Raw genomic sequence first — 56037 nt, forward strand, 5'->3', positions numbered from 1 at the left:
GCACCACCGACGGCTCCTCGTCGGCGAGCAGTGACCAGCCGACGACCGATGCCGGCAAGACCAAGGACCAGGGGACCGACGCCGGCCAAGGCGGCGACACCAAAGGTCAGGGCGACGGCTCCACGCCGACGGATCAGACCGCGGCAACCGACGACCAAGCCGCGGCAGCGGCAGCGGCAGTTGCGGCGGCAGCCGCGGCAGCGGTCGCGACACCGGTGACCCCGGTCGCCGTGGCCGTCGCGACGCCCACCTTGCCGACGGCCGACGCCACCGCCGCCAACCCGGCGGCGACCGATGCCGTCGCGGCGGTCGGCGACGCCGGCAAGCCGGCCAAGCCCGCCACAACGGCGCCGACGGCCGCCGATCTCGCGGCCGCCACCGCGGCCTCCGGCGACACCGATGCGGCGAGCGGCCCGGCCGCCTCCGTCACCGATGCGGCGGCGACCGCCACGGCCGCCACCGACGACAAGGCCACCGCCAAGCCCGCCGCAACGACAACCCAGCAGTCCAAGGCCGCACCGACGACCAAGCCGGCCACGGCGGTCGGGACGTCCGACACGACCGCGCCGACCACTGCGACCCCGACCGAAGGCGCCGCCTCGGCGCCGACCACCGCGCCGCTGCATGCCGGCGGCCAGGCCGCCGCGGCCAGGCCGGCGAGCGAGACCGCAGGCACCAGCGAGCCGCGTCCGGATGCAAACGCCACCGCGGCGGCCACGGCCGCGGCTACGGCCGCGCCGACCACCAATCCGGCGATGCCGGCCGCCGCCGGCATGGTCCGCACCGAGGGGCTGACCATCACGGGGACGTCCGCGGCCTCCGCCACCCAGGGCGTGAGCGGACGCAGCGAGGCTTCGGACAGCGTTCCGCTTTCCGGCGTCGCCGTCGAGATCACGTCGCAGGCGCGCGCCGGCAAGCACACGTTCGAGATCAGGCTCGACCCGCCCGACCTCGGCCGCATCCATGTCCAGCTCGACGTCGACGCCAACGGCACCGTGGTGTCGCGGGTGACGGCCGACCGGGCCGACACGCTCGACCTGCTGCGGCGCGACTCGAACCAGCTCGAGCGCGCCCTGCAGGACGCCGGCCTCAAGACCGATGGCGGCACCATGCAGTTCTCGCTGCGCGACCAGGGCACCGGTCAGCAGCAGGGCGATCAGTCCGGCACCGGCCGGCTGGGCCGCCCGAATGCTGCGCAGGCAAGCGAGACGGCGCTCGACCAGGGTGCCGTGGAGCTGACCGCCACCTATGGACGCATGCTCGGCCGCAGCCGCGGCGTCGACATCCGCGTTTGACCTCTCGCTCGAACCAGAAGGTGTAGTGTCATGGCAACGGACATCCAGAGCGGAACCGGTTTCGGCGTGAAGGCCGCCGTCACCACCGGGGCCACGTCGAGCACCGGCACGAGCAGCAGCACGGCGACCGACAGCCAGTCGCTCGCCAACAACTTCCAGACCTTCCTGAAGATGCTGACGACCCAGTTGCAGAACCAGAACCCGCTCGACCCGCTGGACACCAACCAGTTCACGTCCCAGCTCGTCCAGTTCTCGCAGGTCGAGCAGCAGCTCAAGTCGAACCAGCAGCTCGAGACCCTGGTGACGCTGCAGAAGACCGCCCAGAACACCCAGGCGATCGGCTATGTCGGGACGACCGTCGCGGTCGACGGCTCTTCGGCGACGCTGCCGAGCGGCGGCACGGCGAGCTGGGACTTCACGGTCCAGAAGCCCGCGTCGGCCGCCGTCTCGATCACCAATGCATCCGGCCAGACCGTCTATTCCGGCAATTTCACCATGCAGGCCGGCCAGCAGAGCTTCAAATGGGACGGCAAAGGCAAGGACGGCACCCAATGGCCGCCCGGCTCCTACAAGATGACCGTGACGGCAGTCGACGCGGCCGGCCAGAGCGTGGCGGTCTCGACCGAGGTGCAGGGGGTGGTCGACTCCGTCGACCTGACCAAGACGCCTCCCGTGCTGACGGTCGGCGGCCAGGACTTCACCCTCGACCAGGTCAAGCGGGTCACCCGCGCCAAGTAAAAAAGAACACACATAATCGGCGCGACGGAACCGCCCGCCCGGGCCGCTCCGGACCACCGTACCGGCCGCCGCCGGCGCGGCGCATCATATTGACGTCACACGCTTTGCCGATTTCGCTGCAGCGCCCCCGAAGCCAATTCGGAGGGGCTTTTCTAACGTCGATGTTTTCCCTTTTTTTACGGACGCTTAGCCAATTTTTAAGCGGGGACCCCTATGGTGATGAGGTGTTTTCAGTTCCTGTAGCGTGAGTTCGTCCATGACAGAACCCCACCGCCCGAGGGTGAAATACGTCATCGGGCCGGACGGTAGCCCTTTGACTATCGCCGACCTTCCCGCGCCGGGCACCAAACGATGGGTGATCCGCCGCAAGGCCGAGGTCGTCGCCGCGGTTCGCGGCGGCCTCCTGTCACTGGAAGAAGCCTGCAACCGCTATACGCTGACGGTGGAAGAATTCCTGGCCTGGCAATATTCGATCGACCGCCACGGCCTCGCCGGCCTGCGCACCACTCGCCTGCAACAATACCGCCAATAATAGGCGTACCCGCCGTCCTCGCCCTCGATCCGCTCCGGAAAAATCTTTCGGAGCGGGTGGAACCAGGGCGCGAGCGGCACGTTGACTTGATGTCGGACGGGTATCTCCCCCCCAGCCCCCCATCTGTCCGACAGGCCGCCCGGTTGTGTCACCACCGGGCTGGCGAGAGGCCGCCGCCCCCCGGCGGCCTTTTCTTTTTGGGCTCCCGCATTCGAGGCGACGCGTCGAGCCGGAACGTCGAGCCGACACGCCTCGGCTCGCGGTTGCGCGGCCGGCCCTTGACGGGCGTTAACAATTTGTGCGCCGGCGCAGCCGCAACGGTATCCAGATGCCGTAAAGCTGCCTCCTTGCCGCCACAACAGCGGCGCCGAAGCAACGCCGGCGCGAATTTCGGCTGTCGGGACGGTGGTTAACCCGGGCGTTAACCAATTCGAAACCATGAACCCGGCAAAACTTGCCGGGTCGGGCGATTTTCGTCCGGCGGAATAACGGCTTGGAAGCCTCCTCCGTCCAGGGTCGACCCGTGCAAGGTCTGATCACCTTCGTGAAAACCCTCGGGCCCGCGCGCATCGCCGCGATGGGCGCGGTCACGGCCGCCCTGATCGGGTTCTTCGCCTTCGTGATCCTGCGGGTGACGGCGCCGGTGATGACGCCGCTGTTCACCGACCTGTCGCTCGAGGACTCGTCCGCCATCATCAAGGACCTGGAGCGCCAGAGCATCCCCTTCGAGATGAAGAACGAGGGCGCCGTCATCCTGGTGCCGCGCGACCGGGTCAGCCGCCTGCGCATGAAGCTCGCCGAAGGCGGCCTGCCCAAGGGCGGCGGCATCGGCTACGAGATCTTCGACAAGTCGGACGCGCTGGGCACCACCAGCTTCGTCCAGAACATCAATCACCTGCGCGCCCTCGAGGGTGAGCTCGCCCGCACCATCCGGGCGATCGATCGGGTGCAGGCGGCGCGCGTCCACCTGGTGCTGCCCGAGCGGCCGCTGTTCTCGCGCGACAAGCTCGAGCCGTCGGCCTCGATCGCCCTCAAGGTGCGGGGCCAGCTCGAGACCCAACAGGTGCGCGCCATTCGCCACCTGGTCGCCTCGGCCGTCAACGGCCTCAAGCCGGAGCGCGTCTCGGTGGTCGACGAGAGCGGCCGCCTGCTCGCCGACGGCGCCAACGACGACCCCTACGGCACCGGCGCGACCGGCGACGAGCGCAAGCTCGCCTACGAACGCAACCTGCGCGACCAGATCGAGTCGATCATCTCGTCGGTGGTCGGCCCCGGCCGCGCCCGCGTGCAGCTCACCGCCGACTTCGACTTCAACCGCGTGACCCAGACCCAGGACCGCTACGACCCCGAGGGCCGGGTGCTGCGCTCGAGCCAGACCCGCGAGGAGATGTCGTCGACCACCGACCCGCAGGGCCAGGTGAGCGTGGCGACCGAGCTGCCGGGCGCCAACGCGCAGCCCGGCGCCGGCCCGCGCGACCAGAGCAAGAAGACCGAGGAGATCAACAATTACGAGATCACCCGGATCACCGAGACCAAGGTGATCGAGGGCGGCCGGATCAACCGCGTCTCGGTCGCCGTGCTGGTCGACGGCATTTACGGCCGCAACGACAAGGGCGAGCTGGTCTACCAGGAGCGCAGCAAGGAGGAGCTCGACCGCATCGCGGCGCTGGTGCGCTCGACCATCGGCTTCGACCAGAAGCGCGGCGACCAGGTCGAGGTCGTCAATCTGCGCTTCGCCGAGACCCAGAGCATCGCCATGCCCGAGCAGACCGGCTGGCTCGGCATGCTGCAGTTCACCAAGGACGACCTCATGCGGGCGATCGAGCTCGGCGTGATGCTGCTGCTCGGCCTGGTCGTGCTGCTCTTCGTGATCCGCCCGCTGGTGCGTCGGATCATCACGCCCGAGACCTTCGCAGCCCTGACGGGCGGCACCCCGGAGACCGCGCCGGCGCTGCCCGGCGGCATTCCGATCGGCATCCCGCAAAGCGAGGAAGAGGCCAAGGCGGCATCGAGCCATACCTCCCGGATGATCGACTTCGCGCAGGTGCAGGGCAGCGTGCACGCGCAGTCGATCCAGAAGGTCGGCGAGCTCGCCGAACGCAATCCGCAGGAGACCGTCCAGATCCTGCGCCAATGGCTCCACGAGTCGACCTGATCGCGGACCCCCAGAATGAAACCGAAGAGCGACATCGAGAACGTAGTGGCCACGCTGGCAGCCCGCCAGCCGGCCGGCGGCAGCAACCGCAAGCTCACCGGGCCCGAGCGCGCCGCCGTGCTGCTGCTCGCGCTCGGCGACCAGTACGGCTCGAAGATCTGGCAGCTCCTCGACGACGACGAGCTGCGCACGCTGTCGATCGTGATGTCGACGCTGGGCACCGTGCCGGCCGAGGCGGTCGAGGGGCTGATGCTCGAATTCGTCTCGCGGTTGTCGGCCTCGGGCGCCCTGATGGGCACCTACGACGCGACCGAGCGGCTGCTGCAGCAATACCTGCCGCCCGAGCGGGTCACCGGCATCATGGACGAGATCCGCGGGCCCGCCGGCCGCAACATGTGGGAGAAGCTCTCCAACGTGCAGGAGGAGATGCTCGCCAACTACCTCAAGAACGAATACCCGCAGACCGTCGCCGTCGTGCTCTCCAAGCTCAAGCCCGAGCAGTCCGCCAAGGTGCTCGCGATCCTGCCCGAGGATGTCGGGATGGACGTGGTCAACCGCATGCTGCGGATGGAATCGGTGCAGAAGGAGGTGATCGAGCGGGTCGAGCAGACTCTGCGCACCGAGTTCATGTCGAGTCTGTCGCAGACCCGGCGCCGCGACGCCCACGAGCTGATCGCCGAGGTGTTCAACAATTTCGACCGGCAGACCGAGACGCGCTTCATGACGGCGCTCGAGGAGACCAACCGGGAGAGCTCCGAGCGCATCAAGAGCCTGATGTTCACGTTCGACGACCTGATCAAGCTCGACAACGCCTCGGCCCAGACGCTGATGCGCCACATCGACAAGGACAAGCTGGCGATCGCCCTCAAGGGCGCCTCCGAGCCGGTGCGCAACTTCTTCCTGTCCAACATGTCGACGCGCGCCGCCAAGATGCTGCAGGACGACATGAGCGCGCTCGGACCGGTGCGGCTGCGCGAGGTCGACGAGGCTCAGGCGCTGCTCGTCAATCTCGCCAAGGACCTGGCCGGCAAGGGCGAGATCATGATCACCAAGAATCGCGCCGACGAAGAGCTGGTGTACTGAGGACCGCGATGACCCGCCGCCCGCACACGACCTCGCTCCGCGCCGGCGCCGATCGCCGGAGCGACCGCGCGCACGCGGCGATCCGCAGCGCCGACGCGCAGGCGACGGCCCGCGGCAGTGCCGACGGCGCGAGGTGCGGATCATGACCGCGCCGGCCAAATTCCTGTTCGATCTCGACTTCGCGGCCCCGGCCAAGGCCAAGAGCGAGCCGACCATCTCGCCCGAAGAGCACGAGGCCGCGATCGCCGCAGCCGAGCAGCGCGGCTACCAGAAGGGGCTGGTCGCCGCCGAGGCGCAGGCCCGCACTCAGGCCGAGCGGCAGACCGCCGCCGCCTTCGACCGCATCGCCGCAGCGATCGGCATCGTCGCGGCGCAAATCCCGGCCATCACCTCGAAGCTCCAGGCCGAGGCCGTGGAGGTCGCGACCGCGATCGCCCGCAAGCTCGCTCCGGCCCTGATCGCCGAACAGCCTTTCGGCGAGGTCGGCGCCTTGATGTCGGCCTGCCTGCGCGAGCTGGTCAGCGCCCCCCATGTGGTCGTGCGGGTGAACGAAGGCCTCTACGAGCTGGCGCGCGAGCGCCTCACCGAGATGGCGCGGGCCCGCGGCTTCGAGGGTCGGCTCGTGGTGCTCGGTGACGCCGAGATCACGCCCGGCGACTGCCGGATCGAATGGGCGGACGGCGGCCTGGTGCGCGACCGCAGCGTCACCGAACAGGCGATCGACGAGGCAGTCTCGCGCTATGTCGCGGCCCGCCGCGGCGACACGGCGTAAGGTGGGAGGGACACACGATGGCGAACGATGACACGAAGGTGCCCTTCCCCAATCTCGACACCGATCACAGCATCGTCGAGCAGGATACGGACAAGCAGGAGCCGGAGGCCGCGATGCACGCGGCCCACGACCTCGAGGCGGTGTTCGACGTGCCCGTGCAGGTCTCGGCCGTGCTCGGCCGCGCCCGCATGGAGGTCGGCGAGCTCCTGAAGCTCGGCCCCGGCGCCGTGCTGGAGCTCGACCGCCGGGTCGGCGAGGCGATCGACATCTACGTCAACAACCGGCTGGTCGCCCGCGGCGAGGTCGTGCTGGTCGAGGACAAGCTCGGCGTGACCATGACGGAAATCATCAAGGCGGACCGCGGCTGATGACGCGCCACCGAACCATGCCCATTCTCGCAGCCCTTCCGGCGTTCCCGGTCGAGCGGCCCGCAGCCACGGAGTGACCCCATGCGCCTTCTGATCGTCGGTACCCTGAAAGGCCAGCTCACCGTGGCGACCAAGATCGCCATGGACAAGGGCGCGAGCGTCACCCACGCCGAGAGCACCGACCAGGCCATGGCGGTGCTGCGCTCCGGCCGCGGCGCCGACCTGATGATGGTCGACGTCGCGCTCGACATCCGCGAGCTGGTGCTGCGGCTCGAGACCGAGCACATCCACGTGCCGATCGTCGCCTGCGGCACCAGCAGCGACGCGCGCGCCGCGGTCGCCGCCATCCATGCGGGCGCCAAGGAATACATCCCGCTGCCGCCCGATCCGGAGATGATCGCCGCCGTGCTGGCGGCCGTCGCCGACGATTCGCGCGAGCTCGTCTATCGCGACCAGGCGACCGCCAACGTGGTCAAGCTCGCCCAGCAGATCGCGCCGTCCGACGCCTCGGTGCTGATCACGGGCGAGTCCGGCACCGGCAAGGAGGTGCTGGCCCGCTACGTGCATGGCCGCTCGAACCGTGCGCGCGGACCGTTCATCTCGGTCAACTGCGCGGCGATCCCGGAGCAACTCCTGGAGTCCGAGCTGTTCGGCCACGAGAAGGGCGCCTTCACGGGCGCGATCGCGCGCCGGGTCGGCAAGTTCGAGGAGGCGACCGGCGGCACCCTGCTGCTCGACGAGATCTCCGAGATGGAGGTGCGGCTGCAGGCGAAGCTCCTGCGCGCCCTGCAGGAGCGGGTGATCGACCGGGTCGGCGGCACCCGGCCGGTGCCGGTCGACATCCGGATTCTGGCGACGTCGAACCGCAACCTCGCCGAGGCGGTGCGCGACGGCACCTTCCGCGAGGATCTCCTGTTCCGGCTCAATGTCGTGAACCTGAAGATCCCGCCGCTGCGCGAGCGTCCCGGCGACATCCTCGAGCTCGCCCATCACTTCGCCCGCAAATACGCGCAGGCGAACGGCGTGCCGGTGCGGCCGCTCTCCGCCGACGCCAAGCATCAGCTCTCGATCAACCGCTGGCCCGGCAATGTGCGCGAGCTCGAGAACACCATGCATCGCGCGGTGCTGCTGGCGAGCGGCGACGAGATCGGCGCCGACGCCATCCTGACGCCCGACGGCGAGCGGCTCGACCAGGTGCGCCCGCCCGCGGTCGAGCATGCCGCGCTGGCGGCCGAAGCCGTCACCCGCGCCCTGGTCGGCCGCACCGTGGCCGATGTCGAGCGCGGCCTGATCCTGGAGACCCTCAAGCACTGCCTCGGCAACCGCACGCATGCAGCGAACATTCTCGGCATCTCGATCCGCACCCTGCGCAACAAGCTCAACGAGTACACCCACGACGGCGTGCCGGTGCCGGCGCCGCATGGCGGCGACGTCCGGATGGCTGGTTAGGAGGTCCGCGATGTGCTCCCTCGGCCATAGCGACTCAATGCTGCCACTGTTCTCGCTTCGCCTTCAGGCTGGGGCGATTCGTCCGGCGTCCATCGCCCCCGACCCGCGTCGCCGTTCCGGGAGCCGGAGGCCATGAGGACTGCCGTGAACAGTAAACCGCGTCCGCGCCCCGTGCGTTTCCGGGGCCGATCCTATATGGCGTTCGCGCTCGCGCCCGAATTGCCGGTCGCCGACTGGCTCGCCGACATCGACGGGGCGCTCGGCCGCTCGCCCGGATTCTTCGCCGGCCGCCCGGCCGTGCTCGACCTCGCCGGCCTGACGCTGGCGCCGACCGAGATCGCCGCGATGATCAAGGAGCTCGAGGCGCGCGGCATCCGCATCATGGGGCTCGAAGGGGGCGACGCCGCCGTCCTCGGTTCCGAGCTGCCGCCGCTCCTCACCAGCGGCCGCGGCGTCGCGACCAGCGAGAGCGCGCCCGAACCGGCACCCGATCCCGCACCCGAGCCGGCACCGGTGACGCGCCCGAGCCGACCGACGGCGCAGACCGGCTCGCTGACCGTCGACATGCCGGTCCGCTCCGGCCAGACCATTTATCACCCGCATGGCGACATCATCGTGCTCGGCGCCGTCTCGTCGGGCGCCGAGGTGGTCGCCGGCGGGTCGATCCACATCTATGGCGCGCTACGCGGGCGGGCCATGGCGGGCGCCAATGGGGACCGGCGCGCCCGCATCTTCTGCCGCAAGATCGAGGCCGAGCTCCTCGCCATCAGCGGCTACTACCGAACCGTGGACGATCTGGACGTCTCGCTCCGCAACCGGCCGATCCAGGCCTGGCTCGACGGCGAGACGATGCTGATTGCTGCACTCGACTGAGGCAGGGAGAAGGGACCGACAATGGCCAACGTGGTCGTGGTGACATCGGGTAAGGGCGGCGTGGGCAAGACCACCACCACCGCTGCTCTGGGGACGGCGCTGGCTCAGACCGGCCAGACCGTGGCGGTGGTCGACTTCGACGTCGGCCTGCGCAATCTCGACCTCGTGCTCGGGGCGGAGCGGCGGGTCGTCTACGACCTCATCAACGTCGTGCAGGGGGCCGCCAAGCTGCAGCAGGCGCTGATCCGCGACAAGCGGATCGAGACGCTGTGGCTGCTGCCGGCCTCGCAGACCCGCGACAAGGACGCCCTCACGGACGAGGGGGTCGCCCGCGTCATCGACGAGCTGCGCCAGCGCTTCGACTGGGTGCTGTGCGACAGCCCGGCCGGCATCGAGCGCGGCGCCCAGCTCGCCATGCGGCACGCCGATGCGGCCGTCATCGTCACCAATCCCGAGGTGTCGTCGGTGCGCGACTCCGATCGGATCATCGGCCTGCTCGACGCCAAGACCGAACGCGCCGAGCGGGGCGAGCGCATCGCCAAGCATATCCTGGTGACGCGCTTCGACCCGGCCCGTGCCGCCAGGGGCGAGATGCTCGGCATCGCCGACATCCTCGAGATCCTGTCGCTGCCGCTGCTCGGCATCATCCCGGAGAGCCAGGAGGTGCTGCGCGCCTCCAATCTCGGCACCCCGGTGGTGCTGAGCGATCCGGCGAGCGCACCGGCCCGCGCCTACACGGAGGCGGCACGCCGCCTGGAAGGCGAGGACGTCGAGATCGTCATCCCGGCGGAGAAACGTGGACTGTTCACCAAGCTGTTCGGACGGAGAGCAGCATGATGTGGAGCTGGTTCAAGCGCCGCAACTCCGCGCCGGTGGCGCGGGAGCGGCTACAAATCCTGTTGGCGCACGAGCGCTCCACGCTCGGCCGCTCGAACCTCGTCTCGGTCCTGCAGGACGAGATCCTCGCCGTCATCTCGCGGCACGTCTTCATCGATCCCGACGCCGTGCAGGTGAAGATGGATCGCGGCGCGAAGATCTCGACCCTGGAGATCGAGATCGAGATCCCCAACATGGTAGGCCCGCCGCTGGCGATGACGTATTGACGGGGCGGACGGACCGGACTTGACTCGCAAACTCGTCATGGCCGGGCTCGTCCCGGCCATCCACTTTGGCGGCCGATCGGTGATCGGACTCACCGTCATCCCGGGGCGCCGCGAAGCGGCGAGCCCGGGATCCATAACCCCTGTCTGCGAGTATGGATTCCGGGCTCGCGGACCTTCGGCCCGCGCCCCGGAACGACCACGAAGCGCCATGCTGATCCGTCCCGCGACCGACGCCGATGCCGATGCGCTATGGCGCATCCTCGAACCGGTGATCCGGGCCGGCGAGACCTATCCGCTGCCGACCGACATGAGCCGCGAGGACACGCTGGCCTACTGGCTGTCGCCGGCCCACGAGGTGCACGTCGCCGTCTACAAGGAGCGCGACCGCGAGGCCGTGCTCGGCACCTACTATCTGCGCGCCAACAATGCCGGCGGCGGCGCCCATGTGGCGAACTGCGGCTACATGGTCGCGGCCGACGCGCCCGGCCGCGGCGTCGCCCGGGCGATGTGCGCGCACTCGCTGGCACGCGCCAAGGCGCGCGGCTTTCGCGCCATGCAGTTCAACTTCGTGATCGCCTCGAACGAGCGCGCCGTGCGGCTGTGGCAGCACCTGGGTTTTTCCATCGTCGGCCGCCTGCCGGGTGCGTTCGCGCATCCGACCCAAGGCTATGTCGATGCGCTGGTGATGTTCAGAGAGTTGTAGGCGGACTCGTGCACCGAAGAATGCAGCGCAGCGTCGGCCTCCTTCACCTCTCCCCGCGTGCGGGGAGAGGTGAAGGAGGCGCTTCGTGAGACGATATCAGCTCCGTCTTACGGCGTCGCCGTCATCGCCTCGGGCTTGGTGCGCTGGCGCTTGATCACCAGCTTGTTCAGCGCGCCGAGATAGGCCTTCGCCGAGGCGACCAGGGTGTCCGGATCGGCGCCCTTGGCCGTGACGGTCTTGTCGGCCTCGGAGAGACGCACCGACACCTCGGCCTGGGCATCGGTGCCCTGGGTGACGGCGTGCACCTGGTAGAGCTCGAGGTTCGCCTCGTTCGGGACCAGGGCCTTGATGCAGTTGAACACCGCGTCGACCGGGCCGTTGCCCTCGCACTCCTCGATCGCGGTGCGGCCGTCGATGTCGAGCTTCATGGTGGCGCGCTGCGGCCCGCGGGTGCCGGCGATCACCGACAGCGACACCAGCTTGATGCGGTCCTGCGCGGTGGCGATCTCCTCGTCGACCAGCGCCTCGATGTCCTCGTCGTAGACGTGCTTCTTGCGGTCGGCCAGCGCCTTGAAGCGGATGAAGGCGTCCTCGAGCTGATTGGAGGCCAGTTGATAGCCGAGCTCCTCCAGCTTGTGCACGAAAGCGTGGCGACCCGAATGCTTGCCCATCACCAGCGAGGTCTGCTTCACGCCGACGCTCTCGGGCGTCATGATCTCGTAGGTCTGGGTGTGCTTGAGCATGCCGTCCTGATGGATGCCGGACTCGTGCGCGAAGGCGTTGCGGCCGACGATCGCCTTGTTGTACTGCACCGGGAACGAGGTGACGGCGGAGACCAGCTTCGAGGCGCGGGTGATGCGGGTGGCGTCGATGCCGGTCCAGTAGGGCAGCACGTCGTTCCTGACCTTCATGGCCATCACGACCTCTTCCAGCGCGGCGTTGCCGGCGCGCTCGCCGATGCCGTTGATGGTGCACTCGATCTGCCGCGCGCCGCCGCGCACGCCGGCGAGCGAGTTCGCCACCGCCATGCCGAGATCGTCGTGGCAGTGCACCGAGAAGCGCGCCTGATCGGAATTCGGCACCCGCTCGCGCACCATCTTGAACAGCGAGAAATACTCCTCCGGCGTGGTGTAGCCGACCGTGTCGGGGATGTTGATGGTCGTCGCGCCGGCCTTGATGGCGGCCTCGACGCAGCGGCACAGGAAGTCGGGCTCGGTGCGGGTGCCGTCCTCGCAGGACCACTCGACGTCGTCCGTGTAGTTGCGGGCGCGCGTCACCTGCGCGACCACCATCTCGAACACCTTGTCGGGCTCCATCTGCAGCTTCCACTTCATGTGGACCGGCGAGGTGGAGATGAAGGTGTGGATGCGGCCGCGCCGCGCCGGCTTGATCGCCTCGGCGCAGCGGTCGATGTCCTTGAAGGCGGCGCGGGCGAGCCCGCACACGACGGCGTTCTTGGTCCGCTGGGCGATCTCGTTGACGGCCTGAAAATCGCCCTCCGAGGCGATCGGGAAGCCGGCCTCGATGATGTCGACGCCCATCTGGTCGAGGCTTTCGGCGACCTCGAGCTTCTCCTCGTGCGTCATGGTGGCGCCGGGAGACTGCTCGCCGTCGCGCAGCGTCGTGTCGAAGATGACGACGCGGTCCTTCTCGGACATCGGGTGCGCGGTCGCGGGGTGCGCGGAGGTCGGGTGCGCGGTCATGGAAAGAAATCCTTCTCGAAGAGCATGCGCCGCTTCAGGGCGCGTCCGGGGTTCCAACTCGGGTCCCCTGAGCGCCCAGGCGCGTCGCGCCCTGCCGGCCCTCAGGGGCAGCTAAGGAGAAGGAGCAGGCCGGAGATCAGGGCAGCCGCGGACGGGGCCGAAACGGCCCTTCCGAAAAGCGCGCGATCATGGCGGCGCGGCGACATGCCCAAAAGTCCTCTGTTGCGCGTCACGGTGACGGACGTTCGTTAACGCGGCGTTGACCGGCGACGCAACGGCGCCCTTTTAACGTGCGTCGCCGGCGAGAGCAAGCTGGGCCCCGCTCGCCGTCACGCCGGCTTCTCGGAGCCGCCGTCTCGTTCGACGATCAAAACGCAACAATATGGTTGCGCTTTTTGTCCGGTCCGGCTATGCCTATTCGCAACCAGGAGGTTGCGTATGTCCACACCCCTCAGCACGACCGACCGCATCGAGAAGACCATCGAGATCGCCGCGCCGGTGTCGCGCGTCTGGCGGGCGCTGATCGACCACGAGGCGTTCGGCGCCTGGTTCCGGGTGAAGCTCGACGGGCCTTTCGTGGTCGGCGCGTTCTCGCGCGGCCACGTCACCTATCCGGGCTACGAGCACGTGCGCTGGACCGCACAGGTGCGCGCCATCGAACCTGAGCGCCGCTTCGCCTTCGCCTGGCACCCCTACGCCATCGACCCCGGCCAGGACTACAGCGGCGAGGAGCCGACCTTGGTCGAGTTCACGCTGGAGCCGATCGCGACCGGCACCCGGCTGACCGTGGTGGAATCGGGATTCGACAAGGTGCCGGCCCATCGCCGCGACGAGGCCTTCCGGATGAACGACCGCGGCTGGGGCATGCAGGTGGAGAACATCGCGCGCTACGTCGCCGAGACGGTGGGGAGCGACGGTCATGTCCGGTAACGCGACGGCGGCGCAGTCGCCCGGCGACGTCCTCGCGGCCCGGGCCGCGGTGTTCGCCGCCCTCGGCGACGAGACGCGGCTCTCGGTGCTGGGCCGGCTCGCCCGTGGCGAGCCGTTGTCGATCGCCAGCCTGACGGCCAGCACGCCGCTGACCCGGCAAGCCGTGACCAAGCACCTGAAGGTGCTCGAAGGCGCCGGCATCGTGACCAGCCGGCGGGTCGGTCGCGAGAGCCGGTTCGTGCTGGTGCGACAGCCCATCGACGACGCCCGCGACGGCCTGGCCGACATCTCGCGCCAGTGGGACGACGCGCTCGCGCGCCTCAAGGCCTTCGTCGAGCGATAGGACCGGACCGCGGCGGCGAGGCACGGCGCCCTTCACCATCCGGCCGGGAGGGCCCCGCCTTCCATTTACGCCTTCCGACTCACGCTGTATCGTTGTCTTGTCAGGCGTGTTGTAAGCTGACTAGGACAACCTCGTTCAGCCCCCCTTCAGGGGTGGAGGGTTAAACAAATGAATTATTGGGTTTTCGCATTCGCCGCCGCCCTCGTGGTGGTCATCGGCTATGCCGCCGGCCCCCTCGGAGCCGCCATTGCTCTGCTTGCCTTCGCGATCACGCTGTTCCTGCTTTGGTCCCACAAGCTCGGGTTCCTGGGAGCGTGGACGAAGTTCGGCCTCGACCGGTTCACCGCCCCCTTCCTCGAGGGCGACAACTACGACCGGCTCACCCCGATCTTCAGCGACGGCGAGAAGCTCGGGAAGGCCTGCACGGTCGCGGTGGTGCTGATCGCACTGTCGCTGGTCCTGCCGGGCTACCAAGTGGGCATCTTGGTCGCCGCCGTCGCGGCTTGGTACCTCTACCAGATCCGTCGCGCCAACGCGCCGGTCAAGACGAACACGGTCGAGCTGCCGGCCCCCAAGGGCGGCGCCTTCAAGCCGGCCGAAACCCGCGCCGAGGTTCGGGCCAACTAGCATCGTTCGATCGAGAGGCGGCCGGGTGCTCCGTGCCGCCTCTCGATCGTCGCGCTGCGGCCGACGCCGGGGGCGTGCCCCGCCCCGCGCGTCCAATCCTGTCCTCAGCCCCGCGCCGCAGTCGCGGACGAGCGGTGCTTCGGCTTGCCGTGCTTGGTCCCGCTGCGCGTCGCCTTGCCGCGCTGCGGCCCGCCGTGCAACGAGAGCACGTCCGAGAGCGCTTCGAGGGCGACCTTCTTGGCCAGCGTCGGCGGACGCTGCATCGATGTCACCAAGGCCAGTCGCGGCCCCACGGTGGGATCGACGATCGGGCAACTCTGCAGTCGTCCTTCCTTGATCTGGCCGCGCAGGAGTGTCGCCGGCAGGGCCGTGTATCCGACCCCGGCCTTGACCAGTTCCAACAATGTCGCGACGCCGCTGATCTCGGCTTCGACCCGCAGCACGATACCCGCCGCGCGGGCAGCATCCTCGACCAGCGCCCGCAAGCGGTGCGGCGCCGGCGGCAGCAGCAGGGGCATGCCCGCCAGCATTCGCGCCGGCAGGCCGGTGCGGATCGACTCGAGACTGCCCGGTAGACCAACGATATGGATCTCGTCGTCGAGGACGTGCTCGACTAAAAGGGTCGTGATGCTCGGCGCGTTGAACACGAGCGCGATATCGCTGACGCCGGCGCTCAGCCAGTCGAGCGAATCCGCCGCATACCCTTCCCGGATGTGCACCGAGATCAGCGGATAGTCGGCTCGCATCCGCTTGAGAAAATCAATCGCCACCAAGTCGCCGAACAGCGGCGGCATGGCGATATCGACCACGCCCGCGGCAACGTCGCCGAGTGCGGCGACACCGTCGCGCGTCTCTGCGAGTTGCCGCAGGATCGTCCGGCCGTGCGCCAGCAGTTGCTCGCCGGCCGGCGTGGGGCTGACGCCCCGCCCGTGCCGATGCAGAAGCACGACCTGGAGGTCCTGCTCCAGGCCGCGGATCGCGCGGCTGATGATCGGCTGTCCCACCGACAGCGCCGCGGCGGCGCGCGTAAAGCTGCCGCTGCCGGCCACGTGGACGAAATAGTACAGTGGCCGCAGATCCAGACTCGACGCGTTCAGCTTCGGCTCGCCCACGGTCCACTCGCCGTTCGACGTGCCGATCATAGCGAGCGCGCTCCGGCCGTCAAAGCGGCCACGCGGACGGGTGGATCGTCACGGCACCAGGATGGTCGCGGCCGTGGTGCGGCGCTCCTCCAGGGCTCGGTGTGCCGCGGCAGCGTCCTTCAGGGCGAAACGCTGCCCGGTGGGGAACGTCAGCGTGCCATCGGTCACGAGGCCGAACAGCTCCTGCGCCGCGGCACGGTAGGCGCCCGTCTCGCCCATATAGTGTCCGAAGCTCGGCCGGGTGACGAACAGCGAGCCCTTGGCGAGAAGGAGACGCAGGTCGAGCGGCGGCGTCTCGCCCGACGCGACGCCGAACGAGACCAGCATGCCCTTCGGCCGCAGGCAGTCGAGCGAGTCCGCGAACGTGTCCTTGCCCACCGAGTCGTAAACGACATGGGCCTTGGCCCCGCCAGTGGCGCGCAGCAGTGCTTCCGGCACGTTGTCGCGCGTGTAGACGATCGGAAACCGGCACCCGTGCTCGGCGGCGACGGCTGCCTTCGCCTCGCTGCCGACCGTGCCGATCACGGTGGCACCGAGGTGACGCGCCCACTGGCACATGAGGAGCCCGACCTTGCCGGCGGCGGCGTGGATCAGCACGACGTCGTCGGACGCGACCCGGTACACGTCGCGCAGCAGGAAGCGGGCCGTGAGTCCCGAGAACAGGCCGGACGCCGCCTGCTCGTCGCCGATCGCGTCGGGAAGGCGCAGGGCACGCGCCGCATCGAGGACCCGATGCTCGCTGTAGGCCCCGGGCGCACCGCCCGCATAGGCGACACGGTCGCCGACCTTCAGTCCGTCGACGCCGGCGCCGACCGAGACGACGACGCCGACGCCCTCGACCCCCGGCGTGGCCGGAAGTGGCAGCGGATAGACGCCGGTACGATGATAGACGTCGATATAGTTGACGCCGATCGCCGTGTGCCGGATGCCCACCTGCCCCGGCCCGGGCTCCACCACATCCGTTTCGGTCCAGATCAGAACCTCCGGACCGCCGGTCCGCTCCATGCGCATCGCCCGGCTCATACGTGTACGCCTCCGACGGGAGAGAACGGCGCCGCCGTCATCAGGATCGACTCCTGCGAGAGGACGAGCGGCAATGCGAGCGGCAGGTATTTTTCGATCCACTCGGGGTCCTGCCACCAGTGCTCACGGGCGACGCTGCGTTGCTCGAGGCTCTCGAACTCCCAGACATGGACGACGCGGTTGAGGCGTCCGCCCTCGACCACCCAATAGCCGACGAGCTTGCAGTAGCGGCTGACGATCGGAAGCCCAACCTCACTGAACTGCTGCACGTATCGGGCGGTGGCCCCGACCTTCAACTCGTAGGTTCGCATCTCGTAGATCATGATCGCGTTCCGGTTCAAGCGGGTGTGTCTAGGCGAGGATCAGCCGTGTGCCGTCTGCGGCACGCGGCGCGGAACGATGTTCGACGCATCAGGCACATGCGGCGCAGCCGGCCGTGCGGGCACAGCCGACCGCGGTCCGGTATGCACCGCGTAACCGTCGCCCTGCCGCACGATCCGCCAGCCGTCGAGGCCAAAGGCGTGCGCCGGATAGACGATCGCCTCCGTCGTGGCCACGGTCTCCATCAGGCCGCGTCGGGTGGCCCGCGCCGCATCCGGATACTCGCACCAGCGACTGTTGATGTCCGGATACTGCACCTGCATGGGCGAATGCAGGACGTCGGCGGAAAAGATGCAGTGCTCGCCGGCGTGGCGGAACGACAGCGTCACCTGGCCGATGGTGTGACCCGGTGCGGCGGTCGGCAGCAGGCAGCCCGCGACCTCCTCGCCGGGCGCGAAGAACCGCAGCAGCCCGGCCTCGGCGATCGGCAGCACGCTGTCCACGAACGGCCCGTCGTGCACGCCGAGCGTTCCCGTATCGTGACGCGACTTGAAATCAGTCCAATCGTCCGCCGGCGCCAGATAGATCGCATTCGGGAAGGTCGGGACCCACCGGTCGCCGTCGCGGCACGTATCCCAGCCGACATGGTCGCCGTGCAGATGCGTGTGGACCACGTGGGTGACCTTGTCGGGCGGCGCGCCGACGGCCGCCAGCCAATCCAGCACCGGCGTATTGATCATGTTCTGATGCGGCGAGATGCGTGTCTTGCCGTTGCCGACGCCGGTATCGATCAGGATGATGCGATCCTGTGCTTTGAGCACCACCACCTGCATGGTGAACACGAGCCGATTGGTGCTCGCCACCCAGTAATCCGGCAGCAGCCAAGACGCATTGGCGTCGAAGGCCGAGCGCGGCATGCCCGGCAGCATCCATTCGAGATCGTGCGTCGGTCCGGTGAACTCGACGATCTGGATGAGCTCGACGTCGCCGAACTTGCGGGATCTCATCATGACAGCACCTCGGACCCTGCTGCTGCCCGGTCGCGCGCGAGCACCCGCTCCTCGACGCTCGCCGTGTCGTGTGTGCTCGGCCATTCCGAGCCGATCGCCGTCACGCTCAGGGCAGCACCATCCTCCACCAGGGCGACGGCGGTATCGACGACGCCGGGGTCGCCGACCAGAGGCGGCGCATGGGTCTCCAGCAGAACGCATGGGCCCGTGCCCTTCACCAGAGACCAGTGGACCGCATTGCGGGGGACCCGGAAAACATCGCCTTTCCGGGCGAGAAACCCGTCGTCGCCGACGAAGACGTAGAGCTCGCCTTGGAGCACGTAATTGAGCTGCTCGGCGTCGTGCGTATGCGGCCTGGAATGGTAGCCGGGCTGGCGGGTGGCGACGAGCAGGCTCATGTCCGACCCGTAGGCGATCTGGGCCCCGATCGAACCACCCGACAGGTACTTCGCAGGAACGAGCACGGTTTCGGGGATGTCGGAGAGACGGACGCACAGGGGCGAGGCTCGGCCCGTGACGGTCATCGGACGTGCTCCTTGTCGAGCATCAGCGGGATGCGGGATGTCATGACGGAGAGGACGAGACCGACCATTCCGACGAGAAGCGCGAACCAGGCGACCGCCTGCCTCCCGTAGGAGAGGACGATCCACGCCATGATGGTCGGAGCCGCCGCGGAGATGACGATCCCGACATTGTAGCCGAAGCCGAAGCCGGTCAGCCTCAGCTCGGTCGGGAACGGGGCGGCGGAGAGCAGCGGGACCACGCCGGCGGTCGCCATCAGGACCGAGAAGCCGAGGTACCACCAGATCAGCACGCCCGGCGTGGCGGCGATCGACTCGAGCTGCTGGAAGAACGCGAACAGCGCCACACCGAGCGCAGTGGCCCCCAGCCCGAGCACGAGTCCGTAACCAACCTTGTCCGCGACCCGGCCCCAGAGAGGGCACAGAGCCGAGGCAACCAACAGGGCCGTAGCATTCGCCGTGAAAACACTCGCACGGTCGAAGCCGTAATTCGCCGCCAGGAAGGTCGGCATATAGAAATAGAGGATGATGATCATGGTGCCGAGATAGCTGGCGAGCCCGGCCACGTAGGCCATCCGGCCGGGACACATCCGGATCGCGTCGCGGAACGGCGATGCCTTGGCCAGGTCACGGCGGGCGTGCAGTGCCTTGAACAGCGGTGTCTCGTCGAGCGAACGCCGCAGATAGACCGATACGAGACCGAACACACCACCGACGACGAAGGGGATACGCCACCCCCACGCCTCGAGATCGGCCGGGGAGAGCAGGTTGGCCAGCACCGCCCCCGAGGCCGCGCCGAAAAAGAATCCGAGCCAGGTCGAGCCCAGCAACCAGCCGTTCGCCGTCGCCAGCCGCGCGACCGGCACGTGCTCGGAAACGAACACCGACGCGCCCGCGAACTCACCGGCGATCGCCACCCCCTGCACCAGTCTCAGCACCAGGAGGAGGATGGGCGCGAGGATGCCGATCTGGGCATAGGTCGGCATCAGGCCGATCAGGGTGGTCGGGACCGCCATGATGAAGATGGTGATCACGAACATCCGCTTGCGGCCGAACTTGTCGCCCAGATGCCCGATGATCGCGCCCGAGACAGGCCGCAGCAGAAAGCCGAGCGAATAGAGTGCGAAGGCGTGGAACGTCTTCACCGCATCCGGAAGATCGGGCGGAAAGAACAGCTTGGCGATCACGACGGTGAAGAAGCCGAACACCATGAACTCGTAGAACTCGAGAAACGACCCCAACGACGCGAGCGCGAGGTTCTTCTTCTGCTCGCGGGTCAATCCGGCGCCGACGGCTTTGGTCGGCGATGCAGGAATCTCGATCGTGACACCCGACATGGCAACCTCCCGGGTCTGCCGCATGTGTTGGTCGCGGCCGGTTCCGTCATGGCACTTTCGGTGCCGCACACCCACGCTCGATCGTCTCATAACAGTTATGTTGCAGACCCGGCGGGCGGCGCGGATTTGGTCGGCCGGGACGCTGCCGCTAAACTACCCTCCACGAATCGCCCGTCCTCTCCCACGCCCGGCGCCGCCCCGGTCCGGGCCAGCATGCGAGACGCCATGGCGCCGGAATGGATCGGCCTCGTCCTGGTAGCGGCCCTGCTCGGCTGTGCGGGCTTTCTGTTCAACAGGCTGGTGCGGCTGAACAACCTCGCCCGCGAGGCATGGAGCGGCATCGACGTGCAGCTCCGCCGACGCACCGACCTGGTTCCAAATCTGGTCGCCGCCGTGAAGGCCTATGCGGCGCACGAGCGCGGCCTGTTCGAGGATTTGGCCGCCCGGCGCTCGGTGAGCGTCGCCGCCGACACGGTGCCGGCCCAGGCCGCCGCCGAGCGCGCCTTGCAGGGCTCGCTCGGCCGGCTGTTCGCGCTCGCCGAAGCCTATCCGGACCTGAAAGCCGACCAGAACTTCCGCAAGCTCCAGGATCAGCTCGCCGAGATCGAGGATCAGCTCCAGATGGCGCGGCGCTACTACAACGGCACGGTGCGCGACCTGAACGTCGCGGTGCAGTCGGTGCCGGACGTGATCGTCGCCCGCCTCGCCGGTTTTGCGCCGAAGCCGTTCTTCGAGATCGACGAGGGCGAAGGCGCCGCACCGCACGTGGAGTTCTCGCGATGACGGGCGCCGGGTCGTTCGTTGGCGCGATTTTCGGCGGCGATGGGTCGGCCCCGAATTCCGCTCGTCCCCGCGAAAGCGGGGACCCAGGGCGACACGGCAAGCGGCCCTGGATTCCCGCGTTCGCGGGAATGAGCGGAGTGTGGGTCGAGCTCGGCCGGACATGTTCCGGCGCCGCGCTCGCCCTCGCCGTCCTGGTCGCCGCGGTCGTAGTGGGTCTGGTGCCGGCCCACGCGCAGGAGCGCATCCTGTCCTTCGTCAGCGACGTGACGGTCGAGCGCAACGGCGACCTCGCCGTCACCGAGACGATCCGGGTGGAGGCCGAGGGCCGCGATATCCGCCGCGGCATTCTTCGCGATTTCCCGACCATCTATACGCGGCCGAACGGCACCCGCGTCGAGGTCGGCTTCGACGTGCTCGGCGTCGAGCGCGACGGCCGGACCGAGCCGTTCGCCCGCGAGGTGCTGACGAACGGCGTGCGGCTGCGCATCGGCAGCGCCGACACGCTGCTGCGCAGCGGGCCGCACACCTATGTGATCCGCTATCGCACCACCCGGCAGATCGGCTTCTTCGACGATGTCGACGAGCTGTACTGGAACGCCACCGGCACCGGCTGGACATTCGGGATCGACGTCGCCGAGGCGCGCATCACGCTGCCCGAGGCGGTGCCGTTCCGCCGCTCGGCGCTCTACACCGGCCCGCAGGGCGCGACCGGCCGCGACGCGACCGTGATCGAGCAGCAGCCCGGCCGCATCGTGTTCCGCACCACGCGGCCACTGCCGCCGCGCAATGGGCTCACGGTCGCGACGGCGTGGCAGAAGGGCGTCGTCGCGCCGCCGACCGACACGCAAAAGCTCGGCTGGTGGCTGACCGACAATCTCGCGCTCGTCGCCGCACTCGCCGGCGGTATCGCGCTGCTCGGCTATTATCTGCTTGCTTGGCTGAAGGTCGGACGCGATCCGCCACGCGGCACCATCATCCCGCTGTTCGGCCCGCCCGAAGGGTTCACGGCGGCGGGCGTGCGCTATGTCTGGCGGATGGGCTTCGACGACCGCACCTTTGCCGCCGCGATCGTCGATCTCGGGGTGCGCGGCCATCTGACGGTCGCGGATGTCGGCAAGATCACCCGCGTTTCGCCGCACCACGGCGGCCGTCCCCTGCCCGCCCCCGAGCGCGCCGTGACGCAGAAGCTTTTCGCGGCCGGCGCCGTCACGCTGGAGCAGGAGAATCACGAGCGCATCGCCGCCGCCAAGTCGGCCCTGCAGCAGGGGCTCGACGCCGCCTATCGGGGCGTGCTGTTCCGGCCCAACACCGGCTGGGCCGTGGTCGGCACGCTCGGCTGGATCGCCCTTGTCGCGGCCATCGCGGTCACGACCTTCGTCACCCGCGGCGACAATTTCGGCGGACCCGTGCTGATCGGCATGCTGTTCGGCTCGGTCGGCACCTTCGCCGGCACGCTCCTGTTGCGCGGCTTCGTCCAGGGCCAGGTCAAGCTGCCGACATTCATCGTCGGCGCCATCTTCTTCCTGGTGTTCGGCGGCCTCGGCACGATGGCGCTCACCACTTCGGCCGACACGCTGATCGACGCCGTACCCGGGCTGGTGCCGGTCGCCCTGGCGCCGGTGGTCGCGCTGGCCTTCTCGCTCCTCAAGGCGCCGACCCGGCAGGGCCGCGTGGTGATGGATCAGATCGCCGGCTTCCGCCAGTATCTCGGCACGGCCGAGGAGGATCGTCTCGAATACCTGACCCCGCCCGAGAAGACGCCGGAGCTGTTCGAGAAGTTCCTGCCCTATGCGATCGCGCTCGATGTCGAGAACACCTGGGCGACGCGCTTCGCCGGCGTGCTGGCGGCGGCCGGCGTCGGCGCCGCCGCCGCGACGGCCTGGTATTCGAGCGACCGCGGATACGACGATCCGGTCGGCTGGACCGACAAGCTCGGCAGCGGCCTCACCGACACGGTCGCCTCGTCCTCGACGGCACCCGGATCGAGCAGCGGCTCCTCGGGCAGCGACGGCGGCGGCTCCTCGGGCGGCGGCGGCGGAGGCGGCGGCGGCTCGGGCTGGTGAGCGCTGACTGACCGCGGCGTCACCCGCCGCCCGGATACTCGGCCGGCATGACGAAGGGGAACGGGCCCGGCGCGCGCTGCACATAGGCCTGGTGGGTGACCAGCCCGGTGCCCTCGATCCACTGGTGCAGCAGGAAGGCGGGCGGCTCCAGCACGAAATCGGACGGCGCGCCGGGCGCGAGGTTCAGCGTCACCTGATGGGCGACCGACGGCGCGATCTGGCAGATCGTCCCAGCGAAGCGCACCGCGACCGGCCGGTGATGGTGGCCCGTGATCACCCGCTCGACCTGCGGGTTGGCGGCGACGATCGCGGCAAAGCGCGCCGCGCCGTCGAGCAGCCGGATGCGGTCCATGTGGCCGATGCCGCAGACGAAGGGCGGATGGTGCACGGCCACGACGGTGGGCACATCGGGCGCTGCAGCCAGCGCCGCAGCGAGAAAGTCGAGCGACGCCGGCTCCAGCCGCCCGGCGCTGTGGCCCTCCCACAGGCTGTCGAGGCCGATCAGCCGCACCGGGCGCATCTCCACCACGAAGTCGAGCGCGCCATCGGCCGGTAGGTAGCCTTTCGGCGCCAGCGCAGCGCGCATCGCCTCGCGCCGGTCGTGATTGCCCGGCACGCAGAAGACCGGCATGGGCAGGCGGTCGAGCAGCGTGGTCAGCAGCGCGAACTCCTCCGGCAGCCCGCAGTCGGTGGCGTCGCCGGTGAGAACCACGAGCTCCGGCGCCGGCCGCAACCGCAGCAGCGCGTTGATGGCGTTCTCGGCGAAGGCGTTGGTCTCGGCGACTCCGTAGGCGGGCACGCCGGGGGGACGAAGATGCAGGTCGGAGATTTGCGCGATCAGCATGGAGGCGTCACTGGTTCGGGTCGGTTGCTCGGGTTGCAAGCTCAGGTCGGGAATACGTGCAGGCGGGCCGGATCGACGGCGAGCGAGACGGCATCGCCGGGCCGCACGGGGCGCTCCGCCGGCACCTCGGCCTCGACCGCATGGCCGGCGACGTCGAGGGTGAGCCGGCGGTAGGCGCCGAAGAAGGTCGCCGCCGTGACCATCGCGACCACCGAGCCCGCCTCCGGCGGGCCGACCGCGACGGCCTCGGGGCGGAAGAACGCCTCGGCGACGCCGCAGCCGGGCAGGAGCCGGCCCGGCAGCCGGTTCATGACGCCGACGAAGCCGGCGACAAAGCGGTCGGCCGGGCGGACGTAGACATCCTCGGGCGTGCCGAGTTGGACGATGCGGCCCTGGTTCATCACGGCGATGCGGTCGCCGATCGCCATCGCCTCGGCCTGATCGTGGGTGACGTGGATGGCCGTGATGGCGAAGCGGCGCAGCAGCCGCGCCAGCTCGATCCGCAGTTTTTCGCGCAGCGCCGCGTCGAGTGCCGACAGCGGCTCGTCGAGCAGCAGGATCTTCGGCCGGATCGCGATGGCGCGGGCAAGCGCGACGCGCTGGCGCTGGCCGCCGGAGATGCGGTCGACCGGCCGGTCCGAAAGCTCGGCGAGCCCGACCATGTCGAGCAGCCGCCCCACCTCGGCGTCGCGTGAAGACTTCGGCTCGCCCCGCACCTTGAGGCCATAGCCGACATTCTCGGCGACCGTCATGTTGGGAAACAGCGCATAGGACTGGAACACCATGCCGACGCGGCGGCGCTCGATCGGCACCGTGGTCACGTCGACGCCGTCGAACAGCACGGCGCCGCCCGGGTCGGGCGCGCCGAGCCCGGCGACGAGCCGCAGCAGCGTCGTCTTCCCGCAGCCGGACGGCCCGAGCAGCACCAGGATCTCGCCCGCCGGCAGGTCGAGATCGGTCGGCGCGAGCGCCACGACGCCGCCCGGAAACGTCTTGCCGGCGCGCCGGATCGACAGGCTCGCCCCGTGCGCCGTGGTTTCTTCTGCCGTCACGCCGTCCTCCGCGGCTCGCCGATCCGCGCCACCGCCTGCATGGCGACTAAAAGCGGCACGATCATCACGAAGAACACCAGCGTGTAGGCCGAGGCGATCTCCAGCCGCATCGAGGCGTAGGAGTCGGCGAGCCCGACCGGCAGCGTCTTGGTCAACGGCGTGTGCAGCATCCATGTCAGATTGAACTCCCCGATCGAGAGCGTGACCACGGTGAGGGCGCCGGCCAGGATGCCGGGCCGCGCATTGGGCAGCATGATGTCGACGAAGCGCCGCCACGGCGAGGCGCCGAGCGAGGCGGCGCCGTCGTCCAAAAGCCGCCAGTCGAACGACTGCAGCACCGCCATCACGGAGCGGATCATGAAGGGCAGCGTGTAGAGCACATGGCCGATGACGATGAAGGCCGACGAAACCCGCAGCTCGCGCACGCCGCCATAGGTGATGATCAGGGCGAGCGCCAGGGCGAGGCCGGGGATCGCCAGCGGCAGCGTGACGATCTCCTCGGCGATGCGCGCGAGCCGGCCGCCGCGGCGCACCAGCGCATAGGCGGCCGGCACGCCGATCAGAAGCGTGACGACGAGCGTCGCCAGCGCGATCATGATCGAGCGCAGGATGGTGTCGGCATAGAGCCGCCAGACTTCAAAGATCCAGTCGAGCGTCAGGCCCTCGGACAGGCCGCGAGAGTAGGACACCGAGACGCCGGCGACGATCGACACCAGCGCCGGCACCACCAGGAAGGCGGCGACCAGCACGGTGAGCAGTCCGGCGGCGAGCGTGGAAAGACGCATGGCTCAGCCCGCCGCCGCGACGGCGCCGGTCGCGTTGCGGGCCAGCGCCAGCGCCAGCCAGGTGACGAGCCCGAGCGCGATGGAGAGCGCCGCCGCGATGGCGACGTTTCCGCCCAGCGTGAACTCCGTGTAGATCACCATCGGCAGCACGTCGATGCGGGTGGCGAGCGTGAAGGCGGTGCCGAACGCCCCCATGGCGGTGGCGAAGCACAGCGCGCCGGCGGCGACCAGCGCCGGCGCCAGCGCCGGCAGCACCACGTCGCGCTGGATGCGGAACGGCCCGGCGCCGAGCGAGCGCGCCGCCTCGACCAGCGCCGGATCGAGCTTCTCCACGGCGGCCATCACGGTGAGGATCACGCGCGGGATCGAGAAGTAGAGATAGCCGACCAGGAGGCCACCGAGCGAATAGGCGAAGACGATGCGCTCGCCGAACAGAGCCTCGCTCGCCTGCGCGACCAGGCCGAGCCGCCCGCTCAGAAGGATCACCATGAAGCCGACGACGACGCCGGGAAACGCCAGCGGAAAGGTGAGCATGGCGACCAACAGATCACGTCCGGGAAAGCGCCGGCTCGCGAGGAACTGCGCCGCCACGGTGGCGATGGCGAGCGTCAGGGCGGTGGTCGCGGCGGCGACCACCAGGGTCGAGATCATGGTGGCGCGATAGCGCGGCTCGGTGACGACGGCCAGATAGGCGCTCCAGCCGAGCCGGCCGGAGCCGGCGACCGGCACCAGCGCCGCCATCGGCACCAGCAGAAAGGCGAGCACGAACACGCCGGCCGGCAGCAGGAGCAGAAACTCGAAGCGACGGGTCATCGGGATTTACCTTCGTCATTCCGGAAGCGCCGCGGAGCGGCGCTGCCCGGAATCCATAATCCCTGTCTGTGAGTATGGATTCCGGGCTCGCGGGCCTGCGGCCCGCGCCCCGGAATGACAGCAATTCTAGTCACCGCACCTCGGCGAGGTAGCGATCCGAAAACGCCTTCTGGACCTGCTCGGCGGCGCCCCAGTCGATGTCCTTGACGCGGGCGTAGTCGGACTTCGGCAAAAACTTCGCGGCGACCTCGGCCGGCATCTCGATCGGCCGGGCCGGGCGCAGATAGGCGTTGGTCCACACGAGCTGGCCCTTGTCGGACAGGAGATAGTCGAGCACGCGCTTGGCCTCGGCGGGATGCGGCGCACCCTTCACCAGCGTCATCACATAGGGGAACGACACCGAGCCCTCGCACGGGATGACGAACTCGAACTTGCCCTTCTCGGTGTATTTGGCCCGATAGGCGTTGAAGTCGTAATCGAGCAGGATCGGGATCTCGCCCGAGACGGCGCGCGCATAGGACGTCTGCTGCGGCACGATCGGATCGTTCTCGGCGAGCTGCTTGAAGTAGGTGAGCCCCGGCTCGAAATTCTGCAGCGTGCCGCCGAGCGCGAGGTTGACGGCGACGGCGCCGACATAGCCGACCGCCGCCGAGGTCGGGTTGAGATAGCCGACCAGGCCCTTGTACTCGGGCTTGGTCAGGTCGGCCCAGCACTTCGGCACGGGCTTTCCGCGCAGCGCATCGACATTGACGAGCAGGCCGAGCGTGCCCTGGTGCACGGTCCACCAGTGGCCGTCCGGGTCCTTCAGGCCCGCCGGGATCTGGTCGAACAGCGCCGGCTTGTAGGCCTCGGTGACGCCCTCGTGCTTGGCCTTGATGCCGAACGTGATGCCGTAATAGGCCATGTCGGCGACCGGATTGGCGCGCTCGGCGAGGAGCTGCGACAGCGCCTGGCCGGAGTTCTTGTTGTCGTGCGGCATGGCGATGCCGAGGTCCTGCTGGACGGCTTTCAGCATCGAGGCCCAGTCGGCCCATTGCGGCGGACAATTGTAGCAGATCGCCGTGCCGCTCTGGCCAAAGGCGGTCGGCACGGCGAGAAGCGTGGCGGCGGCGAAGCCGAGGAGGATACGGCGGGTCGTCATGGGGAGGTCTCCAGTGGAAGGCATGAGGTGACGGGGGCGTCGGCGAGCGTGCCGCCGGGCCGGATCAGGTGTGGAAGGCGAAGCGTGCGTGCCGCGGTGGGCTTTCCGCCGCGCGGGCCGACGAGGTCGAGCAGCATGGCGGCAGCGGCCGTGCCCATGGCGCGGGCCGGCCACTCGACGGTGGCGAGCGAAGGCGCGATCAGCCGGCCGATGGCGATGCCGTCGAAGCCGGCGACCGAGACATCCTGCGGCACCGCGAGGCCGTGGCGGCGCAGCGCCGCCATCACGCCGATGGCGAGCAGGTCGTTGGAGGCGACGATCGCGGTCGGCTGCAGGCGGGCCAAGACCTCGGTGAGGTCGATGTGGTCGGCGCCGTCGAGGAAGTCGATCTCGATCGGCGGTGCGACCGGCAGGCCGGCCGCGGTCAGCGCGTCGCGAAATCCCTCGAACCGGGCGCGGGCGCGGTCGGACGACTCGAAGCGGCCGGCCACGAAGGCGAGCCGACGATGGCCGCGCGCCAGCACGGCAGCGGCCAGCTCGCGCCCGGCGCCGCGATTGTCGACCGTGACGACGGCGCCGCCGCCGGCATTCGCTTCGACATCGATCTCCGTGCCGACGGCCGGCGCCGGCTCGTTGAACAGCAGCACGGTGGGGATGCCGGCCGCGGCGGCGCGGCGGCGCGCCTCGCTCGACGCCGGGTCGCACACGGTCAGCACCAGGCCGGCGGGCCGCTCGGCGATCAGCGGCGCGATGGCCTCGGCCTCGCGGCCGGCCTCGTAATTCGACTGCGCGATCAGCACGGCATGGCCGGCCCGGCGGGCGGCGTCCTGCAGGCCGGCGAGACAATCGGCAAACACCGGATTGGTGACGCTGGGGACCAGCACGCCGATGGTGCGCGAGCGCTTCAGCGCCAAGCTACGCCCGACCTCGCTCGGGCTGAAGTCGAGCTCGGCGACGGCCGCGGCGATCCTTTGGCGCAAGGGCCCGCTCACCGGGCCGGAGTCGTTCACCACCCGGCTGACGCTGGCGATCGAGCAGCGCGCGCGGCGGGCGACGTCCTTGATGGTGGTGGCGGCGGGCATGCTGGCTCGGCGGTGTCGACGTCGATGTAAACGTTTTCACCAAGGTAGCGGCGGCCCATGACAGACCCGCGACAGCCGTTTCGGCGTTTTCAGCGCTCTCGGGGAGGGGTCGGAAGAACGCGCGTCTCACCGCCAAGCGTGCAGCAGATAGGCCTGGACGAAATCCAGGATCGTGTCGTCGAGATCGGTCGGGCTGCGCACCACGCGGATGGCGGCGAGCTCGGGATGCGTCTCGCCGGCGATATGGGCGCGGATGTTGTCGCACAACGCATCGGCCGGGAGGCGAGCTTGCAGCACGCGGATCACCGCGAGGCGCGGACCGGCCGGCACCATGGCCCATGGTCCCGCGTCGTAGTCGTCGGGCGCGAGCCCGGTCTCCTCCCGCACCTCGCGAAAAATGCTGCCGGCGAAGTCGACCATGCCGTCGCGAACGTCACTTGGATCCGGCGTGCCGCAGGGAAAGTAGACCTTTCCCGCATTGGCTGTGCCGGCCGCCATCTCGCCGAGCAGGAAGGCACCGTCGGATGAGCGCAGCGCCCCCATGGCGAAGGCATTGGTGACGCCGGTGTCGGGAAAGCTCCAGTCGCGCCACGCCAGGAAACTGGCGAAGTCGGTCTCGAAAAACGTTCCGCGCAATACGCCGTCGGCCAGCGCATGCTCGCGCATCAGCAGCACACGGCCGTTCCACACATGCGGCAGCCCGCGCCGCAAATTCTCGAAATGCGCGTCGATCTCGGCGCGGCGCGTGTCGGCAAACCGCCACGCCCTCGTCTCGAGCGTCAGGTCCAGGCGTTCGCAGGGAAACACGGTCAGCGCCGAAGAGGTCATACCAGCCCTCGTTGGCTTCGCCCCCTCGCGTCATGGCCGGGCTTGACCCGGCCATCCATCAAGCTACTGAAAATAAGGTTTCTTCTAGAGATGGATACGCGGGTCGAGCCCGCGTATGACGAGTCGGAGCATGTGACGGCTGGTATCATGCGGGCTTGGTGACCGAGCGGCGACGACAGGTCAAGCGACGATCGGGGTCAAGCGAGAAGCCGCCCCTCGCTCACCACCACGGCCTCGCCGCCGATCGCGGCCGCAGTCAGCACGCCGACGCGCAGCGCGAGCGACAGCACGATGCGGCTCGGGCGGCCCATTTCAAAACCCTGCTCGATCACCAGATCATGGTCGCCGTCCAAAAGCCCGCCGTGCCGCGCCACCGCGCCGGCAAAGGCCGCGACCGCGGCGCCGGTCGCCGGGTCCTCGCCGATGCCGAAGCTCGACGCGAACATGCGGGCGTGGAAGGCATGGCCCGGCTCGGCGGTCTCGCGGCTGAACACGAAGGCGGCCGAATGCCCTTGCGTGCCGAAGGCCGCGCCCCAGTGGCGCATGTCGGGCTTTGCGCGGCCGACCGCGTCCAGGCTTTTCAGCGGCACCAGCGTGAAGGCGACGCCTGCCGACCAGCTTTCGGGGACGAAACTGTCGAAGCCGATGTCGTTCTGAGACAGGCCGAGCGCAGCAGCCGCCGCACCGGCATCGACCACACCCGCCACCGGCTCCGGCAGCCGGGGCAGATCGAAGCGCGCGCGGCCGCGCGCGGCATCCAGCGGCTCGACCCGGCAGCGCACCGGCCCGACCGCCTCCTCGACGACGAGATCGCGCACGCCCGCGCCGCCGTCGAGCCGGCCGAGCAGCACCGCGGTGCCGACGGTCGGGTGGCCGGCGAACGGCAGCTCGCGGGCCGGCGTGAAGATGCGCAGCTTCGCCCGGTGAGCCGGGTTCTCCGGCGGCAGCACGAACACGGTCTCGGACAGCGCGAATTCCTTGGCGATCGCCTGCATGGCGTCAGGCGCGAGGCCCTCGGCATCGAGCACCACGGCGAGCGGATTGCCTGCGAATATTTGTGACGTGAACACGTCCAGCGTGACGAAGCGTCGTGCCATGGCGATCACACCGGTTCCGCCGTGAAGACGCGCGACGGCGTCACGAACTCGTCCTGCGCCGCGACCGTCAGGATCTCGCGCGAGCCCGCCTCGACGGTGCGCTTCAAGAGACCGAAGATCGACGACGCGGCGCGCGACAAAGCCTCGGCGGTCGAGCCGGTGGACAGGTGATGGAAGAAGAACAACGCCGCGATGGCATCGCCCGCACCGTTGATCGAGATGTCGAGTTTTGGGGTGCGCAGGCGGAAGCGGCCGTCCGGGCCGGAGGCGAGGAGATCGATGGCGTCGGCCGGCGTCTCGTCGGTGTGCAACGACGTGACCAGGATCACGCTCGGTCCGAGCACGTGCACGACATCGATGGCCTTCACGGCGTCGGCGAGCGTGCCGGTGGTGCGGTCGGCCAGGTATTCGAGCTCGAACTGGTTGGGCGTGATGATGTCGGCCGCCGGCACGGCGCGCGCCCGCATGAACTCCGGAAGGCCGGGACGCACGAAGATGCCGCGGCCGACGTCGCCGATCACCGGATCGCAGCAGTAGCGCGCGGCCGGATTGGCGGCCCGCACCTTTGCCACCGCGTCCAGGATCGCCTCGCCGATGTCGGCGCCGCCCATGTAGCCGGACAGCACACCGTCGCAACGCGGCAGCGCGCCGCGCTCGGCGATGCCCTCCAGGAGCTCGCCGATCATGCCGCCGTCGAAGACCCGGCCTTTCCAGGCGCCGTAGCCGGTGTGGTTGGAGAACTGCACCGTGTGGATCGGCCACACCTCGCAGCCGAGCCGCTGCAGCGGGAACACAGCCGAGGCGTTGCCGACATGGCCAAAGGCGACGTGCGATTGAATCGAGAGAATGTTCATGCTGGACGAGCGTGTTGCGGATGGGTCCGGAACCCCTACAGGGCGTCGCGGCGCAAAGCAAATCAGCCGCTCAGGCGGGCGGAAGTCGCCCGGCCACGATCGTCTCGGCCAGCGACAGAAGCGCCGCGGCACCGTCGTCCTGCTCGTCCAGGCACGCCGCCTCCAGGCGGTCGCGCGTCGCGGGCCGCAGCAGCCAGCGCATCACCGCGTCGTGGGCCGCCTCCACGTGCGGCCGCGGCAGGCCCACCCAGCCCCGGTTGGCCAGCCGGTTACCGATCCAGTCCGCGGTCGCGACCATAACGGCGATGTGCAAGACCGGCAGGCGGCCGCGCTCGGCGTCCCAGGCCGCCAGAAGCGGCGCCACGTCGCCGCCCGCATGCGCCGCCATGCACAGCGTGTCCTCGGCGGGATCGCTGTGCCAGGCCGGCAGGCCGGTCGCATCGAGCAGCGGAGGCGTGAGCAGGTCGGCGCGAAGCTGCGCCAGAAAGAAGGCGTCGATGGCGTCCCGCTCGGCCGCCGGCCAGGCGTTCCGGTAGTCGGCGCGATGCAGCCGCTCGAGACAGATCTCGGCCCCGGTGGTCGAGGGCGCGTCGCCTGCGGCGATCAAGTCCAGGTAGCGCGGGAGGAAATACCGGAACTCGTATGCGACGTCGTCGTCCCACTCGTGCGCCGAGTGGGTGTATTGCGCGAGCAGCGACGACGAGATCGACGTCAGGGGCAGGATCGACAACGCCCGCGCGTCGTCCGGGCCGACGCAGACATTGCAGCGGCAGACCGTGACGGCGCCGCTCATCCGGTATCGCCCGAACACGCGGTACGCGCCTGCGATCGCCGCCGCGAGGTCCGGGGTCATGGCTCGATCCATGAGAGCATTCTCGAGCAAAGTGGCGACCGACTCGCGTGACGAAAACGCCCCGGCTCCGATGTTCAGCGCGTTCCGACGCAAGACCGGCCTCCCGTTCGCCGAACGCGCTCTCGTGTCCAGGCCGGACGGCCGGGCCTGTCATGGGTCGAGCGGCGGGCGCCGCCGGTTCACGGCGAAGCAGCGCCCGGTTTCGTAGTGGGATCAGGCCGGGGGTCTGGTGGACCGGGTTCGACGCCGCGACGACGGCACCAGCAGCACGGCCAGCCCGGCCAGCACCAGCCCCATGCCGGCGAGCCGCAGCGGACCGAACTGCTCGCCGAAGACAAGGCTCGACGCCACCGCCCCGATGAACGGGACCAGCAGCGCGAAGGGCGCGATGGTCGCCACGCCATAGCGGCGCAGGAGCTGTCCCCACGCCGCGAACGCGATGGTGGTGCCGGCGAAGCCGAGGAAGACCACCGACACCCAGGCGATCCACGGCGCCGCGGCAAGGCTGTGGCCGATCGCCTCCGGCCCGTCGAGAGCGAGCGCCAGCGCCAAGCAAGGCAGCGGCGGCACCAGGCTGAGCCAGGACATCAGCGCGACCATGTCGGCGTGGCCGACCCGCCGCAGCAGCAGGTTGCCGACCGCGAAGCTCAACGGCGAGAGCAGCATCAGGCCGAGCGCGGTGGCGTCGAATTCTTCCCCGACGGTCGCCGCGATGCAGGCGAGCCCGGCCGCCGCGACCGCGAGGGCCGCGGTCTGCCGGCCGGTCGGATACTGGCGGAAGATCGCCGCGGCCAGCGCGACCGTGAACATCGACTGGGTCTGCAGGATCACGGCGGCGAGGCCCGGCGGAATGCCGTGCGTGATGCCCAGAAACAGGAACATGAACTGGCCGACGAACAGCGTCAGGCCGAGTGCGATCGTCAGCCGCCACGGGATCCGCGGGCGCGGAACCACCAGCAGCGGCAGCGCCGACACGGCGAACCGCAGCGCGGTCAAGAGCGGCGGCGAGAAGCTGTCCAGCCCGAGCTTGGTGAAGACGAAGGCGACGCCCCAGATGGCGGCGACGAGCAGCGCCAGCAGCACGTGCGGCAGAGTGAGGCGGGGGGTGTACATTCCGGGTCCGTCATTGGGGGTTCCGGCCGCGGGTCGCCGACCCCTTCACCCGGATGCCGCGTTCTTTTTTGCGCGGCGCTTCGACCTGTCGCCCGCCCAGCCGGAGAGGTCAAGCGTGTCGCCTGCAGGCGCGGCCCGGCACCAATTCTCCCCTCATGGTGAGGAGCGGCCGAAGGCCGCGTCTCGAACCATGAGGCCACGGACCCTTCAAGGTGGGGCGGATGGAGGTGGCGGCCCCTTCGCGAGCAAGAGCGCAGCCACGACCTCCGCTCATGCCCGCGCAAGCGTGCATCCAGGGCTCCCTGCCGTGCCGCTCCTGGGTCCCCGCCTGCGCGCCACGGCATACACAGATCTCGTTTTGTCGAGACCATCTGGTGGTACGGCAAAAAGAGCGCCTTCCCCACCGTCGTCATCGCCGGGCTTGACCCGGCGATCCATCATCCTGCGAACAAAGCATTTTTGCGAAAATCGATGGATGCGCGGGTCGAGCCCGCGCATGACGCTCTCATGCATGGCAAGCGATGTGTGCATCCCGTAGCGCGAAGGCGGGGACGAGCGGACGATGACGCCTCACATCGCGGCGGCGGCCTTCTTGACGAAGCGGTCGTCGAAGGTGCGCTTGAGGTCGATCTTGGCATCCTTCATCTCGTCGTCGAACTGCACCAGCATGTCGAGGGCGTTCTTCATGCCCTTCTCGGGGATGATGCCGGTGGTCGAGTACATCGGCTTCGACGCCGTGAAGGCGGCCATGTAGAGACTGCGGTCGCCGAGGTGGTACTCCTCCGGCACCGCCTTGGCGACATCGTCGGGCGTGGCGGTCTGCAGCCACTTGAGCGTCTTGTAGAAGGCGTTGACGATGCGCTGCGTGGTCTCGGGATTCTTCTCGATGAAGTCGGTCTTGAGATAGACGACGGCGGCCGGATTGTTGCCGCCCAAAAGCTTCTCGTTGTCGGCCTCGGTGCGGCTGTCGGCCATCACCACCACGTCGCCGTCCTGAACCAGCTTGGTGATGACCGGATCGAGATTGGAGATCGCGTCGATGTCGCCCTTCTTCATGGCGGCGACGGCCGACATGCCGGCCCCGATCCCGATGATCGACACGTCGGTCGACTTGAGCCCGTCCTTGGCCAAGAGCGCGTTGAGGAAGAAGTTGGTCGACGAGCCCGGCGCCGTCACGCCGATCTTCATGCCCTTCAGGTCCTTGAACGACTTCACCTGGGCGGCCTTGTCCTTGCGCACCGCGAGCACGATGCCGGGGAAGCGGCCGAGCTCGGCGACGGCGCGGATCTCCTGGCCCTTGGCCTGCATCCTTATGGTGTGCTCGTAGGCGCCCGTGACCACGTCGGCGGAGCCGCCGATCAGCGACTGCAGCGACTTCGCGCCGCCGCCGAAATCCGTGATGGTGACGTCGAGGCCCTGCTCCTTGAAGAAGCCGAGCCGCTCGGCGAGCGTCAGCGGCAGATAGTAGAGCAGGTTCTTGCCGCCGACGCCGAGCACCAGCTTCGGCTTTTCGGGCGCCGGCGCGGCGGGCGCCTGGGCGAGCGCCGGCCCGGCGAGTGCGGCGAGCGCCGTGACGGCGGCGACGGCCAATGCGGCGAGCTTCATACAAAGTCCTCCCTGAGGGCCCGGGTCGCGCTGAGCGTGTGCGGACCCTTGTTGGGTTCGTCGATATCGGGAGGCGGCGGGGGATTCAACCGGAATCGCGCTGCGACCTCTCCGTCATTCCGGGGCGCCGCGCAGCGGCGAGCCCGGAATCCATAAACACAGGCCGGGGTTATGGATTCCGGACAGCCGAGCTCCGCTCGGCTTCCGGAATGACGAAGACTGCGAACTCCATGAAAAAGGGCCGCCTCGCGGCAGCCCTTGTCCAAGAACAGGATCGGACGCGTCCGGTCCAGGCGAGCCTGGTCAGTTCCGGCTCTTGTCGACCATGGCGCGCTGCTTGATCCAGGGCATCATCTCGCGCAGCTTGGCGCCGACCTCCTCGATCGGATGCTTGGCCATCTTGGCCCGCATCGCCTTGAACGAGGCCTGGTTGACCTTGTTCTCCAGCATCCAGTCCTTGACGAAGGCGCCCGACTGGATGTCGTCCAGCACCTTCTTCATCTCGGCCTTGGTCTCTGCCGTCACCAGGCGCGGGCCGGACTTGTACTCGCCGTACTCGGCCGTGTTGGAGATCGAGTAGTTCATGGTGGCGATGCCGCCCTCGTAGATGAGGTCGACGATCAGCTTCATCTCGTGCACGCACTCGAAATAGGCCATCTCGGGTGCGTAGCCGGCCTCGACCAGGGTCTCGAAGGCGGCCTTCATCAGCTCGACCACGCCGCCGCACAGCACCGCCTGCTCACCGAACAGATCGGTCTCGCACTCCTCCTGGAAGGTCGTCTCGATGATGCCGGCGCGACCTCCGCCGATCGCCGAGCCGTAGGACAGGCCGATGTCGTGGGCGTTGCCGGAGGCGTCCTGATGGATCGCCAGCAGGCAGGGCACGCCGGCGCCGCGCTCGTACTCGGCCCGCACCGTATGGCCAGGGCCCTTCGGCGCGATCATCAGGACGTCGATGTCCTTCTTCGGATCGATCAGGTTGAAGTGGACGTTGAGGCCGTGCGCGAACATCAGGGCGGCGCCCTCGCGGATGTTGGGGGCGATCTCGGCGGCGTAGATGTCAGCCTGCAGCTCGTCCGGCGTGAGCATCATCATCACGTCGGCCCACTTGGCGGCCTCGGCGACGGTCATCACCGGCAGGCCGGCGGCCTCGGCCTTCTTGGCGCTCGCCGAGCCCTTGCGCAGCGCCACGGCGACGTTCTTCACGCCGGAGTCGCGCAGGTTGAGCGCGTGGGCGTGGCCCTGGCTGCCGAAGCCGACGATCGCGACCTTCTTGGTCTTGATCAGATTGAGGTCGGCGTCGCGATCGTAATAGACACGCATCGGTGGTTCCCCTGCTCGGCGGATCGGGCCGCCTTTGTTGTGTGGGTCCGGCAGGCCGGAGACCGGGCTGCCGTGGGTGGGTTCTTAAGAGGTACATGGAGCCGGGACAAGCCCGGTTCCGGCGGAAGTACTATGCCGATGCGTCCGGAATGGACGGCGAAGGGCCGGACGCGATCGGGACGCTGTCGAGGCCGAGGAGCGCGACCAGCACTCCGCGGACGTCGAGCAGGACGCGATCGGGAACGTGCTCGATGACGCCGAACACGCGGTGCTCCCGGTCGACGGTCCGGATCTGATCGACCAGAACCACACCCCTGGTTTCCAACCCTTCCGGCAGCGGGACATTGAAGCTCCACGGCTTCGCCCGCGACGTGATCGGACAGACGACCGACCGGCGGGAAATCTCGTGGTAGGCGCGATCGCTCAGCACCAGCGCCGGACGACGCCCGGCCTGCTCGGTGCCGAGAACGGGATCGAGCTCGACCCAGACAATGTCACCGCTTTCGGGAAGCATCTTTTCTCGTCAGGTCCTCGAACGTGATCTCGCCGCGCGAATACGCATCCTCGGGCAGAATCTCCGAGCCGCGATCCGGCCCCCAGTCGACGGTCGGCGGCTCGTTCTCCGGTCCGAGCCGCTTTGCCTCGGCGACTAGATCGGCGAGCCGGTAGCGCGTGTAGGCGACCGGCGCGACCGAAGGCTTCAGCCGCAGCTCGCGCCCCTCGACCACCACGTCCACCTCGCTGCCCTCGGACAACCCCGCCGCCTCGGCTGCCGCCTTGGGCAGCCGGACCCCGAGACTGTTGCCCCATTTCGAGACCTTGACCTTCATGGCATCCTCTTCGGATACACAATGTATATCCGAGATCGAGGGGCGTCCACCTCACCGCCGTCGTTCCGGGACGGCCCGAAGGGCCGGGCCCGGAACCCATAATCCCTGTCGGTGGGCATGGATTCCGGGCTCGCGGGCTTTCAGCCCGCGCCCCGGAATGACCGGAGGCTCACATCCCCTCCGGCCCCCGCGCGATGGCGACGATGCCGGTGCGGGAGACCTCGACGAGGCCGAGCGGCAGCATCAGGCTGACGAACTGGTCGATCTTGTCGGCCGCGCCGGTGATCTCGAAGACGAAGCTCTCGACGGTCGCGTCGATCACCCGGGCCCGGAACGCGTCGGCGAGGCGCAGCGCCTCGACCCGGTGGTCGCCCTTGCCGCGCACCTTCACCATGGCGAGCTCGCGCTCGATCGAGCGGCCCATCACGGTCATGTCGACCACCCGGTGCACCGGCACCATGCGGTCGAGCTGGTTCATGATCTGCTCGATCACCATCGGCGTGCCCCGCGTCACCACGGTGATGCGGGACAGATGCTTCTGGTGCTCGGTCTCCGACACCGTCAGGCTCTCGATGTTGTAGCCGCGGCCGGAGAACAGGCCGATCACGCGGGCCAGCACGCCCGGCTCGTTGTCGACGATGACGGAGAGCGTGTGGATCTCGATCGCCTGGGCAATGCCGGCGGAGGGATAATGCGACGTGCTGGTCGGCGTGCTCATGGTCGGACTCGTGGACATCATCTGAAAAAGGCCCCTGCCCCGAATAAATAATCCGCTCGTCCCTCTCCCGATCGGGAGAGGACCGTGTCGCATGTCGCTAGACCATCATCCGGCCTTCCTCGGTGACCGCCTCGTCGAGCTTCTCGGCGGCGTCACCCAGGATCATCTCGTTGTGGGCGCGACCCGACGGGATCATCGGGAAGCAGTTCTCGGCCGGATCGACGACGCAGTCGAACAGCACCGGCTTGTCGACCGCGATCATCTCGCGGATGGCGTCGTCGAGGTCGCCCGGCTTGCTGCAGCGAATGCCGACGCCGTGATACGCGTCGGCGAGCTTGACGAAGTCCGGCAGCGCCTCCGAGTAGCTCTGCGAGTACCGCCCGCCGTGCAGCAGCTCCTGCCACTGCCGCACCATCCCCATGTACTGGTTGTTGAGGATGAAGATCTTGATCGGCAGCCGATACTGCGCGGCGGTCGCCATCTCCTGCATGGTCATCTGCACCGACGCCTCGCCGGCGATGTCGATCACCAGCGAGCCCGGATGGGCGAGCTGCACACCCACGGCGGCCGGCAGGCCGTAGCCCATGGTGCCGAGGCCGCCGGACGTCATCCAGCGGTTCGGCTCCTGGAAGCCGTAGAACTGCGCGGCCCACATCTGGTGCTGGCCGACCTCGGTGGTGATGTAGGTGTCGCGGTCCTTGGTCAGCTCGTAGAGTCGCTGGATCGCGTATTGCGGCTTGATCACCTCGGTCGACGCCTTGTAGGCGAGGCTCTTGCGGGACCGCCAGTGGTCGATCTTCTTCCACCAGCTCTTGTGCGCCGCGCCGTGCACGTCGCCGGGCTGGGCCTTCCACAGCCGCAGCATCTCCTCCAGCACGTTCGCGCAGTCGCCCAGGATCGGCACGTCGACCTTGACGTTCTTGTTGATCGACGAGGGATCGATGTCGACATGGATCTTGCGCGAGCCCGGCGCGAAGGCGTCGAGCCGGCCGGTGATGCGGTCGTCGAAGCGCGCCCCGATGCAGATCATCACGTCGCATTCGTGCATCGTGAAGTTCGCCTCGTAGGTGCCGTGCATGCCGAGCATGCCCAGCCATTGCGGGTCGGCGGCCGGATAGGCGCCGAGCCCCATCAGGGTCGAGGTGATCGGGAAGCCGGTGGCGCGCACGAGCTCGCGCAGCAGCGCGGTGGCACGGAGGCCCGAATTGATCACGCCGCCGCCCGTGTAGAACACCGGGCGCTTGGCCGTGCGCATCAGCGCCACCGCCTCCTCGATGCGCCCGGGGTCGCCCTTCATCTTCGGCACGTAGCCGCGATGCGCGAAGGTCTTCGGCCGGGTGTAGGTGCCGGAGGCGAACTGGATGTCCTTGGGCACGTCGATGACGACCGGGCCGGGCCGGCCGCTCGCGGCGATGTGGAAGGCCTCGTGCAGCACCCGCGGCAGATCCTCGATGCTCTTCACCAGGGTGTTGTACTTGGTGCACGGCCTCGTGATGCCGACCGTGTCGCACTCCTGGAAGGCGTCGTTGCCGATCAGATGGGTCGGCACCTGGCCGGTGATGCAGACGATCGGGATCGAATCGCACATCGCGTCGGCCAGGCCCGTGACGGCGTTGGTGGCGCCGGGGCCCGAGGTCACCAGGACACAGCCGACCTTGCCGGTCGAGCGGGCGTAGCCCTCGGCCGCATGCACGGCGCCCTGCTCGTGCCGCACCAGGATGTGCCGGACCTTGTCCTGATGGAACAGCGCGTCGTAGATCGGAAGCACCGCGCCGCCCGGATAGCCGAAGATGTGCTCGACCCCCTGGTCGATCAGCGCCTGGATGATCATCTCGGCGCCCGTCATCTCCTTCGTCATCGATCTCTCCGCCTTGCTGTCTCGTTTCGGCGCAATGGCCGTCTTCGGGAACGTGTCTTCAGGAATGAAAAAAGGGCCACCAGGGCCCCTTGCACAGCACGCCACCCCGGGCAGGATCGGTCAGGCCGATCCCCGGATGGCGCGCCGTCCTACGATGAGGCTCGCAATAATATTGCGCATCGACTTCCACTTTCGCTTCAAAAGTTGCCGGCCTTATAGAGGAGGCAGGATTCGGGGTCAAGGCGGTCGCGCCCAAATTCTGCAGCTTCGCTGCAGAATCAATGGGCTTTCGAGGCCTCGTTGTTCAGGCCGAGGACGCTCCGCACGCGGGGCGCCTAGAAGGCGACCCTGATGCCGCCGCTGACGCCGAAGTCGTTGCCGCCCTCGCGGCCGAACGTGGTGGCCGCGTTGACGGTGGCGCTGACATTGCCGGCCACGATGGCGGCGACGCCGCCGGCGACCTTGCCGTAGGTCCGGCCGCTGGCGTCGGGAACCGGGGTGAGCACCGGGAGCAGCGGTGCCGTCACCTGGGTGGTGGTCACGACCCGGCCGGAGCCGAGGAAATCGTGCTCGGCCGTGACGTTGACGAAGGGATTGTAGACTCCGGTGCTCAGCAGGACCGGAAGGCGCACCTGCAGGCCGGCCCCGCCGGTCAGATTGTCGAGCGCCTGCCGGTCGACCATCATGGTGAGCAGGCTGTCGCCGGTTTCCGTATAGGCGTGGATGTTGGCGTGCGTGTAGGCGAGGCTGGCGATCGGCCCGGCGCGGAACAGCCCGACATCAGTCAACCACCCGCCCTTGGCGGCGGCCGTGAAGGTGTCGGCGCTGGTGCCGCCGTGAACGGTGTCGATCACGCCGTTGCGAACGAGCGCAAAATCCTGGCGACCATAGGCGAGGAGGCCGTCGGCGAACCAGTTCATGTCGGTGTACGAGGCGTAACCGGCGAACTGATAGGCATTGATGTTGTTGCGGGCGTTCTGAACGCTGAGATCGACGTGGGGCTCGGAATAGCCGAACACGGCGCCGAGCCGCACCGTCGGATCGAGCCGATACTCGACCCCGAGCGTGCCGCCGACGGCGTGGAGGTCATAGCCGGCGGCATAGAACTGCCGGTCCTGGGTGCCGCCGCTGTACCCGACCTCGCTGAACATCGACCACCGGCTGCCCGGCGCGATCGGCACCGGCCCCTTGATCGGCATCGCCTTGGTCGGCGCATGGGCCATCGCCATCGCGGAGCCGATCCCGTACGGCTGGAAGGTCCGATAGGCGTCGAGGCGCCCGAACACCGAGGTGGCGAACCCCGACGCGACGCTGGTGGTGATGCGGCCCTGCGGCACCACGGTGGTCGGCGCGTCGATCTGGTTCGCCATGTAGGTCGCGATCAGCGCCATCGCGGCGGCGGTCGGATGGACCGAGTTCTGGTAGAAGCAGCCCACCTTGTTCACGACGACGCTGCCGGGCGTCACGCCGGGCGTGCCACTTCCCGCCTCGCAATTGGTGGCGCTGGTGAAACCGTACATCCCGGGATTGTTGGCGACGCGTTCCTGCAGAACGCCGAAGTCGAACATGAAGATGCGAACGCCTGCCAGCGCCAGAGGCCGCAGCATGAGCTGGGTCTGTTCGAGATAGGTGTTCGCCCAGGCGTCCCGCTGTGTGGTCGACAACGCCGTGCCATTGGGCGGTTCTGGAAACCATTTCGAGTTGCCGGTCCCGAGCCAGGCGATGTTGCGCGCGCCGGCCGCCACCAGTTGCTGCGCGCCACCGGTGACGAAACCGTCGACCGCGATGCCGCCGAAGACCGCGTTCTGCGCCGCGAGGATCGCGCGGGCGTTGACGGTCGCGATCGAATCGGCACCGGTCATGTACGACTCGTCGTTTCCACCGATCGACAGCACGATCAGGTCGCGCGCCGTGAACCGCGTGCCATTGACCGCCAATTGCCACAGTTCATAGGGAAAGCCGCCGAGAGGCGGATTGATAGGAGCGATACTGGACGGATCGCCGGCAATGGTGGGGAGCGCGACGAGGGTGTTGGTGTTGTCGGTTCGGGCACCGCCGATCGCGTAGTTGGTCATCCCCGGCAGGCCGTAGATCGACTGCAGCGACTGCACGAAGGTCGTGCCGCCGGTGAACGAGCAATACGGGGCGTAGATGCAGGGCCGGTTTGCCAGGCGAAACGCGCCGCCAGGCGCACCGCCCGTATCCGCATAGCTGTCGCCGAAGCCGGTGATACTGGCGAATTGCGCCTGCGCCGGCAGTGCCGTGGCGGCCAAGGCAGCCGCGCCGGCGATCATCGCGGTACCACTCCTGAGCAGCGCGGAGCGCCGTCGCAGCCGGTCAGACATGGCGAATCACCTCGGCTCTCCAGTTGTTTGTGTTTGCCGCTCCGCGACAGAAACAAACAAGTGCGGGTCATTACGCCGGCCCCGTGAGGATCGCGACGGTCAGGCGGGCTATCTGACGGCGCGATCCGGCACTGCGGGATGTTTCGCGAGGTTTCTCGTCTGTTTTCGACGATGTCGATCGTCGCCGTTTCAAAAAACGCGCGCGGCCGTGACCAGCGCGCATCCCTCATAACGATCGGACGCGACGGTTTGCGATGACGCGTGGCCAAACGGCCACAGCCGAATCCGCCTTCTGCGGACCGTCTTCCGGAGCACGGCCCGGCACACCTGGTCGCGAAACCGCAATAGGATCTACTAAATGTAACTGCTCACGACCGAGGCGAGCGTCATCGGGTCGAACGGCTTGGCGATGACGCCGGCGGCCCCGAGCGCAACGAGGCGCTCGAACTCGTAGGCCTGGGTGCGGGCCGTCATGAACAGGACCGGAATCGTTCTGGTGCGGGTGTCGTCGTGCAGGACCGCCAAGGTCGTCGGACCGTCCATGCCGGGCATCATGACGTCGAGCAGGATGAGATCCGGCACCCATGCGGCGGCGATCGCGGGCACCTCGCCGGCGGTCGCGCACGCCTTGACGTCGAGCGTGGGGTCCAGGCCGAGCGAGAGCGTGATGATCTCGCGAATGTCGGGATCGTCGTCGCAGAACAGGATTCGGCGGCGGGTCATGCGACCTCTCCCCCGGAGCGTTGGTGCGAGCCATCCTGCTTGAGGATTCGCCGCAACGTACCGACGAGCTCGCGGATCGAGCCCGGGGCTTTCATCACGACGGCCTCGGCCCGGGCGCTCGTCTGCTCGTCGGCGCCGGAACCGGAATGAACGACGACCGGCAGCTCGTTGCCGGCACGATCGCGCAGATACGGCAGGAGCTCGGTGCCGCGGCCGTCCGGCAGCCCCAGGTCGAGCAGCGACGCGTCGAACGTGCCGCTCTGCAACGCCTGACGCGCCTCCTCCAGCGAGGCAACCGACACGACGTCGAAGTCCCCCTTCAGCAGATGGCCGACGAGATCCAGAAACGCGCGATCGTCCTCGACGTGCAGCACGCGGGGCCTTCCCTTTCCGGCCTCGATTCGGTCCAGGATGCGGGCCAGGCACGTACAGTCGGCCGGCTTGTCGAGCCAGCCGACGATGCCGAGGTCGTCATATCGCAGATCGGCGTTGCCCGCCCACCCGCCGGGTGCCGCGACGACGATCGGGGTCGCGGCATGGTGCGCGGACATCCGGAGCTGCCGGATCAGGCCGACCCCGTCGAGATCGCGCATCGGCAGATCGACCACGAACAGCGCATAGCGGCCCAGCGCGGCACGCGCCAGCGCCGCACTCGCGGTCGCCACGAAATCGACCACGAACCCCCGCGAACGGACGAGACCGCACAGCGCCGACGACCCGTCGAAGTCGCGGCTGCACATCATGGCCCGGCGCTGCGGTTGCGAAGCGGCCGCCATCGCTTGCGACAGCCCCCCACCGGCAACCGCAGGGAGATCGATGTGGAAGATCGTGCCGCCGCCGGGCGCCGGCGCGAACCCGACCTGACCGCCGTGATGGACGACGATCTGCTTGACGATGTTGAGACCGAGCCCGCTGCCGCCCTTCTGCCGGGTATAGGGGCTCTCGGCCTGGGCGAACTTGCTGAACACCCGTGGCTTGAACTCCTCCGGTATGCCCGGTCCTTGGTCTCGGACCGAGACGCGGACCGCCCCGTTCGCCCGCTCGATCCGCACCTCGACCTCGCCGCCGGCCGGGGAGAACTTGCAGGCGTTGGAGAGCAGATTGGTGACGACCTGAACGATGCGGTCGGCATCGACGCAGACGGTGGCGCACTCAGCATCCGGGGCGAGCATGACCCGCACCTGGAACTGCTCCGAAAATCCGCGGTTCGCCTCGATCGCATCCTCGACCAGCGCGCGGATGTCGGTCTCCTGATGATTGAAGACGACCTGCCCCGACTCGATCTTCTCGATGTCCAGCATGTCGTTGACGAGCCGGACGAGCCGCAGGCTGTTGGCCTGGGCGATCGTCAGCAGGCGCTTGGCCGGCTCGGTCTGAGGACCGGCTGCTCCGCCGAGCAGCAGGCCCAGCGATCCGGTGATCGAGGTGAGCGGCGTGCGCAGCTCGTGACTCACCGTGGCGATGAACTCGTTCTTCATCCGCTCGATACGCTGACGCTCGCGGACGTCGAAGATGACGCTCAGGACCATCTGCCGACCCTCGATCAGGATCGGATTGAGGCCGATCTCGGCCTCGATCTCGGAACCGTCCTTGCAGCGCGCCTGCATCACCCGTCCGTGGCTCGGACGCCCGTCCTTGGCATGCCGGGCGAACGCGCCGCGGAAGGCCGTGTGGCGGGAGCGCATGCGTTCGGGGACCAGCAGCTCGATCGTCTGGCCGAGCAGCTCGCCGCGGGAATAGCCGAACAGCCGCTCGGTCGCGCTGTTGACCAGCACGATGCTCCCGTCCTGGTCGGACACGATCATGCCGCTCGGACAGGCCTCGACCACCAGCCCGAAGAGCTGCTCGGCGAGCCTCTGGTTGGTCACGTCGGTCAGGATCGAGCAAATTCCGACGATCTCGCCCGACGCCGCCCTGATCGGCGACAGCGTGGCCACGACGTTCACGGTCCTGCCGTCCTTGGCGACGCGGACGGCTTCGTAGGTCTCGATGCGCGAGCCCTGCAGGATCATCTCGCGGATCCACGTCGCCTGCTCGACCTCGCCGGGCGGGAAGATCAGATCGATCGGCGCCCCGATCGCCTCGTCGGCCGAATAGCCGAACATGCGTTCGGCACCCGGGCTCCAGCCGGCGATCACGCCGCCGAAATCGATGGTGATGAAGGCGTGGATCGACGACTCGACGGCGGCGACGTAGAGGCGCTCCTGATCGATGGTTCGAATGTCGAGCGGAGCGGCGAGGAATGCGCTTTCGTCGGAACCGGCCGAGGATGCCGGCGGCGGGATCGCTGTGGAGCTGCCGCTCTCTGGTTGGACAGGATTGACCACGTGATCCCCAATGGTTCTGGGCCGGCGTCGCATGCCGGCAGGCCGAGGCGGGGGATGAGGCGATAAGGAACGCTCTTACGAAGGCGCCGAAGTGGTTAACAACTCGGAAACGCATCCGAGCACCGGAATGATCTCGACCGTCGGAAACGTTCTGCGGACCCTGGCCGTCGCTCGATGAGGCAGCTCCCGCCGGTGTCAATCGACGAACTGAACGCCGAACTCGTTTCCGTGCTGCCAACGACACAACACATGCCGTCGTTCGCCCGTTGCCGGAAACAGCAGATCGAACCGTTCCGGCGCGATGAAATGGCCGCCGACGCGCAGCCGCGCCCCCTTCGACGAGATGTCGCGGACGGTGCAGTCGATGGCCGAGCACATGTTCGGCAAGACGATCCGGCCCTGCTTGAACACGCGGTGGCGGCTCGTCGATCGGCGGTCGCCGGAGCGACAGACCGGGATATCGGCCCCCGCTCCGACACTCGCGGCCTCCGGGCGGACCGTCACCGGCATCGCCTCCGCGACGAGGTCGGCCGCGGTTGCCACGTCCACCCTGCGCGGATCCGCAGCGATGGCGTAGGCCTTTCCGCTCGTCCGTGCGTTCTCCAGGGCACTCTCGGCGGCAGCGAGAACCACGCCGATGTCGCGGCCGTTGAGAGGATAGATGGCGGCGCCGATCAGAGGGGTGATCCGGAATCCCATGGCGTCGAGGTTCACGTCCACGGCGAGATCCTGGGCGAGTTTGCGACAGGTGAGCTCGATCGTCTTGAACCGCACGTCGACGTCGGTCAGGGAGATGAACCGCGTGTCGTCGTAGCGGCCGCCGATATCGTAGGGGCCGAGCGATCCCTTCAGACGCGACACGAAGGCGCGCAACGCCCGGTCGGCAACGACCAACCCGAATTTCGCCCGAACAGCGTCGAGATCGTCGGGCGCGATCAGAATGATGGCGCAGCGCCCGTCGCGCTTGCTGCGGACGAGTCCCGCCAGCCGGTCGTCGATGGCGGCGCGGCTGTAAAGACCGGTCGCGTCGTCGAACTCGGACTTGCGCTTCAGCCGCGCGAGCTCGGCCTCGTGGGCGCAGGCCTGCGACCGCCGCTCGATCGCATTGTCGACCGCCTTGAACAACTCGTCCGATTTCAGGTTGTCCTTCAGCACATAGTCGCTGATGCCGCCGCGAAACGCCTTGATGATCGTCCGCTCGTTCCGCTCGACCGTCAGCATCACGATCGGCGGGACGTTCCGCATCGTCTCCTTGATCCTGGCATGGACGGCCAACCCGTTCTCGGAATCGAGGTTGTAGTCGAGAACGACACAGTCGACATCCTGGGTCGCAAGAATATCGAAGAGCTCCCGGCTGCAGGATGCTTCCTTGACCTGGCAGTTGTTGTTCTTGAACAAAATCGACAGGTACTGGCGGAAGATGTCGTCATCCTCGACGATGGCGACGACAGGGCTCTTCGTTGCGATCCGACTCGCCGCATCGCTATGGATTGCGACCATGCCGTCAGCTCCGAGCGTTGGGTCGGACTTCGCGCTGTTCCGCGCGTTCCGCATTGTGGGTTACGGGCGATTAACAGAGCATGCATAGAGGAAGTACGTATAAGTTCAGACATGATCCGACTCGACGCAACAGAAAGATTCTTGCTCAAGAACGCTATGTGGTCAATTGGTTAAACTGTTCATAAATGCTTTGAACCTAGTCTTGCAGCGACCTCGATCCGGCGACCGGCTACCACGTCGGCCCGAGTCCGGAGCAATACATGCGCTCTAGCCAAATTGTACGATCAGGACTACTTCGACACACGACGAGCCCCGACGCGACTCCGATCGCCGAGAGCGTCCCGGACGGGCCCGTGATCGCCCTCTACGCCGCGACGGCGGAGCTCGACACGCTGCGCCACGCGCTCTCGCCACTGCCCCATGCCGTGCTGGAGCCTTGTGCCTGGCAACCCGGTGCGAGCCTGCCCGAGCGCCGTTTCGAGGCCGCCATCGTCACCGATTCGGTCGACCGGCCGCTGGAGCTGTGCGCCGCGGTTTCTCTGCATTGTCCGGTCCTTCTCGTCACACAGAATCCCGACTTCGAGTTCCGCCTTGCCGCCACCCGGGCCGGGGTCGACGCCGTGCTGTTCAGGCCGTTGGACGCCAACGAGCTGGTCGACTGGCTCGAGCGCAACATGGATCGGCGGAACAGCCAAAGGCTGTCGATTCTGGTGCTGGACGACGATTGCGTCCTCGCCGATCTCTACGCCGTGGCCCTGCAGGAGGCCGGCATGGAGGTGCAGGTGGTCGACACGGCGACCGCGGCCTTCGAGCGGCTGAATGCGGCGCTGCCCGACCTCATCCTCATGGACGTGCAGATGCCCGGCGTCGACGGGATCGAGACCGCCCGGATGATCCGGCAGTCCCGCCGCTATCTCTCGGTCCCCATCGTGTTCGTGTCGGGCGAGCGCGACGCCGTCCGCCAGATGGAGGCCCGCCGGTTCGGCGGCGACGAGTTCCTCAGCAAGCCGGTCGACCTCGACCATCTCGTCGCGCTCGTGCGCCTGCGCGCCGAGCGCGCCAAGCTGATGCGCTCGATCATGGAGCGCGACAGCCTGACCGGCCTCCTCAACCACAGCCGATTCAAGGAGCGGCTCGCCCACGAGCTGGAACGATGCCGCCGCACCGGCGGCGAGATCAGCCTGGCGATGATCGACATCGACCTGTTCAAGCAGATCAACGACACGCACGGCCATCTGATCGGCGACCGCGTCATCCGGGCCCTGTCCAGCTCGCTGGCGGCCGGGCTGCGCAAGATCGACATCATCGGCCGCTACGGCGGCGAGGAGTTCGGCGTGATCCTGCTCGACACGGCGCCGCAATCCGCTCACGCCGTGATCGACAAGCAGCGCCAGCGCTTCGCCGAGATCGAGTTCGACGCGGCGGGCTGCCGCTTCGGGACGAGCTTCAGCGCGGGGCTGGCGGGAAGCCGCCATTGCCCGAGTGTCGACGACATCATCCTGGCGGCCGACAGCGCCCTCTATGCCGCCAAGCAGGGCGGCCGCAACCGGACGATCGTGAGCCCGGACACGGACGGTCCGCTCGGCGCCCAGGATCGGGACCACATCCGATAAAACGCCGGGTTCCGTGCGAAAACGGCCGGATGGCGACTCCGGTCGCGATCACCGTAGTCGTCCACGACGACGACCGCCTTTGGTCTTGGCTTTGTAGTTTGGTGCGCCGGTCTTGGTCGACACCTTCGGTTCCGCTGCAGTCTGACTGGACGGTGCAGGTGCCGACGGTGTCGCCCGGACCGTGGGCTGAGCAGGAGCCGGCGGGGCCGACGGGATCGTCGGCTGGGCGGGAGCCGGCGGTGCCGAAAAGACCGCGGGCTCAGCAGGAGCCGATGGCGCCGCAGGGATCGCGGGAGCCGGCGGAGCCGCAGAAGCGGCGGGCTGAGCAGGAACCGGCGGAGCCGCAGGGATGGCGGGCTGAGTGGAAACCGACGACGCCGCCGGAGCGACGGGTGGAGCGGCCGCTCCTAAAACATCCTGCCCGGCCGCAGCCCTGGCGATCGGCGGGTCAGGCGACGCAGTCGGCAACTCACTGATCTCTTTCGGAAAGAGCCCGAACAGCGGCCTTGAAAACGCGAACAGCGGCCGTCTGGCTCGCCGAATCCGGAAGACGGACCAGACGGCTGCGGCCGCGATCGCGATCCCGACCTGATGGGTGGGAAACACCAGCAGAAGCGCCGTCAGCGCGATGGCGACCGTGCAAGCCTTGCCGAGTTTCTCGCGATCACTGACGATCAGCGCAAGCCGGCTTCGGTCCTCGCCGTCGAGGAAAAGGCCCATCGAGCGGTCGAGACTGAACGTCGTCCAGGCGCCCATGAGCCCGACCTGGCGCGCCCAGAGAAGGAACAAGGCGATTGCGAATGCGATCAACGCGATGAGAGCTCCGAGGGCCCCCGTGGCGTAACCGATGATGACCAGAAGAGCCGTCGCGAAGGCGGAAATCCAATATGTCATGATCGACCTCTTCACCCGGCTTGCGGGCTCTTCGAGGGTGCTGCTTTCCCAGCATCAGCAATCCAAAAATCAATTTGAAATAGATAGGCTCAATCCAGAAACGTGTAAAGCATCGGACATGACCGGCTCGACCCGCCAAACACCGGCCGACGCTTCGGCATGGTTTTTGGAGTTCGAGACCGTCGCATTCCCGTGCTCGGCTGCCGTGTTCACAGGAGCACAGGACAGGACGTGTGATACGCATCGCGCGTGCCGATTCAGCACAGCAGTGGCTTGCTCGCACCGGCAGCGAGCGTCTGACCTTCATCGGCTAGACCCTCGTCGTCTCCTCACCTCCGTCGATGGCGGCGAGCAACTGGCGCACCAGCGCGCGCACGAGTTCGGGGTCGCAGTCGCCCCGGCTCAACAGGCTGTCCAGCCGTTTCGCGGTCGCACCCAGATGGGCGAAGCCGAAGGTTCCGGCGGACCCCGCGAGGCGGTGCACGATCAGGCGAATCTCGGCGAAAACCTCCGCCGCGTCGGGCGCGATCGCCCCCTCCAGGTGCCGCAGGCGGTCGCCGTTCTCGATCAGCCGCGCCATGAACCGGTCGAACACCGCACGAAACGCCGGATTGGAGAGATCGAGCATCAGGGCCGCTCCCGGAGCACAGAGCCTGTCGGTCGGTGCGGTTCGACCGAACGCGATTGTTCCCATGCGACCCGGCACTGGCATCAGTTGTCGCCGAAGCGGCGGCGTGTTTCAAGGCTCCGAAGCACCGCGGCGCCACGCCGCGAGCGACCGCCGCTCGTCGAATCGTGACCGATCGTGACCGGCGTTTCCCTGCAATATCGCTCGCAGTCCGGCCCCGGTCGGGCTACGCCCGAGCGGTCGACGAGGTCCCCGAAGCAATGCCCTTTCTGCGTGAACGCTCCGGCCGCTGGTCTCCCCCGAAGATCGTGGCCTTCGTCCTCGTCGTGCTGCCGGCGCTGTGGATCGCGTGGCTGGCCGCGACCGGCGGGCTCGGCGCGCGCCCGTTCAACGAGGCGATCCACCAGTCGGGCTCCTGGGCCGTGCGGCTGCTGCTGGTGTCGCTGGCGATCACGCCGGCGCGGCGCATTTTTGGAGCGCCGAAGCTGATCCTCACGCGGCGCGTCATCGGGGTCGCGGCCTTCGCCTATGTGGCCCTCCACCTCACGCTCTATTGTTTCGACCAGAAGCTCGACCTCGTGAAGGTGGCGAGCGAGATCGCGCTGCGGATCTACCTCACCATCGGCTTCGTCGCCTTTCTCGGGCTGCTCGCGCTGGCCGTCACCTCGACGGATGGCATGGTGCGCCGGCTCGGCGGTCCGCGCTGGCAGGCGCTGCATCGGCTCGCCTACCCGATCGCGCTGCTGGCGATGCTGCATTTCCTGATGCAGACCAAGCTCGACGTCACCGAGTCGATGATGATGGCCGGCTTCCTGGTCTGGCTGCTGCTCTACCGCCTCGCCTACCGGGTTTTTGGCGAGGTCGGGCCGTGGCGGCTCGCAGTGCTGGCGGTCGTCGCCGCGATCGCGACCGCGCTCGGCGAGGCGGCGTGGTACGGCGTCACGACCGGGATAGACGCGACGCTCCTGCTCGCCGCCAATCTCGACGTCTCGTTCGGACTGCGCCCGGCCGGCTGGGTGCTGGTCACCGGCCTCGCGGTCGCCGCCGCCGCGGCGCTCCGCACCGTCATCCCGGCCGGGAAGACTCCGCGCGGCCAAGCAGGTCGGCGAGCGCCTGCTCTGGCGCGATCCACGGCCAGTCCGGGAGCTGGTGGCGGAACCAGGTGAACTGCCGCTTGGCACGAAAATGATGCTGCGACCGCCCGTAGAACCCCCGCTCCGCACTTGACCGAAGTCGGGGTGATCTCCATGTTCAAATCAAATGGATCGGGCTTTCTCGGTCGGCGTCTGGCCTCGGTGCAAACCGGGGCCTTTCGCTTTTCAGGGGAAGATTTTCAGGCCATACCCGTCGAACTGCCCCGCACGGCTGCGGCGGAACTTGGTCTGGACGATCTCGTACGCGCGGTTCGGCTGGGTAGGATCGATGACATGCCGCCCGACGGGGTGCGCGACCAAGTCCGCGAGCTGCAGCCCCGTCGAATTGTGCTTCTTGTCCATGAACCGGATGTCGAAGTTCGGCATTTTTCCGGCCCTATTGCGGCCGTCGCATATGCGCCGGAACTCCAGTTCGAGTCGGGCATCCTCCTTGGCGCCGCGACACTCGACCAGCAGGTGGGTCACCCGGTCGACCTGCTTCTTCTCGCTGAGAAAGTAGAACAGCCGCTCCATGCAGAAGGTCAGGCCGATCTCATAAGGATCGGCCGGCTCGCTGTACCGCTTGATGTGCTGCTGCTTGTCGATCACGGCCGCTATGATGGTGAAATCGGCAGCCTCTATGATCTCGCTGGTACGCGTCATGAATGCTTTGCGAGTTTCAGCGTCGCGGAGAATTCGAAAGTCGCCGTGCTACTTCCTGATGTCGTGTCCATGCAGCACGACGCCGTCGTGCCCCCAGAACTCGAACTTGAGCTGCTGAATCCGGGGAACGACGCTCTGAACGTAGGTGCCCTTTTCGAAGATACAGAACGCCGGCGAAAAGACCGGATAGCTCAGGTCTATCGACGTCAGGCTGTGATCGCCGCTCTCGTCGGCGTAGACGATGTAATCGCTGTAAGACATGACGCAATTTCCAGAAACAACTACCCAGGATTGCGCCTTTTTCCGAACATCCTCAAGCTGAAACACCCGCGCGGCCAAGCAGGTCGGCGAGAGCCTGCTCTGGCGCGATCCACGGCCAGTCCGGGAGCTGGTGGCGGAACCAGGTGAACTGCCGCTTGGCGTAGTGCCGGGTGTCCTGCTGGCCTTTCCGGATCGCGTCGTCGCGCGACATCTCGCCCGACAGGAGCTTCAGCAGGCCCGGAAAGCCGTGCGACCGCATGGCCGGCAGCAGCGGATCGAGCCCGCGTGCGTCCAGAGCCCGCACCTCGTCGAGCGCGCCGGCTTCCACCATGGCGACGAAACGCGCATCGATGCGGGCATAGAGCGCCGTCCGCTCCGGCGCCAGGAACACCGTGACGAGGCGGGCGCCGTCGAGCACCGGCGCCTCGGTCTCGGCGTGCCAGGCGGCGAGCGGCCGGCCGGTCGTGAGCAGCACTTCCAAGGCGCGGGCGACGCGCAATCGGTCGCGCACGTTCAGCCGCGCCGCCTCGCCGGCATCGCGCGCCGCCAGCTCCGCATGCAGGCCCTCGGGCCCGAGCCGTTCCAGCTTTTCACGCACGACGCCACGGATCTCCTCCGGCACCGGCGGCACCTTCGACAGGCCCTGCGTCAGCGCCTTGAAATAGAGCCCGGTGCCGCCGCAGAGCACCGGCACGCGGCCGAGCGCCCTCGCCTCGGCGATCGCGGCCCGCGCATCGGCCACGTAGTGCCCCACCGAGTAGTTCACGGCCGCATCGACATGCCCGTAGAGACGGTGCGGAAGGCGCGCCTCCTCGTCCGGCGTCGGCCGCGCCGTGATGATGCGGAGATCCCGGTAGACCTGCATCGAGTCGGCATTGATCACGACGCCGCCGAGCCGCTCGGCCAGCGTCAGCGCCAGCGCGGACTTGCCGCTCGCCGTCGGCCCGGCGATCAGGATGGCGTCGATGGACATGGGTCGGCTGCGGTATGTCGGGTCCGGTCGATCGGAAGCGGAATGTCGGGCAAGCCGTCATGGTCGGGACGGTGCCGGGACCCTAGCATATCCTGCGGATGGCTGACGCCGGCGGAGGCTCGACGGAGCCTCCGCGGCGAACCACCGCCGAGCTGATCGGTTGCCGACGCGACCCGACACGATACGATATATCGGGTCACGTGGACTGCGCAGGACTTCGCGTGCCCGACACCGCGGCGGCATCGCCGAGGCGCAGGTCACGCTGCCGCCGCACGGCTGGGCGATTCTGGCATCCTAGGAAACAAGCCCGGAGATCGGCATGGGACGTCGCCTCCTCGCCCCGGCCGGTGTGGTCCTGGCCGGCCTGCTGGCAGCAACGGCTTTCGTCCCGGCGCGCGCGCAAACGCCGAGCCCATCGCCCGAGCGGCGGATCACGACCGAGACCGGGCCGCTGAGCGTGCGCGTCGTCGCCGGCGGGCTCGTCCATCCCTGGGGCCTCGCCGTGCTGCCGGACGGCCGCATGCTGGTGACAGAGCGGCCGGGCCGGCTGCGCCTCGTCACCCGCGACGGTGCCGTGTCGGCGCCGCTCGGCGGCGTGCCCGCGGTGTTCGCGCAGGGCCAGGGCGGGCTTCTGGACGTCGCGCTCGATCCGGACTTCGCGACGAATGGGCTGGTCTACGTCTCGTACGCCGAGCCCGGCGACGGCGGCGCATCGACCGCCGTGGCGCGCGGCAAGCTCGGCGAGACCGCGCTCGGCGATGTCACGGTGATCTTCCGCCAGCTTCCGAAGGTGTCGGGCGGCAATCATTTCGGCTCGCGCCTCGCCTTTGCACGCGACGGCAATCTGTTCGTCACCACGGGCGAGCGGTTCAAGTTCGACCCGGCCCAGGATCTCGGCAGCCATCTCGGCAAGATCATCAGGATCCGCCCGGACGGTTCGGTGCCGCCTGACAATCCCTTCGTCGGAAAGCCGGGCGCGCGCCCGGAGATCTGGTCCTACGGTCACCGCAACGTGCAGGGCGCCGCCATCCATCCCGATACCGGGATCTTGTGGGAGCACGAGATGGGCCCGCGCGGCGGCGACGAGCTGAACATCCCGCAGGCCGGCAAGAACTACGGCTGGCCGCTGGTGAGCTGGGGCACGCATTACGACGGCCGCCCGATCCCGTTGCCGCCGACGCGGCCGGACCTTTCCGACGCGATCCGCCAGTGGACGCCGGTGATCGCCCCGTCCGGCATGGCGTTCTACACGGCCGAGCGCATCCGCGGCTGGCGCGGCAGCCTGCTGATCGGCGGCCTCATGGCCCGCGGCATCGTGCGGCTCACGCTCGACGGAGAGCGCGTGACGGCCGAGGAACGCATCCCGCTCGGCGCCCGCATCCGCAACGTGACGCAAGGCCTCGACGGCGAGGTCCTTGCGCTGACCGACGAGGACGACGGCAAGATCTTGCGGCTGGCGCCGGCCGAATGAGATCGTGCCGAGCGGGGACCACCGCGCGCGATCGGAGCAGGCGCATCAGATCGACGATGGGCGCGCAGACGCGCAGACGCGTAAGGACAGCGCCTTCTCTCTGCGACGCTTCCGTGAAACACCCTCCCGTTTTCGCAAGACGCGGGAAGATGTGTCCCGTTCTGCCGTCATGAAGATCACGTGCAACGAACGATAACGTGCCGCTGGAACTGATTCGCCCCGGACGGACTTGGATCCATCGTCGCGAACGGCACGTGATCAGAAAGCAGCGTTTCCGGACGACATCGGAACGCCGCGTCATCGAGCCAGACCGTCATCGAGCCGGGCTGTCATCAAACAGTCCGACAGGAGCACCTAAGAACCCGACAACAAGACGTAAGAACGGGAGTGCCGCAGACGTAACCTCACCAAGGTTGGAGACCGTGATGGACTCGCAAGCGCATCTCGAGCATTCCACAGAGACCGACAAACCCCACCCGCTGGCGCCGGAGCAAGCACCCCCGCGCGTGCACGCCGCCATCGACCGCACGGCGAATGCCGGATCCGAGATGATCGGTCAGAACACCGCGATGGCCCAACGTCTGCTCGTCGCCGGCGCCGAGATGACGTTGCAGGTGAATTCGTGCGCCCGCGCCAATCTCGATCTGGTCACGCGGTCCAATGCCGAGCTGATGGAAGCCATGTGGAGCGCGTCGCAGGACTGGTCGCGCTGCACCCGCGGCTATGTCGAGTACATCATGGGCGAACGGCTGAACGCGTTCCTGCGCCACCGCACGCCGCAGCATCTCGCCGTCTTCCAGGCGGACATGTTCCACACCGGCGTCGCAGCCGCGCTCGATTACGTCCGCATGGGCACGGCCGGCGTCGATCCGCAGGCGACCCGATCCGCCGGCGCGCTCGACCGATCGGCGCCCTGAGTCTCGCTCTCACGCCGGCGCGTCGCGGGCGAGCCGCTCCAGCCCCGCGGCGGTCGTCACCGCCGGCGTCCAGCCGAGCGCGGCGAGCGCGGCGGCATCGACCACCAGCGGCTCGGCGAGGCGGCGGAACGCCTCGGCGCGCCCACTCGCGTGCAGCGCGGCCCGCAGCAGCGACACCGGAACCGGCAACAGGCCCGGCCGGCGACCGAGCCCACGCCGCAGCGCCGCGACCATCTCGCCGACCGTCAGCGCATCGCGGTCGGCGACGACGAAAGCGCACCGCAGCGGCCCCGGTGCGGCCAGCACGGTCGCGACCGCGCCGGAGAGATTGTCGAGGGCGAGCAGCGAGCGGCGCGCCGTCAGCGATCCGAACGGCAGCGGCCAGGACGAGCGGGCGAGCCTCAAGAGCTCGGCCATGTTGCCCCGCATGCCGGGGGCGTAGACCAGCACGGGCCGCAGCGCGACCCAGTCGATGTCGAGCGTCGCCAGCCCCTGCTCGGCCGCGAGCTTCGATTCGCCGTAGGCGGATTCCGGTGCGGCCGTGCCCGCCTCGGTGAGGACGTGGGCGGCGCTCGGGCCGGCCTGCGCCCGGATCGAGGAGAGAAAGACGAAGCGCTTCACGCCGGCGCGCTGGGCGGCGCGGGCCAGCGCCACGGTCGCCTCGGTGTTCATCGCCCGGTAGTCGTCGGCCGGTCGGCCGGTGAGATCGGGCGTCAGCGCGGCCGAATGGACGATCGCATCGACCCCCTCCAGCGCCGCCGCCATGTTTTGGGGCCGGGCGATGTCGCCGATCACGGCGCCGGTCGCCTCCGCCGGCAACTCGGCCGGCCGGCGCAGCAGCGCCCGCACCCTGAAACCCTGCGCCGGCAGGGCCTGCAGCAGATGGCGGCCGATGAACCCGGTCGCACCCGTCACGGCG

The 56037-nt window shown here is 68.4% G+C and carries 55 protein-coding genes (1 of these 55 only partly in view); 21 read left to right on the forward strand and 34 right to left on the reverse strand.

The annotated features are described in order from the left end of the window. The 12 genes from HXX10_RS16935 to HXX10_RS16990 all read left to right on the forward strand — a co-directional run. On the forward strand, window positions 1–1295 hold a 1295-nt coding region (locus HXX10_RS16935), incomplete at its 5' end, for a flagellar hook-length control protein FliK (protein ID WP_296523962.1). A 30-nt stretch (window positions 1296–1325) separates the two neighbouring features. Then, window positions 1326–2033 (forward strand): flagellar hook capping FlgD N-terminal domain-containing protein, encoded by a 708-nt coding sequence (locus tag HXX10_RS16940; protein ID WP_296523963.1) that lies wholly within the window; start codon window positions 1326–1328, stop codon window positions 2031–2033. Window positions 2034–2289: 256 nt separating this feature from the next. Continuing rightward, entirely contained in the window at window positions 2290–2565 is a 276-nt protein-coding gene (locus HXX10_RS16945; protein ID WP_296523964.1) for a DUF1153 domain-containing protein, read from the forward strand. A 523-nt stretch (window positions 2566–3088) separates the two neighbouring features. Then, window positions 3089–4720 (forward strand): flagellar basal-body MS-ring/collar protein FliF, encoded by a 1632-nt coding sequence (gene fliF, locus HXX10_RS16950; protein ID WP_296523965.1) that lies wholly within the window; start codon window positions 3089–3091, stop codon window positions 4718–4720. A gap of 15 nt (window positions 4721–4735) precedes the next feature. Continuing rightward, on the forward strand, window positions 4736–5803 hold the full coding sequence (gene fliG, locus HXX10_RS16955; protein WP_296523966.1) for a flagellar motor switch protein FliG: 1068 nt from the start codon (window positions 4736–4738) through the stop codon (window positions 5801–5803). Window positions 5804–5945: 142 nt separating this feature from the next. Next, window positions 5946–6575 carry a FliH/SctL family protein gene (locus HXX10_RS16960; RefSeq protein WP_296523967.1) on the forward strand — a complete coding sequence of 210 codons (630 nt, stop codon included), beginning with the start codon at window positions 5946–5948 and terminating at the stop codon, window positions 6573–6575. A gap of 17 nt (window positions 6576–6592) precedes the next feature. Beyond that, a complete protein-coding gene (gene fliN / locus HXX10_RS16965; protein WP_296523968.1) occupies window positions 6593–6943 on the forward strand; it encodes a flagellar motor switch protein FliN in 351 nt (116 codons plus the stop codon). Between the two features lie 81 nt (window positions 6944–7024). Further along, window positions 7025–8392, forward strand: a complete 1368-nt coding sequence (locus HXX10_RS16970) for a sigma-54-dependent Fis family transcriptional regulator (protein WP_296523969.1) — start codon at window positions 7025–7027, stop codon at window positions 8390–8392. A gap of 132 nt (window positions 8393–8524) precedes the next feature. Continuing rightward, on the forward strand, window positions 8525–9265 hold the full coding sequence (gene minC, locus HXX10_RS16975; RefSeq protein WP_296523970.1) for a septum site-determining protein MinC: 741 nt from the start codon (window positions 8525–8527) through the stop codon (window positions 9263–9265). A gap of 21 nt (window positions 9266–9286) precedes the next feature. Then, window positions 9287–10102, forward strand: coding sequence for a septum site-determining protein MinD (gene minD / locus HXX10_RS16980; protein ID WP_296523971.1), 816 nt, complete (start codon window positions 9287–9289; stop codon window positions 10100–10102). Next, complete coding sequence (minE, locus tag HXX10_RS16985) at window positions 10099–10368, forward strand: cell division topological specificity factor MinE (RefSeq protein ID WP_296523972.1); 270 nt, start codon at window positions 10099–10101, stop codon at window positions 10366–10368. Before minD ends, minE begins: the two co-directional genes overlap by 4 nt. Before the next feature lie 208 nt (window positions 10369–10576). Continuing rightward, window positions 10577–11071, forward strand: a complete 495-nt coding sequence (locus HXX10_RS16990; RefSeq protein WP_296523973.1) for an N-acetyltransferase — start codon at window positions 10577–10579, stop codon at window positions 11069–11071. A 107-nt stretch (window positions 11072–11178) separates the two neighbouring features. Here HXX10_RS16990 and HXX10_RS16995 read toward each other — a convergent pair whose 3' ends face one another. Then, window positions 11179–12729: a 2-isopropylmalate synthase gene (locus tag HXX10_RS16995; protein WP_296524042.1), complete on the reverse strand. Its 1551-nt coding sequence runs from the start codon at window positions 12727–12729 to the stop codon at window positions 11179–11181. A gap of 483 nt (window positions 12730–13212) precedes the next feature. On the opposite strand from HXX10_RS16995, the gene HXX10_RS17000 reads away from it, so the two are divergent. The 3 genes from HXX10_RS17000 to HXX10_RS17010 all read left to right on the forward strand — a co-directional run bounded on the left by HXX10_RS17000 (window position 13213) and on the right by HXX10_RS17010 (window position 14674). Then, complete coding sequence (locus tag HXX10_RS17000; RefSeq protein ID WP_296523974.1) at window positions 13213–13704, forward strand: SRPBCC family protein; 492 nt, start codon at window positions 13213–13215, stop codon at window positions 13702–13704. Beyond that, window positions 13694–14047, forward strand: coding sequence for a metalloregulator ArsR/SmtB family transcription factor (locus HXX10_RS17005; RefSeq protein WP_296523975.1), 354 nt, complete (start codon window positions 13694–13696; stop codon window positions 14045–14047). Before HXX10_RS17000 ends, HXX10_RS17005 begins: the two co-directional genes overlap by 11 nt. 168 nt (window positions 14048–14215) lie before the next feature. Then, window positions 14216–14674, forward strand: coding sequence for a hypothetical protein (locus HXX10_RS17010; protein WP_296523976.1), 459 nt, complete (start codon window positions 14216–14218; stop codon window positions 14672–14674). Between the two features lie 104 nt (window positions 14675–14778). Here HXX10_RS17010 and HXX10_RS17015 read toward each other — a convergent pair whose 3' ends face one another. From HXX10_RS17015 to HXX10_RS17040, 6 genes are read right to left on the reverse strand one after another with little or no spacing between them, the layout of a single operon-like run. Next, the gene (locus HXX10_RS17015; protein WP_296523977.1) at window positions 14779–15816 is read right to left on the reverse strand and encodes a LysR family transcriptional regulator; all 1038 of its coding nucleotides are present in this window, start codon (window positions 15814–15816) and stop codon (window positions 14779–14781) included. A gap of 48 nt (window positions 15817–15864) precedes the next feature. After that, window positions 15865–16839, reverse strand: a complete 975-nt coding sequence (locus HXX10_RS17020; RefSeq protein WP_296523978.1) for a quinone oxidoreductase — start codon at window positions 16837–16839, stop codon at window positions 15865–15867. Beyond that, the gene (locus HXX10_RS17025) at window positions 16836–17162 is read right to left on the reverse strand and encodes an NIPSNAP family protein (protein ID WP_296523979.1); all 327 of its coding nucleotides are present in this window, start codon (window positions 17160–17162) and stop codon (window positions 16836–16838) included. Before HXX10_RS17025 ends, HXX10_RS17020 begins: the two co-directional genes overlap by 4 nt. 39 nt (window positions 17163–17201) lie before the next feature. Then, on the reverse strand, window positions 17202–18170 hold the full coding sequence (locus tag HXX10_RS17030) for an MBL fold metallo-hydrolase (RefSeq protein ID WP_296523981.1): 969 nt from the start codon (window positions 18168–18170) through the stop codon (window positions 17202–17204). After that, the gene (locus HXX10_RS17035; RefSeq protein ID WP_296523982.1) at window positions 18167–18694 is read right to left on the reverse strand and encodes a cupin domain-containing protein; all 528 of its coding nucleotides are present in this window, start codon (window positions 18692–18694) and stop codon (window positions 18167–18169) included. Before HXX10_RS17035 ends, HXX10_RS17030 begins: the two co-directional genes overlap by 4 nt. Beyond that, complete coding sequence (locus HXX10_RS17040) at window positions 18691–20028, reverse strand: MFS transporter (RefSeq protein WP_296523983.1); 1338 nt, start codon at window positions 20026–20028, stop codon at window positions 18691–18693. The genes HXX10_RS17035 and HXX10_RS17040 overlap by 4 nt, the downstream gene beginning before the upstream one ends. Before the next feature lie 225 nt (window positions 20029–20253). Here HXX10_RS17040 and HXX10_RS17045 point away from each other — a divergent pair, with 225 nt between their 5' ends. Next, a complete protein-coding gene (locus HXX10_RS17045) occupies window positions 20254–20811 on the forward strand; it encodes a LemA family protein (protein WP_296523984.1) in 558 nt (185 codons plus the stop codon). A gap of 128 nt (window positions 20812–20939) precedes the next feature. Continuing rightward, window positions 20940–22874 carry a DUF2207 domain-containing protein gene (locus HXX10_RS17050; RefSeq protein WP_296523985.1) on the forward strand — a complete coding sequence of 645 codons (1935 nt, stop codon included), beginning with the start codon at window positions 20940–20942 and terminating at the stop codon, window positions 22872–22874. A gap of 19 nt (window positions 22875–22893) precedes the next feature. Here the strand turns inward: HXX10_RS17050 and HXX10_RS17055 are convergent, their stop codons facing one another. From HXX10_RS17055 to HXX10_RS17155, 21 genes are all read right to left on the reverse strand, one after another. Beyond that, the gene (locus HXX10_RS17055) at window positions 22894–23718 is read right to left on the reverse strand and encodes a phosphodiesterase (protein WP_296523986.1); all 825 of its coding nucleotides are present in this window, start codon (window positions 23716–23718) and stop codon (window positions 22894–22896) included. A gap of 41 nt (window positions 23719–23759) precedes the next feature. After that, window positions 23760–24770: an ABC transporter ATP-binding protein gene (locus HXX10_RS17060; protein WP_296523987.1), complete on the reverse strand. Its 1011-nt coding sequence runs from the start codon at window positions 24768–24770 to the stop codon at window positions 23760–23762. Beyond that, the gene (locus HXX10_RS17065; RefSeq protein WP_296523988.1) at window positions 24767–25555 is read right to left on the reverse strand and encodes an ABC transporter permease; all 789 of its coding nucleotides are present in this window, start codon (window positions 25553–25555) and stop codon (window positions 24767–24769) included. The genes HXX10_RS17060 and HXX10_RS17065 overlap by 4 nt, the downstream gene beginning before the upstream one ends. A gap of 3 nt (window positions 25556–25558) precedes the next feature. Further along, entirely contained in the window at window positions 25559–26368 is an 810-nt protein-coding gene (locus HXX10_RS17070; RefSeq protein ID WP_296523989.1) for an ABC transporter permease subunit, read from the reverse strand. A gap of 130 nt (window positions 26369–26498) precedes the next feature. Then, window positions 26499–27509: an ABC transporter substrate-binding protein gene (locus HXX10_RS17075; protein ID WP_296523990.1), complete on the reverse strand. Its 1011-nt coding sequence runs from the start codon at window positions 27507–27509 to the stop codon at window positions 26499–26501. After that, a complete protein-coding gene (locus HXX10_RS17080) occupies window positions 27506–28591 on the reverse strand; it encodes a LacI family DNA-binding transcriptional regulator (protein ID WP_296523991.1) in 1086 nt (361 codons plus the stop codon). The genes HXX10_RS17075 and HXX10_RS17080 overlap by 4 nt, the downstream gene beginning before the upstream one ends. 126 nt (window positions 28592–28717) lie before the next feature. Further along, complete coding sequence (locus HXX10_RS17085) at window positions 28718–29419, reverse strand: NUDIX hydrolase (protein ID WP_296523992.1); 702 nt, start codon at window positions 29417–29419, stop codon at window positions 28718–28720. A 197-nt stretch (window positions 29420–29616) separates the two neighbouring features. Further along, window positions 29617–30516, reverse strand: coding sequence for a PhzF family phenazine biosynthesis protein (locus HXX10_RS17090; RefSeq protein ID WP_296523993.1), 900 nt, complete (start codon window positions 30514–30516; stop codon window positions 29617–29619). 5 nt (window positions 30517–30521) lie between these two features. Next, window positions 30522–31370: a pyridoxal kinase PdxY gene (gene pdxY / locus HXX10_RS17095; protein WP_296523994.1), complete on the reverse strand. Its 849-nt coding sequence runs from the start codon at window positions 31368–31370 to the stop codon at window positions 30522–30524. Between the two features lie 70 nt (window positions 31371–31440). Next, window positions 31441–32223 carry a hypothetical protein gene (locus HXX10_RS17100; protein WP_296523995.1) on the reverse strand — a complete coding sequence of 261 codons (783 nt, stop codon included), beginning with the start codon at window positions 32221–32223 and terminating at the stop codon, window positions 31441–31443. Window positions 32224–32436: 213 nt separating this feature from the next. Continuing rightward, a complete protein-coding gene (locus HXX10_RS17105) occupies window positions 32437–33336 on the reverse strand; it encodes an EamA family transporter (RefSeq protein ID WP_296523996.1) in 900 nt (299 codons plus the stop codon). 570 nt (window positions 33337–33906) lie between these two features. Then, on the reverse strand, window positions 33907–34941 hold the full coding sequence (locus HXX10_RS17110; RefSeq protein ID WP_296523997.1) for an ABC transporter substrate-binding protein: 1035 nt from the start codon (window positions 34939–34941) through the stop codon (window positions 33907–33909). Between the two features lie 303 nt (window positions 34942–35244). Next, the gene (gene ilvC, locus HXX10_RS17115; RefSeq protein WP_296523998.1) at window positions 35245–36264 is read right to left on the reverse strand and encodes a ketol-acid reductoisomerase; all 1020 of its coding nucleotides are present in this window, start codon (window positions 36262–36264) and stop codon (window positions 35245–35247) included. A gap of 130 nt (window positions 36265–36394) precedes the next feature. Further along, window positions 36395–36778 (reverse strand): type II toxin-antitoxin system PemK/MazF family toxin, encoded by a 384-nt coding sequence (locus HXX10_RS17120; protein WP_296523999.1) that lies wholly within the window; start codon window positions 36776–36778, stop codon window positions 36395–36397. After that, window positions 36759–37094, reverse strand: a complete 336-nt coding sequence (locus HXX10_RS17125; protein WP_296524000.1) for an AbrB/MazE/SpoVT family DNA-binding domain-containing protein — start codon at window positions 37092–37094, stop codon at window positions 36759–36761. The genes HXX10_RS17120 and HXX10_RS17125 overlap by 20 nt, the downstream gene beginning before the upstream one ends. A 169-nt stretch (window positions 37095–37263) precedes the next feature. Continuing rightward, a complete protein-coding gene (gene ilvN / locus HXX10_RS17130; protein ID WP_296524001.1) occupies window positions 37264–37812 on the reverse strand; it encodes an acetolactate synthase small subunit in 549 nt (182 codons plus the stop codon). 97 nt (window positions 37813–37909) lie between these two features. After that, window positions 37910–39670 (reverse strand): acetolactate synthase 3 large subunit, encoded by a 1761-nt coding sequence (locus HXX10_RS17135; RefSeq protein ID WP_296524002.1) that lies wholly within the window; start codon window positions 39668–39670, stop codon window positions 37910–37912. A 335-nt stretch (window positions 39671–40005) separates the two neighbouring features. Then, window positions 40006–42015 (reverse strand): autotransporter domain-containing protein, encoded by a 2010-nt coding sequence (locus HXX10_RS17140; protein ID WP_296524003.1) that lies wholly within the window; start codon window positions 42013–42015, stop codon window positions 40006–40008. Between the two features lie 354 nt (window positions 42016–42369). Beyond that, window positions 42370–42738: a response regulator gene (locus HXX10_RS17145; RefSeq protein WP_296524004.1), complete on the reverse strand. Its 369-nt coding sequence runs from the start codon at window positions 42736–42738 to the stop codon at window positions 42370–42372. Next, entirely contained in the window at window positions 42735–45065 is a 2331-nt protein-coding gene (locus tag HXX10_RS17150) for a PAS domain S-box protein (RefSeq protein WP_296524005.1), read from the reverse strand. Before HXX10_RS17150 ends, HXX10_RS17145 begins: the two co-directional genes overlap by 4 nt. Before the next feature lie 195 nt (window positions 45066–45260). Next, complete coding sequence (locus tag HXX10_RS17155) at window positions 45261–46565, reverse strand: response regulator (protein ID WP_296524006.1); 1305 nt, start codon at window positions 46563–46565, stop codon at window positions 45261–45263. 353 nt (window positions 46566–46918) lie between these two features. On the opposite strand from HXX10_RS17155, the gene HXX10_RS17160 reads away from it, so the two are divergent. After that, window positions 46919–48178 carry a diguanylate cyclase gene (locus HXX10_RS17160; protein ID WP_296524007.1) on the forward strand — a complete coding sequence of 420 codons (1260 nt, stop codon included), beginning with the start codon at window positions 46919–46921 and terminating at the stop codon, window positions 48176–48178. A gap of 48 nt (window positions 48179–48226) precedes the next feature. Here HXX10_RS17160 and HXX10_RS17165 read toward each other — a convergent pair whose 3' ends face one another. After that, the gene (locus tag HXX10_RS17165) at window positions 48227–49072 is read right to left on the reverse strand and encodes a hypothetical protein (protein WP_296524008.1); all 846 of its coding nucleotides are present in this window, start codon (window positions 49070–49072) and stop codon (window positions 48227–48229) included. Window positions 49073–49382: 310 nt separating this feature from the next. Beyond that, window positions 49383–49700, reverse strand: a complete 318-nt coding sequence (locus HXX10_RS17170; RefSeq protein ID WP_296524009.1) for an Hpt domain-containing protein — start codon at window positions 49698–49700, stop codon at window positions 49383–49385. Between the two features lie 260 nt (window positions 49701–49960). Here HXX10_RS17170 and HXX10_RS17175 point away from each other — a divergent pair, with 260 nt between their 5' ends. Further along, window positions 49961–50866 (forward strand): sulfite oxidase heme-binding subunit YedZ, encoded by a 906-nt coding sequence (locus tag HXX10_RS17175; protein WP_296524010.1) that lies wholly within the window; start codon window positions 49961–49963, stop codon window positions 50864–50866. Window positions 50867–51019: 153 nt separating this feature from the next. Here the strand turns inward: HXX10_RS17175 and HXX10_RS17180 are convergent, their stop codons facing one another. Genes HXX10_RS17180 through miaA form a run of 3 tightly spaced genes read right to left on the reverse strand, consistent with a single transcriptional unit; the run spans window position 51020 to window position 52730 of the window. Further along, entirely contained in the window at window positions 51020–51496 is a 477-nt protein-coding gene (locus HXX10_RS17180) for a DUF3800 domain-containing protein (protein WP_296524011.1), read from the reverse strand. A gap of 48 nt (window positions 51497–51544) precedes the next feature. After that, on the reverse strand, window positions 51545–51757 hold the full coding sequence (locus tag HXX10_RS17185; protein WP_296524012.1) for a hypothetical protein: 213 nt from the start codon (window positions 51755–51757) through the stop codon (window positions 51545–51547). A 52-nt stretch (window positions 51758–51809) separates the two neighbouring features. Beyond that, on the reverse strand, window positions 51810–52730 hold the full coding sequence (gene miaA / locus HXX10_RS17190) for a tRNA (adenosine(37)-N6)-dimethylallyltransferase MiaA (RefSeq protein WP_296524013.1): 921 nt from the start codon (window positions 52728–52730) through the stop codon (window positions 51810–51812). A gap of 319 nt (window positions 52731–53049) precedes the next feature. Here miaA and HXX10_RS17195 point away from each other — a divergent pair, with 319 nt between their 5' ends. Both HXX10_RS17195 and HXX10_RS17200 read left to right on the forward strand, forming a co-directional pair. Continuing rightward, the gene (locus tag HXX10_RS17195) at window positions 53050–54201 is read left to right on the forward strand and encodes a PQQ-dependent sugar dehydrogenase (RefSeq protein WP_296524014.1); all 1152 of its coding nucleotides are present in this window, start codon (window positions 53050–53052) and stop codon (window positions 54199–54201) included. A 425-nt stretch (window positions 54202–54626) separates the two neighbouring features. Then, window positions 54627–55118, forward strand: a complete 492-nt coding sequence (locus HXX10_RS17200) for a hypothetical protein (RefSeq protein ID WP_296524015.1) — start codon at window positions 54627–54629, stop codon at window positions 55116–55118. Between the two features lie 9 nt (window positions 55119–55127). Here the strand turns inward: HXX10_RS17200 and HXX10_RS17205 are convergent, their stop codons facing one another. After that, window positions 55128–56037 carry the 3' portion of an NAD-dependent epimerase/dehydratase family protein gene (locus HXX10_RS17205; protein ID WP_296524016.1) on the reverse strand. It continues 14 nt past the right edge of the window, so only the last 910 of its 924 coding nucleotides appear in the window; its start codon lies beyond the right edge, outside the window; its stop codon occupies window positions 55128–55130.

Origin of the sequence: Rhodoplanes sp., from assembly GCF_013377085.1 — a bacterium.
In the GTDB taxonomy this organism is placed as follows: domain Bacteria; phylum Pseudomonadota; class Alphaproteobacteria; order Rhizobiales; family Xanthobacteraceae; genus Rhodoplanes.

Excerpts from the sequence above, each read along its gene's own strand:
- HXX10_RS16940 (WP_296523963.1), top strand. The coding sequence starts at position 1,326 with ATGGCAACGGACATCCAGAGCGGAACCGGTTTCGGCGTGAAGGCCGCC.
- HXX10_RS16945 (WP_296523964.1), top strand. The coding sequence starts at position 2,290 with ATGACAGAACCCCACCGCCCGAGGGTGAAATACGTCATCGGGCCGGAC.
- fliG (WP_296523966.1), top strand. The coding sequence starts at position 4,736 with ATGAAACCGAAGAGCGACATCGAGAACGTAGTGGCCACGCTGGCAGCC.
- HXX10_RS16960 (WP_296523967.1), top strand. The coding sequence starts at position 5,946 with ATGACCGCGCCGGCCAAATTCCTGTTCGATCTCGACTTCGCGGCCCCG.
- fliN (WP_296523968.1), top strand. The coding sequence starts at position 6,593 with ATGGCGAACGATGACACGAAGGTGCCCTTCCCCAATCTCGACACCGAT.
- HXX10_RS16970 (WP_296523969.1), top strand. The coding sequence starts at position 7,025 with ATGCGCCTTCTGATCGTCGGTACCCTGAAAGGCCAGCTCACCGTGGCG.
- minC (WP_296523970.1), top strand. The coding sequence starts at position 8,525 with ATGAGGACTGCCGTGAACAGTAAACCGCGTCCGCGCCCCGTGCGTTTC.
- minD (WP_296523971.1), top strand. The coding sequence starts at position 9,287 with ATGGCCAACGTGGTCGTGGTGACATCGGGTAAGGGCGGCGTGGGCAAG.
- minE (WP_296523972.1), top strand. The coding sequence starts at position 10,099 with ATGATGTGGAGCTGGTTCAAGCGCCGCAACTCCGCGCCGGTGGCGCGG.
- HXX10_RS16990 (WP_296523973.1), top strand. The coding sequence starts at position 10,577 with ATGCTGATCCGTCCCGCGACCGACGCCGATGCCGATGCGCTATGGCGC.
- HXX10_RS16995 (WP_296524042.1), bottom strand. The coding sequence starts at position 12,729 with ATGTCCGAGAAGGACCGCGTCGTCATCTTCGACACGACGCTGCGCGAC.
- HXX10_RS17000 (WP_296523974.1), top strand. The coding sequence starts at position 13,213 with ATGTCCACACCCCTCAGCACGACCGACCGCATCGAGAAGACCATCGAG.
- HXX10_RS17005 (WP_296523975.1), top strand. The coding sequence starts at position 13,694 with ATGTCCGGTAACGCGACGGCGGCGCAGTCGCCCGGCGACGTCCTCGCG.
- HXX10_RS17010 (WP_296523976.1), top strand. The coding sequence starts at position 14,216 with ATGAATTATTGGGTTTTCGCATTCGCCGCCGCCCTCGTGGTGGTCATC.
- HXX10_RS17015 (WP_296523977.1), bottom strand. The coding sequence starts at position 15,816 with ATGATCGGCACGTCGAACGGCGAGTGGACCGTGGGCGAGCCGAAGCTG.
- HXX10_RS17020 (WP_296523978.1), bottom strand. The coding sequence starts at position 16,839 with ATGAGCCGGGCGATGCGCATGGAGCGGACCGGCGGTCCGGAGGTTCTG.
- HXX10_RS17025 (WP_296523979.1), bottom strand. The coding sequence starts at position 17,162 with ATGATCTACGAGATGCGAACCTACGAGTTGAAGGTCGGGGCCACCGCC.
- HXX10_RS17030 (WP_296523981.1), bottom strand. The coding sequence starts at position 18,170 with ATGATGAGATCCCGCAAGTTCGGCGACGTCGAGCTCATCCAGATCGTC.
- HXX10_RS17035 (WP_296523982.1), bottom strand. The coding sequence starts at position 18,694 with ATGACCGTCACGGGCCGAGCCTCGCCCCTGTGCGTCCGTCTCTCCGAC.
- HXX10_RS17040 (WP_296523983.1), bottom strand. The coding sequence starts at position 20,028 with ATGTCGGGTGTCACGATCGAGATTCCTGCATCGCCGACCAAAGCCGTC.
- HXX10_RS17045 (WP_296523984.1), top strand. The coding sequence starts at position 20,254 with ATGGCGCCGGAATGGATCGGCCTCGTCCTGGTAGCGGCCCTGCTCGGC.
- HXX10_RS17050 (WP_296523985.1), top strand. The coding sequence starts at position 20,940 with ATGAGCGGAGTGTGGGTCGAGCTCGGCCGGACATGTTCCGGCGCCGCG.
- HXX10_RS17055 (WP_296523986.1), bottom strand. The coding sequence starts at position 23,718 with ATGCTGATCGCGCAAATCTCCGACCTGCATCTTCGTCCCCCCGGCGTG.
- HXX10_RS17065 (WP_296523988.1), bottom strand. The coding sequence starts at position 25,555 with ATGCGTCTTTCCACGCTCGCCGCCGGACTGCTCACCGTGCTGGTCGCC.
- HXX10_RS17070 (WP_296523989.1), bottom strand. The coding sequence starts at position 26,368 with ATGACCCGTCGCTTCGAGTTTCTGCTCCTGCTGCCGGCCGGCGTGTTC.
- HXX10_RS17075 (WP_296523990.1), bottom strand. The coding sequence starts at position 27,509 with ATGACGACCCGCCGTATCCTCCTCGGCTTCGCCGCCGCCACGCTTCTC.
- HXX10_RS17080 (WP_296523991.1), bottom strand. The coding sequence starts at position 28,591 with ATGCCCGCCGCCACCACCATCAAGGACGTCGCCCGCCGCGCGCGCTGC.
- HXX10_RS17085 (WP_296523992.1), bottom strand. The coding sequence starts at position 29,419 with ATGACCTCTTCGGCGCTGACCGTGTTTCCCTGCGAACGCCTGGACCTG.
- HXX10_RS17090 (WP_296523993.1), bottom strand. The coding sequence starts at position 30,516 with ATGGCACGACGCTTCGTCACGCTGGACGTGTTCACGTCACAAATATTC.
- pdxY (WP_296523994.1), bottom strand. The coding sequence starts at position 31,370 with ATGAACATTCTCTCGATTCAATCGCACGTCGCCTTTGGCCATGTCGGC.
- HXX10_RS17100 (WP_296523995.1), bottom strand. The coding sequence starts at position 32,223 with ATGACCCCGGACCTCGCGGCGGCGATCGCAGGCGCGTACCGCGTGTTC.
- HXX10_RS17105 (WP_296523996.1), bottom strand. The coding sequence starts at position 33,336 with ATGTACACCCCCCGCCTCACTCTGCCGCACGTGCTGCTGGCGCTGCTC.
- HXX10_RS17110 (WP_296523997.1), bottom strand. The coding sequence starts at position 34,941 with ATGAAGCTCGCCGCATTGGCCGTCGCCGCCGTCACGGCGCTCGCCGCA.
- ilvC (WP_296523998.1), bottom strand. The coding sequence starts at position 36,264 with ATGCGTGTCTATTACGATCGCGACGCCGACCTCAATCTGATCAAGACC.
- HXX10_RS17120 (WP_296523999.1), bottom strand. The coding sequence starts at position 36,778 with ATGCTTCCCGAAAGCGGTGACATTGTCTGGGTCGAGCTCGATCCCGTT.
- HXX10_RS17125 (WP_296524000.1), bottom strand. The coding sequence starts at position 37,094 with ATGAAGGTCAAGGTCTCGAAATGGGGCAACAGTCTCGGGGTCCGGCTG.
- ilvN (WP_296524001.1), bottom strand. The coding sequence starts at position 37,812 with ATGAGCACGCCGACCAGCACGTCGCATTATCCCTCCGCCGGCATTGCC.
- HXX10_RS17135 (WP_296524002.1), bottom strand. The coding sequence starts at position 39,670 with ATGACGAAGGAGATGACGGGCGCCGAGATGATCATCCAGGCGCTGATC.
- HXX10_RS17140 (WP_296524003.1), bottom strand. The coding sequence starts at position 42,015 with ATGTCTGACCGGCTGCGACGGCGCTCCGCGCTGCTCAGGAGTGGTACC.
- HXX10_RS17145 (WP_296524004.1), bottom strand. The coding sequence starts at position 42,738 with ATGACCCGCCGCCGAATCCTGTTCTGCGACGACGATCCCGACATTCGC.
- HXX10_RS17155 (WP_296524006.1), bottom strand. The coding sequence starts at position 46,565 with ATGGTCGCAATCCATAGCGATGCGGCGAGTCGGATCGCAACGAAGAGC.
- HXX10_RS17165 (WP_296524008.1), bottom strand. The coding sequence starts at position 49,072 with ATGACATATTGGATTTCCGCCTTCGCGACGGCTCTTCTGGTCATCATC.
- HXX10_RS17170 (WP_296524009.1), bottom strand. The coding sequence starts at position 49,700 with ATGCTCGATCTCTCCAATCCGGCGTTTCGTGCGGTGTTCGACCGGTTC.
- HXX10_RS17175 (WP_296524010.1), top strand. The coding sequence starts at position 49,961 with ATGCCCTTTCTGCGTGAACGCTCCGGCCGCTGGTCTCCCCCGAAGATC.
- HXX10_RS17180 (WP_296524011.1), bottom strand. The coding sequence starts at position 51,496 with ATGACGCGTACCAGCGAGATCATAGAGGCTGCCGATTTCACCATCATA.
- HXX10_RS17185 (WP_296524012.1), bottom strand. The coding sequence starts at position 51,757 with ATGTCTTACAGCGATTACATCGTCTACGCCGACGAGAGCGGCGATCAC.
- miaA (WP_296524013.1), bottom strand. The coding sequence starts at position 52,730 with ATGTCCATCGACGCCATCCTGATCGCCGGGCCGACGGCGAGCGGCAAG.
- HXX10_RS17195 (WP_296524014.1), top strand. The coding sequence starts at position 53,050 with ATGGGACGTCGCCTCCTCGCCCCGGCCGGTGTGGTCCTGGCCGGCCTG.
- HXX10_RS17200 (WP_296524015.1), top strand. The coding sequence starts at position 54,627 with ATGGACTCGCAAGCGCATCTCGAGCATTCCACAGAGACCGACAAACCC.